Source organism: Rhizobium esperanzae, from assembly GCF_014197615.1.
Lineage (GTDB): Bacteria > Pseudomonadota > Alphaproteobacteria > Rhizobiales > Rhizobiaceae > Rhizobium > Rhizobium esperanzae_A.
In genome coordinates, this window is record NZ_JACIFY010000020.1 from 54,826 (window position 1) to 112,496 (window position 57,671).

Consider the following 57,671-nt stretch of genomic DNA (forward strand, 5'->3'; position numbering starts at 1 on the left):
TAGGCTCTCTGCGTTTGTCGAAAAGCGCAGACGTCGAGAGTGACGGCATCTGAGGAGATGCAGCCGGAGTTGGATCAACATGCTCGTCAAAGACGTAATGACGACGATGGTCGTCACACTATCGCCTGATAACAGCGTTCGGCATGCAGCCAGGCTCATGGCCGACCAGCAGGTAAGCGGCGTCCCGGTTGTCGACGATAACGGGCGCTTGCTGGGCGTCATCAGCGAGGGCGATCTGATCCGTCGAACGGAACTGTCGAGCGGCGCATTCGTTCTGAAGGCGGATATGGAGCTTGGACCGGACGAGAGAGCGAATGCTTTTGTAAAACGATGTGCGTGGAGAGTGGGCGACGTCATGACCCCCGATCCCCTGACGATCGACGAAGATGCTGCCCTTTCCCGCGTCGCCGAACTCATGCAGGAGCGTGGCATCAAGCGCATTCCTGTGCTGCGGGACGGCAAGCTCGTCGGCATCGTCAGCCGCGCCGACCTTCTGCAGGTAATTTACTCGGCCAAACCGGACGACACCGCAGCCGGTGACGAAGCCATTCGACGCAGTATTCTTGTTCGGCTCGGTGAAAATACCGGTCTTGAACGATTGGATGTGTCGGTCACGGTCACAGAAGGGATCGTGCATTTCTGGGGCAACGTCGAGACGGCCGCTTGCCGCAGGGCCGCGCGGATTTTAGCGGAAGGCGTCCACGGTGTCCGCGGCGTGGTGGAGCATTTCCCGGAATCCCCTCCTCCGTAGCGCCGACATGAGACTGCGCCGGCCTTCATGAATCGAGCCGGCAAGATTCGGCAATGTCATTTTGATTGGAGACTCCGATGGCTTCAGCAGAAACGGCAGTGATGAAGAAAACCGCCCCGGCGGTGTCGCGTGGAAAAGCTCCGCTCTCGGCCGAGGAACTCCGCCTGATGGATGCCTACTGGCGGGCGTCGAACTATCTGTCGGTCGGGCAGATCTATCTGCTCGACAATCCCTTGCTCAAGAAACCTTTGGCACGCGCGCATATCAAGCCGCGGCTGCTCGGCCATTGGGGCACTTCGCCCGGCCTGAACATGCTCTATGTGCACCTCAATCGGGTGATCAAGCGCGACGACCTCAACATGATCTATGTGATCGGCCCCGGCCACGGCGGGCCGTCGCTTGTTGCCCATGCCTATCTGGAGGGGACCTACAGCGAATTCTACCCGAATATCGGTCAGGACGAGGAGGGCATGAAGCGGCTGTTCAAGCAGTTCAGCTTTCCTGGCGGCATTCCGAGCCACGTCGCTCCCGAAACACCGGGGAGCATCCATGAAGGTGGCGAACTCGGTTATGCTCTCAGCCACGCCTATGGCGCCGCCTTCGACAATCCCGATCTGATCGTCGCCTGCGTCGTCGGCGACGGGGAAGCCGAAACCGGGCCTCTCGCCACGGGATGGCATGGAAACAAGTTTCTCAATCCTGCCCGTGACGGATGCGTTCTGCCGATCCTGCATCTCAATGGCTACAAGATCGCCAATCCCTGTTTCCTCGCCCGCATTCCCAAGGAAGAATTGGCGAAGTTCTTCGAGGGCATGGGATATGCGCCCCTCTTCGTCGAAGGCCATGAGCCCGATCAGGTGCAGCAGCAGCTTGCCGCAGCCATGGATACCGCCGTCGCAACGATCAAGACGATCTGGGCGGAAGCCCGGGGCAAGGGGAAGATCCGTCGTCCGGCCTGGCCGATGATTGTCTTCCGCACACCGAAAGGCTGGACCTGCCCCTCCGAAATCGACGGCAAGAAATGCGAAGACTATTGGCGCTCGCACCAGGTTCCGATGGGCGACATGGACAAGCCGGAACATATCAAGGTGCTTCAACACTGGATGAAGAGCTACAGGCCCGAAGAGCTTTTCGACGGCAATGGCAGGTTACGGGCCGAACTGGCCTCGCTGGCGCCGACCGGGCGTCGCCGGATGAGCGACAATCCGCACGCAAACGGCGGTCTGTTGCTGCGCGATCTGAAGATGCCGGATTTCCGCGATTATGCCGTCTCGGTGCCCAAGCCCGGATCGGCGACCGCCGAATCGGCTCGTCTCATGGGCAAGTTCCTGCGGGACGTGATGAAACTGAACCTTCAGAGCGAGAACTTTCGGCTGTTCAGCCCGGACGAAAACAATTCCAATCGCTGGCAGGACGTGCTGGAGGTGACGGATCGCTGCTATATGGCCGAGATCTATCCCGAGGACGATCACCTGTCGCCCGGTGGCCGCATCATGGAAGTGTTAAGCGAGCATCAATGCCAGGGCTGGCTGGAAGGCTATCTGCTGACCGGGCGTCACGGCTTCTTCTCCTGCTACGAAGCGTTCATCCACATCATCGACTCGATGTTCAATCAGCACGCCAAATGGCTGAAGGTGTGCAACCACATTCCCTGGCGGCGGCCGATCGCCTCGCTCAATTACTTCCTGAGTTCGCATGTCTGGAGACAGGATCACAATGGCTTTTCTCATCAGGATCCAGGCTTCATCGACCATGTGATCAACAAGAAGGCCGAGGTTATCCGGGTCTATCTTCCGCCGGATGCCAATACACTCCTGTCCGTTACCGACCATTGCCTGCGAAGCCGCAACTATGTGAACGTTGTGGTGGCGGGAAAGCAGCCGGCACCGCAATGGCTGACGATGGACGAGGCCATCAAGCACTGCACCGAAGGCCTCGGCATTTGGGAATGGGCCAGCAATGACCGGGGCTCGGAACCGGATGTGGTCATGGCCTGCTGCGGCGATGTGCCGACGCTCGAGACACTTGCTGCCGTCCAGATGATCCGCGAACACCTTCCCCAATTGAAGGTTCGGGTCATCAATGTCGTCAATCTCATGAAGCTGCAGCCATCGAGCGAACATCCCCATGGGCTTTCGGATGCCGATTTCGATGCGCTTTTCACGAAGGACAAGCCGATCATCTTCGCATTCCACGGATATCCCTGGCTGATCCACCGGCTGACCTATCGGCGAACCAACCATAAGAACCTGCATGTCCGGGGCTACAAGGAAGAGGGAACGACCACGACGCCGTTCGACATGGTCGTTCTGAACCAGCTCGATCGCTTCCATCTTGTTGAAGACGTCATCGATCGACTGCCGCAACTTGGCGCGCGCGCGGCCTACTTCAAGCAGGCAATCCGCGGGAGGCTGATTGAGCACCGGCAATATATCGAGGCGCACGGTGACGACATGCCTGAGATCAGCGGCTGGACATGGGGGGCCAGGGGCACGGCGAAAGCGAAGGCAGCGACATCCACGGAGGGGGACAATGCCTAGTCGACGGTCTTGCACCCATTTCGATAGAGGGATGCGTCCGATGGCCCGGCCGACCGGCAATATCGGGAACGTGCCTGTCCTCCTGCGTCCGGCGCTCCGGTAAAGAGTGCGCCGCGAGCAAACAATCATGCCGGCAGGCGTCCGGCCAAGGCCGCCTCCGGATGCTCGACGAAACCATGATCTCCTCGGTTAGCGCGTCATGTCGGAGTTACTGTCAACTGATCCCGAACTGAACCGGATGCCGACGGACGAGGATCTCGCTCGCCTTCAGTTCACGACATTGCTCTATTATCTGCAATGCACCAACCCGGACAACGGATTGGTCCGCGACAAGACGCAGGCTGGCGCACCGGCGAGCATTGCGGCCATCGGCATGGCGCTTGCCACCATTCCGGTCGTCGTCGAGCGCGGCATCGTCATTCGCGAGTTTGCCGCCAAGATCGCCCGGCGCCGCCTGGAATTCCTGATATCCTGCCATCAGGGACCCGAACCGGACGCTTCCGGATATAAGGGTTTCTTCTACCATTTCCTCGACATCGAGACGGGAAAACGGGTCTGGCAGTGCGAACTGTCAACGATCGACTCAGCCTTCCTCTTCGCCGGCGCTTTGACCGTTGCGGCCTATTTCGATGCAGACACCGAGGACGAGGCGAAGGTTCGTGCTCTTGCCAAATCGCTCTACGAGCGCGTGGACTGGAACTGGGCGCGTGACAACGGCGCGACGCTTACCCATGGCTGGCGACCGGAGAACGGCTTCATTCCCTATCGCTGGCGCGGTTATGACGAAGGCCTGCTTCTCTACATTCTCGGACTCGGTTCACCGAGCCACCCGCTGCCGCCGGAAAGCTTTGCGGCCTATACGGAAAGCTACGAATGGCGGAATATCTTCGGCCGCGAACTGCTCTATTCCGGCCCGCTCTTTACCCATCAGCTTTCGCATATGTGGATCGATTTTCGCGAAATTCGCGATGCCTTCATGCGCGAGCATGACAGCGATTATTTCAGGAACAGCCGACACGCGACTTTCGTCCAGCAGGAATATGCCATCCGCAATCCGTTGAACTTCAAAGGCTATGGCGAATATTGCTGGGGCTTCACGGCAAGTGATGGACCCGGTTGGACGAAGCGGAACATAGATGGCGCCGACAGGGAATTCTTCGATTATATCGCGCGTGGCGCACCCTATGGACCGGATGACGGAACCGTATCTCCCTGGGCAGTGGTCGCCTCGCTGCCGTTCGCTCCGGAAATCGTCATCCCGACCGTCAGAAACTTTGCCCGAATGCGGCTTGGCATGACGCGCCTCTACGGCTTCAGGCCATCGTTCAACCAGACATATACGATGGAAGACAGGGACGAGCGATGGTGGGTCAGCCCCTACCATTTCGGCATCGACCAGGGGCCGGTCGTCCTGATGATCGAAAACTACCGAACCGGCCTGCTGTGGAACATTATGCGTCGGTGCGAGCCGGTCGTGGTCGGGCTGAGACGAGCGGGGTTTTCAGGCGGCTGGTTATGATGGCGACGCCGGCTGGGCGGCCATCGCGACATGGTTTGGCTCCAGCCCACGTCACGTCAACGGGCCGGGGCTTCACCTTCATTCATCACGTTTCTGATCGATCCAACTCCAGGAACCGTCAGCACCATATTCGAGAACTGCATCATAGGCTGAGCGTGGTGCGCCCGGTTCGGCGAAATTGATGCAAGCGATCCTTCGTTCCGCGAGCAGGTTGAGGATTTCGGCAAGAAGCTCATGACCGAAGATGGCATCGGCTTTTTCCAGAACAATGTATGACGGAGCGGCTGCCAGCGCGCTCGCAAGCGCAAGGAGCTGTTGTTCGCGTGGCGACAGCAGGGACGACCAGTCCTGCTCGCTGTCCAGGTCGCTGGGCGTTAGATCGCGTGCGAGCCCAACGCTCTTCAGCAAAGCGAGGAGTTGGGCGTCCGTTGTCTCGGCCGATGATTTCGGTGGCGCCAGGATCTGGCGCAGGGATCCTGGACCCGAATACGTTCGCTGACCGAGAAAGCGCACCATTTGACGAGGCGGGGTGACGATGCGCCCACTCCCCGGCGTACCAAGTCCAACAGTCGCCCGGTACAACGCGATGCCGGCGGCATCATCCTTTCCAGTGACGATGACGCGTGTGCCTGGCGGGACACGCACCGACAGATCCTTCAGCAATATCTCGCCGGCCGGCGATGTCAGCGTCAAGCGTTCGTAGGCGAAAACTCCCTCGACCTCGCCGCGTTCAATGTGGGTGTCTGCCGCGCTGCGCGCTTCCTCGATCGCCTCCAGCAGAGAACTGATGCGCGCCACGACGGTCGCGAAGTTCGAGATCGAGTTGAACTGTGCGACAATGAAGGAAAACGCACCGACAAGCATCGCAAATGCTGCCGCAGACTGGGTGATGACTCCAAATTCCATGTCGCCGCGCATGAAGGCAGGGGCGATGAGGACGACCGGTATGATCTGGATCATCCAGTTGTAGCCGGTGGCAAAGAAGCCGACATTACGATTGACGGCAATGATCCGCCTGAAGTTGGCGGCGAGATCGTCGAACTGCTGCGACAACCGATTTGCATGGCGTTGCTCGGCGCCCTCGATCATGATCGATTCTGCGTTTTCCCGCACACGGATCAATCCGGAGCGGAAGGTCGCTTCGTTATCGAGTTGGTTGTAGTTCAATTTGATCAGAGGACGTCCCAACAGGATGGTCATGAACGATCCGAAGGCCGCATAGATGACGGCCGCAAAGAAAAGAAGCGGACTGATCAGCCACAAGACGCTCGAAAAGGTAAAGATCGTCAACATGCTGCTGAGCAGCATGAGCAGGAAGGACAGTGTTGTCGTCGTGAACGCTTTGACGTCCTCGGCGATCCGCTGGTCCGGGTGAGACAGTGTGCCCCGAACGACCATGCGGTAAAACGTGCCGTCGGTCATGTAGACACCGATGGCGCGACGGGTCAGGTATTCTCGCCACAGCAAGGCCAGACGTTCCTCTGCGAATCGGGCCGTCACCGACACGATGGTCGACGCCCCGAAAGCGCCGGCGTAAAGCATCGCCTGGCGGACGAATTCGCCGGTCTGCCGTTCGGCGATCGCAGTCATGAAGTGCCGGCCGACGAAGCTGTTGACGACATTCAGAGCACTGATGCCGCCGAAAAGCGCGATCAGGGAAACGAGAAGGAATCCGGCTCGTCCGCCGACATCGGATGTCAGAAACAGCCTGACCGTGCGGACGAATCGCGTCGCCGTCAGCTTGAGCGGAATTTGCTGCTTGCTCATCTTCGCCCCCTCATGTCTTTGCGATGAACTATAGCGTGAAAACTCTACGAGGGAGAGCGACGCACGGAGGATGCGTGGGCTTTTCAGAGGCGCGAGAACGGCCGGCAGATAGAACCCGACGCGGGCAACCGATACCGGCCGCCTCGAGGTGCTGACGTTGGCGATGAAGATGCGCATGCGCCGCTTGCAGCCGGCGCGCGCTTGGTGTCAGATGACCATCGAAACTTCTGCCGACGGCTTACGCTCGGAAAGGCAGAACCGCCAGCACCACCCCGAACATCCTGATTGCTTCCATCAACCGAGGTTTCCCAATGCGCATCGCCGTCGGTGGCATTCATATCGAATGCAGCACATACAATCCCGTTCTGAACGAGGAGAAGGATTTTCGCGTGTTGCGCGGGCAGGCGCTGCTGGAAGCTCCCTACTTCGCCTTCCTCAAGGATTACGATGCCGAGTTTCTGCCGACGATCCATGCCCGGGCCATTGCCGGAGGGCCGGTTTCGCGCGCCACTTACGAGGCGTTCAAGGCAGAGTTCCTGGAGCGGCTGAAGCCGCTGCTGCCGCTCGACGGTCTCTATCTCGCCATGCACGGCGCCATGTATGTCGAGGGCATGGAAGATGCCGAAGGCGACTGGATCGGTGCGGCCCGGGCGCTGGTCGGCGAGGAGTGCACGGTTTCGGCGAGCTATGACCTGCATGGCAACGTCACCCAGCGCATCATCGATGCGCTCGATATCTACTCCACCTATCGCACCGCGCCGCATATCGATGTCGAAGAGACGATGCGCCGCTCGGTCTTCATGCTGGTGGAAAGCCTGAAGACCGGCGTGAGGCCGGTCGTTCTCTGGGCGCCGATCCCGGTCGTCCTGCCCGGCGAGCGCACCAGCACCGTCGATGAGCCGGCTAAGAGCCTCTATGCCATGCTGCCCGGGATCGATGCGATCGACGGCGTCTGGGATGCCTCGCTGATGGTCGGCTACGTCTGGGCCGACGAACCGCGCGCCACCGCCGCCGCCATCATGACCGGCACCGACCGGGCCGTGCTGGAGCGTGAGGCCAAACGCCTCGCGAGTGCCTATTGGGATGCGCGCGAAGATTTCGTCTTCGGCTGCGAGACCGGCTCGCTCGAAGAATGCGTCGCCAGGGCGGTTGCAAGCCCGACCGCCCCTGTGGTGCTTGCCGAATCCGGCGACAACCCCACGGGCGGCGGCGTCGGCGACCGGGCCGAGGTGCTGGCCGAGCTGATCGCCAGGGATGCTGCCGGCGTCGTCTTCGCCGGCATCACCGATAAGGCGGCGACCGAGACCTGTTATGCCGCCGGTATCGGCGCAGAGCTGGAACTCAGCGTCGGCGCTTCGCTCGACACCAAAGGCAGCAACCCGGTCAAGGCCCGTTTCATCGTCAAATTCCTGCACGAAACCGCAGATCCGACCGATCGGCAGGCGGTGGTTTCCATCGGCGGCATCGATCTCGTACTCTCCGCCAAACGCCGGCCCTATCACAATATCGTCGATTTCGCTCGGCTCGGGCTCAATCCGCACGGGGCTGCGATCATCGTCGTCAAATCGGGCTACCTCTCGCCGGAGCTGGCGCCGATCGCCAATCCGAACCTGATGGCGCTGTCGACGGGTGTCGTCGACCAGTTCGTCGAGCGCCTGCCGCGCTTACGCAAACAGTATCCGACCTATCCCTTCGACAAGGACTTTGCCTTCGAGCCGCAGGTTTTCCTCTCCGCCCGCTCGGCGCGGGTGTGAGCTTCTGCCGGTCTCTACGAGGCATGACTTCGCGAAAAGGACATTTGCAATGACCGCATTCACGACCCGCCCTGAGATTCTCGGCACGTTCGGTGTCGTCACTTCGACGCACTGGATCGCCTCGGCGGTCGGCATGAGCATTCTCGAAAAGGGCGGTAACGCCTTCGATGCCGCGGTGGCGACGGGCTTCGTACTGCAGATCGTCGAGCCGCATCTCTGCGGCCCGGGCGGCGACCTGCCGGCGGTGATCTATTCGAAGCAGAAGGACAAGGTCGAGGTTATCTGTGCACAAGGGCCGGCCCCCGCGGGGGCGACGATCGAGCACTACACTGGGGAAGGCCTGGCGCTGATCCCCGGCGACGGCTTGCTGGCGACGGTCATTCCCGGCGCCTTCGACGGTTGGATGCTGATGCTGCGCGATTACGGCACGATGAGCGTGCGCGAGGTGCTCGAGCCGGCGATCTATTACGCCGAGCACGGCCATCCCTTGCTGCCCGGCGTCTCCGCCACGATCAAGGGGCTCGCCGTCTTCTTCGAGAAGGAATGGCCGACATCCTACGAAACCTGGCTGCCTCATGGCAGCGTGCCCGAGGCGCAGGCGAATTTCCGCAACCCCGTGCTGGCCGAAACCTGGAGGCGCGTCATTGCCGAAGCCGAGGCAAAAAGCGGCCGCGAAGCGCAGGTGGAGGCGGCACGCAACGCCTTCTATCGCGGCTTCATCGCCGAAAGGATCGACGCCTATCTGCAATCCGCCGAAGTGATGGATGCGAGCGGCAGCCGCCACAAGGGCGTGCTGACCGCAAACGACATGGCGAACTGGTCGGCGACGATCGAGGAACCGCTGACCTGTGACTATCACGGCTGGACGATCGCCAAGACAGGCCCCTGGGGCCAGGGTCCGGTCTTTCTGCAGACGCTTTCGATCCTCAAGGGTTTCAATCTCGCCGCGATGGACCCTGCCGGCGCAGACTTCGTCCATACCGTCGCCGAGGCAATGAAACTCGCCGTCGCCGACCGCGAGGTCTATTACGGCGATCCCGTCTTTTCCGAGATCCCACTCGCGCAGCTGCTGTCGGAGACCTATGCTGCCGAGCGCCGCAAGCTCATCGGCGCCGACGCCTCCTTCGAGCTTCGCCCCGGAATCGTTCCGGGCTTCGAGGCCCAGCACAATCTGACGATGAAGATGCTCGGCGCCGATTCCGGAACCGGCGCCGTCTACGAGCCGACCATGGCACATCTTTCCGAAAAACGCGGCGACACCGTGCATATCGACGTGATCGACCGCGACGGCAACATGGTTTCCGTCACGCCCTCCGGCGGCTGGCTGCAATCGTCGCCGACCGTGCCCGGCCTCGGCTTCTGCCTCAATTCCCGCGCCCAGATGTTCTGGCTGAAGCCGGGCCTGCCGACCTCGCTTGCACCGGGAAAGCGGCCGCGCACGACGCTGACGCCTTCGCTCGGCCTTTACGAGGGCCGCCCGACCCTTGCCTTCGGCACGCCGGGCGGCGATCAGCAGGAACAATGGCAGCTCTCCTTCTTCCTGCGGCATGCGCATCACAAGCTGAACCTGCAGGCGGCGATCGATGAGCCGCTATTCCACACCTCGCATTTCCCGAGCTCCTTCTATCCCCGCACCCGCGAACCCGGCAGCCTGATGGCGGAGGCAAATTTCGGCGCCGATGTGCTCGAAGCGCTCGCCCGCAGGGGTCACAAGCTGACGATCGCGGCCCCTTGGACGATCGGCCGGCTGACGGCGGCGCGACGCGATGCCGACGGCCTGATGCGCGCCGCCGCAACCCCACGCCTGATGCAGGCCTATGCGGTCGGGCGGTAAAACCCTGAGGCTTCGCCGCCGCTCTAAAATGAAATGAGAACGCAAGTATTGCGGGAAAACAACCCGCTGAGGTGGCGCGGAACCGCGGCTTTTTGCTGCACCGCTTATATGACTTCTGCTAGATATTATTTCACCAATAATTATTAACGACCAGTTCCGCCCATTTGTGTTCTCTTATCCCTACGAATCAAAAAGGTTTGATTTGCCCGGGGACGGCCACCATGTTGAAGCATGGGGCGATGCAACAGTTGGGTGGGTGCCTATGCTGCAACGGATTGAAGACATTGATGCAGCGCTCGTCGACAGGCTGCAGCATTCGGCATTCAAGTACTTCCTGAAATATTCCAACCCCGAAAATGGCCTGGTGGCCGATACTTCGATCGGCGGCGTGCCGGCGAGCATCGCAGCCGTCGGCTTTGGCCTTTCCTCCTATCCCGTCGGTGTCGAGCGTTGCTGGATCAGCCGCGAGGAAGCAGCCGAACGCACGGTCAACACGCTGCGTTTCTTCGCTGAGGCGCGCCAGGGCGAGGAACGCCACGCGACCGGCCATCGCGGCTTCTTCTATCATTTCCTGCATATGGATACCGGCCATCGCGCCTGGAACAGCGAGCTTTCGACCATCGACACGGCGCTGCTGGTCGCCGGCATCCTGACGGCGGCGCAGTATTTCAACAGGGAAGACGACGAGACGGAAACGGAAATCCGTGAACTCGCGACCTTCATCTACGAGCGCGTCGACTGGCGCTGGGCGCTGAACAAGGGCGACACTATTGCTATGGGCTGGAAGCCCTCGTCCGGCTTCCTGCGCTGGCGCTATCACGGCTTCGACGAGGCGATCATCCTCTATGCGCTGGCGCTCGGCTCGCCGACGCACCCCATCCCGCAGTCATGTTACGACGCCTTTACGTCGAGCTATTCCTGGATGCTGCACGGCGAGCAGTCCTATCTCTATGCCGGGCCGCTGTTCATCCATCTCTTCTCGCATGCCTGGATCGATTTCCGCGGCATTCGCGACAAGCCGATGGCGGAGCGCAATTGGGATTATTTCCGCAACACGCAGGTGATGATCAACGTCCAGCGGGATTATGCCGAGCGCAATCCCGGCCAGTTCGTCGGCTATAACAGGAATATCTGGGGCTTCTCCGCCTGCGACGGCCCGCCGCCGACACGGCGCATGCGCGGCGGCCGCCAGCCGAAGGTTCTGGGTTATGCCGCCCGCGGCGCCCCGCTTGGGCCCGATGACGGCACCATCGCCCCCTGGGCGGCCCTTGCCTGCCTGCCCTATGACCGGCAGGCGGCTCTCGACGGCACCAAGGCGTTGCTGACCACCTATCCGAACCTGCTGCTGGAAGGCGGCTTCCCCGGTGGCTTTAACCCGACGGTCAAGACCAAACGGCCGGAAGGCTGGGTCGACGACCGCACCGTCGGCATCGACCAGGGTCTTGTCGTCATGACGATCGAGAACGAGCGCTCCGATTTCATCTGGAGGCTGATGCGGCAATCGCCGGTCATCCGCCTCGGGCTCGAGCGCGCCGGCTTTACCGGCGGCTGGCTCGAAGGCATCGAGCCGGAAGACCTGGTGCGCAAGTTCGGGTAGGTGTCCACTCCCGAGTTCGGCAAGCTCAATTCAGCGGCTTAGGCCGCCAGTCAGTTTCATCAACCGTAGTAGGTAGTCGTTGAAAGGTTCAGTTCTTCGAGTTCGCTCTCTATCGTTTGCCAATTCATTCTCGGCTCGAAGCCTGCTCGCCTTCTGGCGGTAATCAATAGTCTGATCTTAACACGTCCGCACCACTCTGCCGCGCCTCTGCGGCTAATGTGATTGCCGCGGCTCGGAGCTACCGCTTCAACGAAGCTCTCTGTCTTCGGGCACAAAGTGAGCGGTACGGTGGGAAAGAGATCATATGCAATCAACTCACCCGCTTTCATGGTGATGCTGGGAGGCACGCATTTTTCCGCTCACAGCGCGATGTTTCAAAAGGTGTGAATCACACCTCAAAGATGACGACCGCTACGCCAGATTAAGTTGTTAATTACCTACGAAATTCTATCGTATGCGTTGCACAAGATTCGTCTCAGCTCAGCGCCGACAGGAACTGCAATGAAGATCACCCCTACCGCATTGACACTTAACCAACTCCTGGGATCTGCAAACGAGCGCTTCGTTATCCCGTCTTACCAACGGCGCTACTCTTGGAAGAGCCAGCAACTCTACGACCTAATTGATGATATCAATTTGCTCGAAGGCACTGATACGCATCTCCTTGGAAGCATCGTATGCCTGACAGGAGCGCACACTGCGGGTCTTAACATGCTGGAGTTAGTGGACGGCCAACAGCGCCTTACCACGATCAGTATTCTGCTCGAATGCCTGAAAGAAGCGTTTGTGAAATCTGGCAAGGAAGAGCGCGTAAAGGAACTGGAGCGCCTCCTTGCCGCGACGCCGTACAATGGCCCGTCCGTCCCCAAGATCGCCTTGGACACCATGGATAGCGACGAATTTGGGCTGCACGTGAAGACTCCCGACCCGGCTGAAGACGCAAAGTTTATGAATGAGCGGCTTCATGACGTCTTTTGGTATGCTCGGGACTGGATTGCCCAGCAAAAACCCGAAAATCTCCTGGCATTCGTATACAAGCTGCTCAATCAGGCGCTGGTCGTTCGACTAGATGTCAGCAACGCCAAAGATGCTTTCAAACTATTCGAGACCATCAACAATCGCGGTCTCCGGCTTAGTCCGACAGATATCATCAAGAACTTTGTGCTAGGCAATGCGGCGCGCTTCGGAGAGAACCAGCTAAAAGATGCGAAAGGTAGCTGGTCCAAACTCATGAAATTTTTGGACGGCACCGACTCTGACGCATTCTTCCGTTACTTTCTGATCTCTAAACTCGCCACCCGCCTGACGAAGGGCGATGTCGTACACGAGTTTCAGTCCTATTTCATGAATGAGGTGTCTGAGGCAGAAAAGCTGCCGGATAGACATTGGTACGCATATGAAGAAGATAGCGAGGACGAGGATAGCGCTGAGGTAGAAGTTGCTGATGAAGCGGCGACTAAGAAGCCCAAAGGCATGCCCAAAATCACATTCGATAAGTTCCTTGAGGGCCTAGTCAACAGCGCCAAAGTCTACGGAGAGCTGATCAATCAGCGCACTGGCAACGCGAAGATTGATCGACGATTGCGGAATCTTCGTATGATCAAAGCTACGCAAGCCTATGGTTTTCTAATGTATCTCCGGGCGAACGGGACTGGCAACAACGCTTTCATCGAAATTCTCCGGCTGACCGAGAACTTCATCCTCCGTCGCCATGTCTGCCGAGAAAGAGCAAACGACACTGAACGCCTCTTCGCAAGACTTTGTGAGGCAGATGTCGAAAACCCAATACCTGAAGTCCTTGCAGCTTATCGGGAGGAGTGCCCATCTGATGAAAAATTCCGACATGAATTCGCGTCAGCGGAATTTACGTCGAACATCATCGATCGTGCTCGTTACTGCTTGGAGCAACTCGAACTAGCCAAGCACGGAGACCATGCCGAACTAGGCGTTCTTGGTTCAGATTCCGTTCATGTCGAACATATTATCCCGAAGAGGATCAACACCAAGAAAAGCAAGGACGAGTTCGGAAACTGGCCTGAATATCTCGGCGAACGAGTCAGCAGGCTCCATCCAAAACTCGTCCACCGCATCGGCAATCTGACTCTTTTCGCGGGAACTCTGAACATTGTCGCATCCAACAACCCATTTTCATCGAAGAAAGATGGCTACAAGGCTTCATCCATATTGATAACGAAGGAGCTGGGTCAGATGCCTAACTTCAAGTTCAATCACCTTGAAGCGCGGTCGAAAACCCTGGCAGATTTAGCTATCGAACGTTGGCCATCCCCTTAAAGGGTGAGCAGTTTTCGGAGAGGATCAGGCGCGAGTTGAAGATAATAGAGCGTCCTAACGGACACGCAGGGCCTTAACTCAACTCTCGAAGACATGCGCCTTGCCGGCAATATCCAGGCGAACGAGATCGCCGCGTGCCGGCAGCGCGACGCTCGAAGTCTTGATCAGGATCGGCGGCAGGGCGACGCCGTCGAGCGAAACGGCAACGGTGCAGACCGCGCCGCCGAATTCCACCTCGACGACCCGTCCGCCATAGCTGCGGTCGCTATCATCGGCAACGACCCGAATCTGCTCGGGCCGCAGCATGATCTCCGCCTTGCCCTGACGACTGCCCTCGACCGCGACATGGCCGAGCGCGCAGTCTGCCAGACCATTGCGGATGATGGCGGGAAGCAGCACGGCATCGCCGAGAAACAGCGCCGTCTCACGATCCCTGGGATGCAGATACAGGGATTGCGGCGAGCCGGCCTGGATCAGCCGCCCTTCCCGGAGCACCGCGACCTGATCGGCAAAGGTCAGCGCCTCTTCCTGATCATGGGTGACGAGGATGGTGGTGATACCGGCCGCCTGCAACACGCGCGCAACCGCCTTGCGCATATTTTCGCGCAGACCGGTATCGAGGGCCGAAAAAGGTTCGTCGAGCAGCATCAGCCGCGGCTTGCGACCGAGCGCGCGCGCCAGCGCCACGCGCTGCTGCTGCCCGCCCGAAAGCTGGTGCGGGCGCCGCACCAGCATGCCACGATCGAGTTCGACCATATCGAGAAGATCGAGGATGCGCTTGTCGCGATCGGCAGCCCCTTTCTCGAAACCGAAGCCGATATTCTCGGCAACGCTCAAGTGCGGAAACAGCGCACCGTCCTGCGAGACGATGCCGATGCCGCGTTTATACGCTGGCACGGTCGCCGGGCCGTCGGCAAGCACCTCGCCATCCAGCGTCACCCGGCCGATATCGGGTTGCTCGAAGCCGGCAATGATGCGCAGCAGCGTCGTCTTGCCCGAACCGGAAGGGCCGACGACAGCGGTGCGGCTGCCCGCCTGGACATCGAGCGAAATATCCTTCAGCGCCTGCACCGGGCCATAGCGCTTGCTGATGTTTTCGATCGTAAGCAGCGTCATTGGCCGACGGTCCGTTTCGATTGCGTATAGAGTGTCAGGGTGAGCGGCAGCGACAGAACGACCATCATCAAGGCATAGGGTGCGGCCGAGACGTAATCGATCTCGCTGGTCAGCGACCAGAATTTCGTCGCCAGCGTATCGACGCCGTTGGGCGACAGCATCAGCGTCGCCGTCAGTTCATTGGTGATGCCAAGCGCGACCAGCGCGACGCTGGCGGCCGCCCCTGGGGCTGCGAGCCGCATGGTGATCTGGCGGACCGCCTGGCCCGGGGTGCGGCCCAGCCCCATCGCGGCGCGCTCCAGTTCCACCGGGGCCTGGGCGATGCTGGCGCGCAGCCCGACCATGGCGCGCGGCAGAAAAAGCATCACATAGGCGACGATGAGCGTTGCGAAGGTCTGATAGAGCGGCAGCACGAGACGCACGGTGATCGTCACCAGCGCCAGCGCCACGACGACGCCCGGCAGCGAGCCGACATAATAATGGCAGGCTTCGAGCACGCGCTGGACGCGGCCGGGCGCCCGCACGGAAAGCCAGGCCATCGGCGCTGCGGCAATGGTTGCCAGCACGCCGCCGGCGATGGCAAGCACGATCGTCTGCAGGAAGGCGCTGCCGACCTCGATGCGCCAGATGCCGCTGCCGCCGAGATAGAGCCAGCGGCCAAGCGTCACCAGCGGCACGCCGAGCGTCAAAACCGCCAGCGCCACGGGCAACAGGACGGCCGGCACCACGAACCAGCCGAGCCGCCGGCGGTCCGCCGGACGCGGCGAGCCGGAGCCGACCCGGGCATAACGTTCGTTGCCGCGCACCAGCACCTCGAAGCCGAGCAGAAAAAGACAGCAGGCGACGAGCACCCCGCCGAGCATGTTGGAGGCCGGGCTGTTGTAGGAGGACTGGAACTGGTCGACGATCGCGGTCGCGAAAGTATCGAACCGGATCATCACGAACAGGCCATATTCCGAAAGCAGATGCAGCGCGATCAGCAGCGAGCCGCCGCAGATGGCCAGTCTGAGCTGCGGCAGCACGGCGCGGAAAAACACCCGCCAGGGATTGAGGCCGAGCGAGGCCGCCGCATCCTCGATTGCCGGATCGAGCCGGCGCAGTGCGGCGGCGACCGGCAGGTAGAGGAAGGGATAATAGGCGATCACCGAAACGAAGACGCCGCTCTCTAGACCGCGCATCCCGGGAACGAGGCTGACCCAGGCATAGCTGTGCACGAAGGCGGGCACGGCGAGCGGGGCGATCGCAAGCCAGGCCCAGAGCCGCGCACAGGGAATATCGGTCCGTTCGGTCAGCCAGGCGAGCGTCACGGCAAGCGCGATCGACAGCGGAATGGTGATCGTCTCAAGCAGAACCGTATTGACGAGGAGTTCGCCGACCCGTGGCCGGAAGACCAAAACCTTCACCGTTTCCCAGCCGACATCGTAGGTGACCCAGCCGATGAAGCCGAGCGGCACGAGGCTGAAGATCGCAACGATGGTTGCAAGCAGGATCACGGAAGCGTGCGGCATGCGTCCGCGCGGCAAAATCATTCGCACGGTCCTCGGCGCCACCGGCGCTTCATGACCGGATGCGAGCAATCTGTTGTCCTGCAGCAAGGCCGATGCCTTCACACGCTGAAAAAGGAAGGCAACCGCCTTTGAAAGACGGTTGCCGGATATCGTCATGCCCTAAGGTTTTCTTGAGCCAAAAGCAACAGTTTTGGCCGAAGCAGGCCTGCGGCAGAAAAGTTAGATCAGGCCGGCCGCCGTCATCAGTTCCACGACCTTCTTGCTATCGAGCGTCGAAGCTTCGACCTTCGGCGCGTTGAGATCGGCAAGCGGCGTCAGCTTGTCATTGGAAGGCGCATCCTTGCCGACGGCATATTCGTAGGACGTGCCGTCCTTGAGAACCTTCTGGCCAGCCTTGCTGGTCAGGAACTTCAGGAAAGCCTGGGCGTCCTTCATGTGCTGCGTCGACTTCAGGATGCCGCCGCCCGAAACGCTGACGAAAGCGCCCGGATCCTGGTTCTTGAAGTAATGCAGGCCGACATTCTTGCTGTTTTCGCCGGTTTTGGCCTGATCGCCGAACCAGTAATAGTGATAGATCACAGCGCCTTCGACTTCGCCCGCATTGACGGCCTTCATGGCGACGCTGTTGCCCTTATAGGGCGTGGCATTGTCCTTGAGGCCCTTCAGCCACGCCTTGGTGGCGTCCTCGCCCTTCAGCTGCAACAGCGCCGCGACGATTGCCTGGAAGTCGGCGCCGGCAGGAGAAGCACCCCAGCGGCCCTTCCAGGCCGGGTCTGCGAGGTCGAGCAGCGACTTCGGCAGTTTGTCCTCGGTGAGCTTGGTCTTGTCATAGGCAAAAACCGTGGTGCGCGCGGCGATGCCGGTCCACATGCCGTCCGCCGGACGATACTGCTCGGGAACCTGGTCCAGCGTGTCCTTTTCCACCGGGGCGAAAAGACCGGCGCCATCGACCAGCGTCATAGCAGGCGAATTCTCGGTCAGGAATACGTCAGCCGGTGAGGCGTCGCCTTCCTGGATGATCTGGTTGGCGAACTGCATGTCGCCGCCCTGACGCATGGTGACCTTGATGCCGGTCTCCTTGGTGAAGGCATCGATCCATTCGCGGCCCAGGCTTTCGTGCTGGGCATTGTAAACGACGAGACCTTCATCCTGCGCATGGGCGCTGCCTGCAAGCGCAGTGGCGGAAAGAAGCGAAGCGGCAAGCGCCAGGGAAAAGCGGTTAAAAGCAGTTTTCATGATGGCCTCCGTAACGATGTCGCCCGAGTTCTCCACGGGCGATCAGAGGCGTATATTTTTCCTGACTGGAAATTTCAAGTTTGGCTTGACCGAAAAAGCCATCACAATATCTTGACTGAATATTTCATGTTAGAAGGGAATAGATCCCGTTTCAGTTAAAAAGGCGGCACTCCTCAGGGAGCACCGCCTTCCATTCGGCAAGCTTGCAGACCAGATTATTCGACGTCGAACTTGACGCCCTGGGCAAGCGGCAGCGTCCTGCCGTAATTGATCGTGTTGGTGGAGCGGCGCATATAGGCCTTCCAGGCATCCGAGCCGGATTCGCGCCCGCCCCCGGTTTCCTTCTCGCCGCCAAAGGCGCCGCCGATTTCGGCACCCGACGGCCCGAGGTTGACGTTGGCGATACCGCAATCCGATCCGCGCGCCGAGACGAAGGTTTCGGCCTCGCGCATGTCGTTGGTGAAGATCGATGACGACAGCCCCTGCGGCACGGCATTGTGCAGAGCGAGCACCTCATCGAAATCACTGTATTTCATCACATAGAGGATCGGCGCGAAGGTCTCGTGCTCGACCGGACCGGTCTGATCAGGCATTTCGACGAGCGCCGGGCGAACATAGAAGGCGTCGGTCAAACCATTGCCGACACGCTCGCCGCCGGTCACCTTGCCGCCGGCCGATTTCGCCTCGCCGAGCGCGGCCTGCATCTTCTCGAAGGCCTGGCCGTCGATCAGCGGTCCCACCAACGTGCCTGTTTCGAGCGGATTGCCGATGGTGACGGAGCCGTAGGCCTTCTGCAGGCGCGGCACCAGCTGGTCGTAGACGCTCTCATGCACGAAGAGACGGCGCAGCGTCGTGCAGCGCTGGCCGGCCGTGCCCATCGCCGAGAAGGCGACGCCGCGCAGCGTCAGATCGAGATCGGCGCTCGGGCAGACGATCGCCGCATTGTTGCCGCCGAGTTCGAGAATGCCGCGGGCAAAACGCTGCGACAGGCGCGGACCGACGGCGCGGCCCATGGCCGTCGAACCGGTGGCGGAAACGAGCGGGATCTTCGGATGATCGACCAGCACCTCGCCGACCTCACGGCCGCCGATGATCAGCGTCGACAGATCGGCCGGCGCCGTGCCGCCCTCGGCGACGAAGCGCTTCAGCGCTTTCTCGAACAGCGCCTGCACGGCCAGCGCCGTCAGCGGCGTCTTCTCAGAGGGCTTCCAGACGGTGGAATTGCCGCAGACCATCGCAAGGGCCGCATTCCACGACCAGACGGCGACCGGGAAATTGAAAGCGGAGATGATGCCGACCACGCCGAGCGGATGCCAGCTTTCCATCATCCGGTGCTCGGAGCGCTCGGTGGCGATCGTCAGGCCGTAGAGCTGGCGGGAAAGACCGACGGCGAAATCGCAGATATCGATCATCTCCTGTACTTCGCCGAGCCCTTCCGAGGTGATCTTGCCGACCTCGATCGAGACGAGACGGCCGAGTGCCGTCTTCGCGGCGCGCAGCTCTTCGCCGAGCAGGCGGACCAGCTCACCGCGCTTCGGCGCCGGAACGGCCCGCCATTCGAGGAAGGCCTTGTGCGCCGCTTCGATCGCGGCTTTCGTCTCGGCAACGCTGTGTTCCCGGAGTTTGCCGATTTCCTTGCCCGTCACCGGCGAGGTGACGGAAAGCGTGCCGCCGTGATAGCGGCCGGCATCGACGCCGAGGTCGGCAAGCAGCTTGGCGGTTTCGGTGGCGAGATCGAGGACGGCGATGGTCATTGTCGTGGTTCCAATCTTATTATTCTCAGAAGCGAGTATCGCTTCTCGGAAACGTCTATCGCTTCTCAGAAGCGGGCATCGGCGAAATGGGCGACCTGAGCGCCGGCTTCGTACCATATTTCTTTCAGCGCACGGAAGCTCGGCTCGGTCGGCGAAGTCAGCGGCAGCGGCAGATCGGCTTCGGTGAGCCGGCCGAGGATATGCTCCGCCAGCGTCCGGCCGAAGACCGTGCCTGGCGCAATGCCGCGGCCATTGTAACCCGAAAAGCCGATGACGCCGGGGGCGAATTTGTGAAAGCGCGGCAGCGCATTGTCGGTCATGCCGATCTGGCCATACCATTCACACTCGAATTCGACATCGCCGATAACAGGGAAGAGCCGCTTCAAGGCGCGTTTGGCCCAGCTCTTATGCACCGCAAGCCCGGTATTGCGCAGCGCCCCGACACTGCCGAAAACGAGACGGCCGGCCTGGTCCATGCGGAAGGAGGAGAGGATGTCCTTGGTATCCCACGCGCCTTCCCGCCCCGGCAGGATCGACTGACGCAGATTGTGGCCGAGCGGCACGGTGGCGAAATTGAAATAGGGCAGATAGACCTGTTCGTTGCGCACCTGCTCGAAGGGGCCGGTGCTATAGGCATCGGTCGCGACGATGATCCAGTCCGCGCTGACCTCGCCCTTTGCCGTCTTCACGGTCCAGCGGCTGCCGTTGCGCTCCGTCGCGACCACGGGGCTCGACGTATGAATGGCGACCCCCGCCTTGACGGCGGCATGGGCAAGGCCGCGCGCATAGGCCAGCGGCTGCAGCGTCCCGGCGCGCATATCGAGCAGCGAACCGGTATAGGCATCGCTGCCGATGCGCTTGGCCGTCTCCGCCGCATCGAGCAGCTTGACGGGGGCGCCGCGTGCAGACCATTGCGCCGCGCGGTCCTCGATCTCCTTCAGCCCATCGGCGCCGACGGCGCAATGCAGCGTGCCGTTGCGTTCGAGTTCGCAGGCGATGCCATGCTTGTCGATCAGTTCCATGACCAGCTTCGGCGCATTGCCGAGCAGTTCGAGCAGACGTTCGCCATGCACCGGGCCGAGCACGCCGGGCAGATCGTCGGGCATCACCCACATGCCGGCATTGATCAGACCAACATTACGTCCCGCGCCGCCGAAGCCGATCTCCTTCGCCTCCAGCAGCACCACCTTCGATCCAGCTTCGGCAAGATGCAGGGCGGAGGAGAGACCGGTATAGCCACCGCCGACGATGACGACATCGGCCGACACCGCGCCCTTGAGCGGCGAGGTGGCCGGCGGTTCGCCGGCAGTCTTTTCCCATAGGCCGTGGGAGCGCGGATCATTCAGCATGGTTTGGTCCGATCGGATCGAAATTGCGCTACTTTAACCCATAAAACCAAGTGTTGAAGCCAGCTTTTCACGCAACAGTCTTCAGCTGCAGCTCCGCGAGACCGAGCGCTTCCATTGCTGCAGCGAGCGAGGCGGCCTGACGTTCGGCATAAAGCGCCAGCTCGTCCTGAACGGTGGCGCCGAGCGCCGCCTCGAAGGCGTCGCGATTCGAGCGCGTCGCATAATTCTGCTGCTGGTCGGTGCCGAGGTTCGACTGGAAGATGCCGGCCGCGCTGACGGGCAGGAAGTCTTCATAGACGATCGGTGCGAAGGTAAGGTAACCCTTGGCAATCAGCGCCTCCGGATCGCCAGCCGGCGCGCCGCCGACGGCTGCGGCAATGCCGGCAGGCGTCGCTGAGTAGCGGAAGAAGGCCAGGTCTTGCCCGCGCAGCTCGTCCCAGCTATCCGGCAGCGCCTTGAAGCGCTCGGCGAGTTCCTGGTCGTAGGCGCCGGCCTTGGCGCCGCCGGCGCCGACCTGCACTTCGCCGCGAACCGAGGCGAGCAGCCGGTCGTAGAGCGCCCGGCCCTTGGCCGTCAGCGCCACGCCGCGCTGTTCGATCTCGCCGAAGCGGGCAGTATGCGTCCCTTGAACCGCATCCTCGTCACCGGAAAAGATGATCGTTTCCTCCAGCGCCTTGAAGCTCGTCTGCCGCAGCAGGATATCGCAATGACGGCGCGGCGGCCCCTCGATGACGGCTTTCGGCGTGATGCCACGCTCCGGCATACGGGCCTGGACCGCGTCGATATCGAGCGTGCGCGGCGTCAGATGGTTGATATGCGGCCCCTTGAAGCTGACGACGTCGGCGATCAGCCGGTGCGCGTCGTGCAGGCGTTTGTAGGTTTCGGCGCTGACCGTCGCCTCGCTGTGCCAGCGGAAGGTTTCAAGTGCCTCGGCGACGAATTCCGTTGCCTCCGCCTCCGTCAGGCCGCCGTTCTGTTCGTGGCGCTCGATCAGCGCAATGGCGCGCGGCGTATAGATGCGCCGCTTTGCCAGAATGGTTTCGGCTTCAGCGCGCAGCCCCTCGTCCTCGATCAGCTCCAATCGCAGCAGCGAGGTGAAGACGCGGAACGGGTTGATGTTGAGCGCGGCCTCGTCGATCGGCCGGAAGCTGGTGGAATGAACCGGCACGCCGGCGACCGAGAGATCGTAATAGCCGACCGCCTGCATGCCCATGACCGCAAACAGGCGGCGGATGGTGAAAAGCTCGTCTGCCGTGCCGAGCCGGATGGCGCCGTGGCGCTCGACATCGATACGATCAAGCTCGCCGGCGCCGGCGAGCCGCTCGCGCAGATCGGGATTGTTTTCGAGGCAGCCGGCATTCACATCCGCCACCAGTTCGATCAGCGTGCCGTATTGCGGCACCTCCGCCCGGTACATCTGCGACATCGCCTCGGTGAACAGCGAGCGGATACGGTCTGGGGAAACGAAGGATTGCGGCATCTGAGAAACTCCGGCTCATTCCGTTTTTGCAGGATGAGCCTCTTTACTTCAGCCACAAAGGCGGAAATATCGACATTTCGGAAATAGCTCATTCTGAAATGGAATGACCATGTTCGCTTCAAGACGTTTTCTGCCGTCGATTTCGCATCTCGCCGCCTTCGAAGCGGTTGCCCGCACCGGCAGCGTGACGGCGGCCGCGCGCGAACTCGATCTGACCCAGAGCGCCGTCAGCCGGCAGGTGAGCGCGCTGGAGGAGCAGCTCGGCGTCGAACTCTTCCTGCGCGAACGCCAGACCATGCGGCTGACGCTCGCCGGCGACAGTTATGCCCGCGAAATCCGCGAGGCGCTGCGACGCATATCGAGCGCTTCCTTGAACCTGCGCGCCAATCCGCATGGCGGAACGCTCAATCTTGCCATCCTGCCGACTTTCGGCACGCGCTGGCTGGCGCCGCGCCTCGGGCGCTTCCTTGCCGTCAATCCCGGTGTGACGATCAATCTGGTGACCCGGCTTTCGCCGTTCGATTTCCGCCTCGATTCGATCGACGCCGCCATCCATTTCGGCCATCCGCACTGGCCGGGCGCCGAACTTACCTTTCTGATGTCGGAGCGCACGGTGCCGGCCTGCAGCCCGGATTTTCTGAAGCGGTACACGATCTCCGGGCCTCAGGATCTGCTTGCCGTTCCGCTGCTGCACCTGACGACGCGTCCGGATGCCTGGGAGCAATGGTTTGCCGGCAACGGTGTTTCCTTCGAAAACGTGCACGGCATGCTGTTCGACCAGTTCGCAACCGCCGCACAGGCGGCGATCGCCGGCCTCGGCATCGCCCTGTTGCCGACATTCCTGATGCACGAGGAGCTGCGCCGCGGCGACCTCGTCGCCGCCGTCGACCGTGAAATGGAAAGCCGCGAGCGCTACTATCTCGCCTTTCCGCCCGAACGCGCCGATTATGCGCCGCTTGCCGCCTTCCGCGACTGGATCGTCGCCGAAGCGGCCGCCGACCCGGCCGCGTGACGAACGGCTTGCATCGGCATGGCGCTTTCGACCATTATATCAGCCAAACAACATCTGCAGGAAATCCCCATGAAGCCGATCTTCGTCCAGCTCCAATGCGCCCCCGGCAAGACCTATGAGGTCGCCGACGCCATCTACCAGACCGAACTGGTCTCGGAGCTCTATTCCACCAGCGGCGACTATGACCTGCTGCTCAAGGTCTATATCGAGGAAGGCCAGGATATCGGCAAATTCATCAACGACAACATCGCCAATATTCCCGGCATCGTCCGTTCGCTGACGACGCTGACCTTCAAGGCCTTCTGAATTCCTCTCAGATACGGTTAACCCTCTTCGCGAAGAATTGCCTGGCATGACGTCGCTGAAACCACGGCTTAACGCCCGGGATATCTGGTCGTTGCTATAAGAGTTCCGCGTCGGCTCGAAGCGACGTGCAGCGATAGGTGGAACATGGCGATCGTCGAGGCAGACAGGGTGCGCGAGAAGCCGCAGCCGGAAACGGCGCCGCTGATCGTTCATGTCGTGCGCCAGTTCCTGCCCAACCGCGGCGGCCTGGAAGACGTCGTCGCCAATCTCGGCCGCCAGACGGTGCGTCGCGGCTATCGCGTTCGCGTCGTCACGCTCGATTCGCTGTTCACCGCGCCTGACAATAAATTGCCGCCGCGCGAGGATATCGACGGGATCGAGGTGGTGCGCATTCCCTGGTCCGGCAGCAGCCGTTATCCGCTGGCGCCCGAGGTTTTTCGCCATCTCGGCGATGCCGATCTCGTGCATGTCCATGCCATCGACTTCTTTTTCGACGCGCTCGCCTGGGGCCGGTTGCTGCATCGCAAGCCGATGATCGTCACCACCCATGGCGGCTTCTTCCACACCAGGAAATACGCCGCGATCAAGAAGATCTGGTTCCGCACTCTGACCCGCGCCTCGGCGCTGGCCTATCGGCGCGTCGTCTGCTGCAGCGCCTCCGACCTCAAGCAGTTTTCCGAGATCGTCCCCGACAGCCTGCTGATCGAAAACGGCGCCGATGTCGGCAAGTTCGCCGATACCGCTTCGCGCCGGGCAAGGCGCCGCATCGTCACCATCGGCCGGTTCTCGGTGAACAAGCGGCTGGATCATCTGCTCGATGCGATGGCCAGGCTGGCGGCCCGAGATGCGGAATGGCATCTCGACATCGTCGGGGCCGAATCCGATCTGAACCGGGCCGATGTCGAAGCCGCAATCGAAGGCCGCAACCTTTCCGGCCGCGTCACCCTGCACGTCTCACCCGACAACGGCGCCATCCGGCGCGTCATCGCCGAGGCCTCGCTGTTTGCTTCCGCCTCGGAATATGAAGGTTTCGGCCTGGTGGCGCTGGAGGCGATGAGCGCCGGCCTGTTGCCGGTGCTGAACGCCAACGACGCCTTTACAACGCTTGCCGGCCGGCATCCGGTCATCGCGCTGGCCGATTTTACCAATCCCGAGACCGCGGCGACAGTGATCGAAGAGGCCTATGAGGCTCTCGCGCGTCAACCGGACGCCGTTCGCGCCGGCCTTCTCGACGCTGCGCTCGGTTATTCCTGGGACATCGTCGCCGGGCGTTACATCGATCTCTATCGGTCGCTGAACGTCGTCACCGGCGACCGCACCTGATCCTGCCCGCCTGAAATCCCTCAGGCTCTCGCCAGGCGGATAATCTCGTCGAGCACGAATTTGCGCGATTGCGGCGGCGTCAGATTGTGGTCGGCATCCGGCAGCATCAGCAGCCGCACGTTCGGATAACGGGAAAGCTTGGCGCCGCGCGGCCCGAAATGAAAATAGACGTGGTCGAGCCCGACGTCGCCCTCGCTGTAGATCAGCGTCAGCGGCACCTTGCGCTTGCCGAACGACGCGAAGGAATGCCGGACTTCGCGGGCGATATGGCGTCGGTCGGGAAGCAGCTCGAGCAGCGGCGCGATCCATGGCGACAGACGCCGGCCGCCGGCGATGACGATATTCTGCAGCGCCGACACCACATCCACCTGACCACTGATGAGGCGTTTGAGCGTATCCATCCGCGCCAGCCGCTGACCGTAATCGTCGAGGCTTCGGGGAACCGAGACGACATGCTCCTTGCGCACCGGTATCTCCGGGTCCCAGTAATAGACGAAGGGATTGATCGAGACGACGGCCTTCAACCGGTCGTCGGCGACGCCGGCGCGGAAAGCGACATAGCCGCCGCTGCATCGGCCGGCCACCATGATCGGACCCGCCACGATGCTTTCGAGCAGATCGAGCGAGGCAACCGCATCGACGGTCTGCGTGCTGGAATAAAGCACCTGCTCCGGCGCATCCGGCCGCGGCGGGCTGTCTCCGACATTGGCCGAATCGAAGCGCAGTGAAACGACGCCCTGGCGGGCGAGCTCGCGCGCCATATCGACCGTTGTGCGTCCCCAGCCGGCATGCCGGTCATAGGCCGTCGACAGGAAGAGCACCGCGTTGCCCTTGATCTCGCCGAGCGGCCGGCTGACGACGCCGACCAGATGGTCGTGGCTGCCGAAACGCACCGGCGTTTCCGCAAAACCCTCGCCGGCAAGCGGCGGGTTGTCGACCACATCAAGCGAGTGGGCGGCGGATGTTTCCGTCGTCACCGCCTGCAGCCAGGCCTTCAATCGCTCGACGACAGCGGTCGGCGTCTTGGCAAACAGCGGATTGGTGGCAAGCTCGTCATACCCTTCGAAAACCGTCTGTTCGACATCGGCGCCGAGCGCCTTCAGCGCATCGGCAAAGCCGGTATCGTCGGCCCTGGCCGGACGTTCGAGGATCCGATAACGCGATGCGGCCAGCCCCTGCGGCGCGGCGATATTGAGCTTGCCGAGCTCGGCGGCGATCTCTTCAGGCATGACGAGCCCGGCGATCTGCACCTTCGCGGTCTGGACATGCTCCTTGCCGAGGCCGAGATCGGCATCGATGATCTTGGACCACATGTTGAGTTCGCGCAGATAGGCCCGGCCGCTCAGCACCGGCGCCAGCATCACGAGGCTGTCGACGCCTTCGATCGAGGCGCCGATGCGGTGGGCAAGCGTTGCGCCGAGGCCCTGCCCGATGAGGATGATCCGGTCGCAGCCGGAGAGCGACTTCAGCTTGGCGGCGGCGGCGCGGATCGAGTTTTCCCAGGTTTCCAGCCGGGCCGGCAGCGCGCCGAAATCGAGCGCATCGCCGGTGCCGCGATAGTCGAAGCGCAGGCTCGCCACGCCGATATCCGAGAAATGCTCGGCGGCGACGCGGAAGAATTTGCGGCTGCACATTTCCTCGAAACCCCAGGGGCTGACGAAGAGCACGGCGGCCGAACGCTTCTTGACCTCGGGATTTTCAGGCATGAACAGCCCGATCGTGCCGTCGAAGACGACGGGCAGGGCAGCACTGCGTCCGGCGCCTTCGGCCGGTTCGAGCGAAAATTCGCCGGGCGCCACCTTGGCGCGGTCGGGGTCGCCCGGAAGCCGCGGCGCGATGAAATTGATCGCCTGTCCCACCGGCCGCCGCAGCGCGGGCGGCATCTTGGCGAGTATGGAGCGCATGACCTCGACATCCTCGGCCGGCACGGCGCGCAATACGCGCAGGGCCGCAAAATAGCAGAATGTGCCGGCAAGGATCGCAGCGACCAGACCGATCGGACCCCGGACGAATTCCAGCACGGAGATTGCGCCACAAGCACAGAGCACGGAGGCGAGCGTCACCTTCGTCAGGCTTGTGTAGAGACTGGAGAGCTGGGATCCGAATCCTGTCTGTCTGATCATCATTACCGACATCGCAACGAAGACGAGGATGCGCACGAGTGCGGCACCCTCGGCGGCAAGCCTAGGTACGATCAGTAAACAACCGACTACCATCAGCAGGCCACCTATCACACTGATCTTGAGGCGGGAGCCGGCCCTGTCCATCGACAAGAGATAGAGGCTGAGGATCTGCATGAAGGTATAGGCGGGTGCAACCAGCGCAAGCAGCGCCACCACCGTGCCGCTGCGGCGGAACGCCTCGCCGAACACCACAAGCACCAACTCGCTGGAGATCGCGGCAAGCCCGAGGCTCATCGGCAGGACGATATAGGCCATGCTGCGGGTGACGGCGGCAAAGACTTCGACCGGCAAGGTCGAATCGTCGCTGCTGTGGCGCCGCTCGGAATAATAGGGCAGCAGGCTGCCGGTCATCTGGATCGGCAGCTGCAGCGCGATATTGGCGATCGACAGGCCGACGGCATAATAGCCGACCATCTCCACCGACCAGAACTGCTGCAGGAAGAGCAGTTCGAGCCGGTTGAGGAAGATCGAATCGATGATGAACTGGATCGACAGGATGATGGAGGAGGAGGCGAGATATTTCAGCGACACCCCGCACCAGTCGCGCCGCGCAAGCAGGATCGGCAACGTGGCGAAAAACAGCACGAGCTGGCCGAACGCATAACCGACGAGAACGCCCTCGACGCCATAGAAAACGGCGCCGGCGGCAACGCCGGCAAGCTGCACGATCGAGACGGCGACCGTCAGCTTGAAGAAGGCGCCGAGCTTCTTTTCGCCGATCAGGTAGAATTTGACGAAGGAGCCGATCGCCTGGATGAAGAACAGCACGCCGGTGACGAGGGCGACGGATGGCGCGGTGTCCGCCCAGTGCATCTCCTCGGAGGTCAGGAAGAACAGCGCATAGAGCGCCAGCAGCACGACGGTCGAAAACATCATGAAGCTGACGAGGATGGCGGCAAAACCCCGCCGGCGACGCGCGTCGTAACCTTCCGCCGAAAGCTGCGGCAGGGTCTTCAGAAGCGTGATGCTGGAGCCGAGTTCTGCAATCGAGGCGCCGGTCACCACCAGCCAGAGCGAGAAGGCGACGATGCCGTTGGCCTCAGGCCCGAGCAGCCGCGCGGTTATGATCGACGAGACGAAGCCCGTCAGCAGCAGCAGCATGCCCGCTGCCGCATTCATCACCGAATTTGCAATAATACCCTTCGACATCGGTCCATCCGCCAGCATCGGCCTAAAGCACGTCGCCGTCATCTCTAATGCGAAAATATTAAAATAAAGCGGAGTGACGACCTCATCTTAGCTTGATTGCATCGCCGCCAGCGTCTGAAGCGCCTTCTCATAGCTGTGTTCCGCGAGGTAGCGCAGCAGGAACGCCCGCGCCTTCTCGGCCTTCTCGCGCGCAAGCTCGGGCGCGCGAAAAATGTCGCTGAGATGCGCGGCTGCCGCTTCAGGAGAGGGATCCGCCCAGACCGCACCCTCGAGCCCGGCAAATTCCGGATGGGTATCGACGACGGGAATAAGGGGAGAGGCGACCAGCCATGAATTGTCGGGGTCGCAGAAATCCACGGTGCCCGACCAGGCGGTGGAAATGACCGGCGTGCGCTGCATGATCGACTCGGCAACCGTCAGTCCGAAACCCTCGGAACGATGCAGCGAAAGATAGGCTTGGGAAGAGCGGATGAGGCCGTTGATATCGGCGTTCGACAGCCTGTCGGTGACGATCCTGATCCGGCTGTCGCCGGCGACCGAAGCAACCAGTTCACGCAGGCCTTCATCCTTGCTCACATCGCCGCTGGCCTTCATCAACAGGAAGGCGTTTGGCGCTTCGGCAGCAAATATCCTGAAGGCCTCGATGACGGCCCGCGGATTTTTGCGGTTGATCGAGGAGCCGGCGCTGAAGATGAAGCTGACAAGAAAAGCGTCCTTCTCGATACCGAACCTCTCCCGCATGCCTTCCGTCGCCGGTGCCTCGGTCACCGGATGCGGGACGACGATGACGGGCGCCCTGGTGAGCGGCGCAATCGCCCGCCGGGTGAATTCCGACGGCACGAAGACGGCATTCATGTAGTGCATCGCATTGCGCCACTCGGCCGGTACGACTTCGAGCTCCCAGGCGAAATAGCCGATATTGAAAGAGCGGGTGAAATTGGCGACCCTCTTCTTCAGGATGGCGCGCGGCAGCATCGGCGGATTGAGGTGCCAGATCCGGCTTCCCGGCGGCTTGCTGGATGCGCGCGGCGGCGTCCATCCGGGAAAGGAATTCGCGTCGGGATGGGTGCTGACATCGGAGAGCGAAATCGCCCGTCCCGCCTCGGAAAGCGCTCCCGCGCAGAGACGCGCCGATTCGCCGACACCGACCGCCATCGAGAGATAGCCGACGATTTCCACCGGCTTGCGCGGATTGAAAGCGACACGCGAGCGCGGGATCAGCCGCTGCAGGACGTGGGCGCGTAGAAAGCGGTATGTCTTTCTCAAGTCACGATCTTTCCGGTGGATTTGCATCATTCCCAGCGAGCCTCAGCCCGCGAGCCCGACGCGATGTGAACTGCCGAGACTTCTGATTTCGCCCGCAGGCGGGATATCGGCCTCCGCGCCGGGGAGCGCGTGAAGCTTCACCCGCCGCAATGCGCCGGGAGCGAGATGGAACCAGTCGTCGTCGGCCCGATAGCCTTCGATGTCGAGATGCACCGATTGCGCCAGCCGGTCGGTCCTCAGATCGACGAACCAGTCGTCGCCGTCTCTGACGAGCGATGCTTCGATGCCCGCATCATGCAGTGCCTTTGACCGTCCGCAGGGAAAGTGAAAGCTTTCCGCGAGAACCGCACCATCCGCCAGCGAGCGCAGGCGCGCGACACTGGCATCATGCGACGGCGGCCCGAAACGGAAGGCATAGGTGGTATCGAAGAAGGCGCCGAACAGGGAGGTAGCGGCAAGGCGTTCCGTGTCCCTTGCCGCCAGCTTGAAGGCCCTGCTGCCGCTGACGACCTGCTGTCTTCCGTCGCGCAGGCAGATGACTTCGAGTTCCACGTCGAGTGCGGCATCCGTTTCGTTGATGACGTGCACATCGAGACCGTTGGTTCCCTCGTCGGTGAAAACCATCTGCACCGGCCGGAATGCGCGGCGCATCGCGTACCAGACCGGCTTCGGCTCTCCGGTGGAATCGATCACACCCCAGCCGGGGCCGGGCAGCAGATCCTGCAGCGTCCAGACGAGCGCGCCGTTGCAGGTGGCGCTCTTGCGTCGCCATTCGGCAAAGGTTTCCTCGATCACCTCGCAGGTAACGGCGCGGGAGAAATCGAGATAGCGTTCCGGATCCTCGCGGCGCAGCTGGGCTGGATCGAGACCATAGAGAAGCTGCAGATAGAAGTCGCGAACGTCCTCGAAATCCCACGATGCACTGCGGTCGCGCGGCACGCGGGCCTTCCAGAGCGGACTATGAACGGCGGGCACGTCGAGATGGCGCTGCAGCGTCCGTTGCTGCGGCACATGCGCAAAAGCGAGGCTTTCGGAGGCAAACCGCACATCGGCGCGGCGCGCATCGGCAATCGGCCGCATATAGGCGCCGACGCCGTAATAATGGGCGATACCGGCATTCGGCGAAAACGGCATCGCCCCGCCATGAGGCGAGTTCGGGACATAGGGCACGTCGGGACGCATGCGCGCGGCAATGGCCGGGATGACCTCATCGGTGACCGGGCCGCTCCAGAATTCCATCGGCAGGCCGAGCATCGCCGCCTGCTGATGGATTTCGCTGCCGCCGCAGAGCACTGCAAGCGACGGCGACGCCTGGACGCCGTGCAGGAATTCCTCGACCTCGGCATGCACGTGGCCGAGAAACGCCTTGTCGTTGCGGGGATAATCAAAATTGGCGAACATGAAATCCTGCCAGACCAGCAGGCCGAGTTCGTCGCAGAGCGCGAAGAAATCGGGCGTCTCATAGGCCATGGTGCCGCCGATGCGGATCATGTTCATGCCGGCTTGCGCCGCAAGCCGCAGGAACGGTTCATAATCGCCCCGCGCGCCCGGCAGCCGCGCAATATCGGCCGTCGTCCACACCGCGCCGCGGCAGAAGATGCGTTCACCGTTGACGGTGAGTGAGAAGTCATCGCCATCGGCGCCACGCTCGACGTCAATTCGCCGGAAGCCGGTGCTGTCCAGCGGATAGTCCACGCCATCGGCAACCAGCGTCAGCTCGTAGAGCCGCGGAACGCCGTGCGTGTGCGGCCACCAGGGCTCGATGTCGGAAAGCTTGAGGATAGAAGAGTAATGGTTGTCGGCGACCTTTTCGAAGGGCTGCTCCATGCCGCCGCAGCGCAGCAGCATTGTCGGGTCTTCGGCATTGCTGTGCAGCGAAACGCTGAGACGGCCGACGCCATTCTCATCCAGCACGGCGCGAATGCAGACATTGTCGATCGAGACGGGATTGCGCCGCACCAGCGAAATCGGCCGCCACGGCCCGACGGCATGGATATCGGGGCACCAGCCCGGCATATGGCCGAGCAGGGTCGTGCGGAAATTCTTCAGCCCCGCCGGCGTGATCATCTGCGGCCGCCAGCGCGCACGCGGGCCTGGCTCCGACAGACGCGGGCCGAGCGCCCGGAAACACAGCGCCAGCTCATCGCCGCCCGAAAGCGTCACCGGGATTTCATGCGCCGTGAACATGCTTTCGGAAAACAGGATTTCCTGGCCGTTGAGGAAGACATGGCAAAGCGTCGCAAGCCCTGCAAAACGCAGGATCGCCTCGCCAGGTTCGGCATCGAAGAGCCGGCAGAGATACCAGGCATCCCTGGTGTTCAGCGGCTCGGGATTTTCCCGGTCGAAGAGCCCGGCTTTTTCGAGGGCTGATGCGACGGTGCCGGGAACGGGCGCTGGAATGAACTGCGCGGAGAGATGAATATCGTGCGGCACGGCGCAGGCGCCCGGCTCCGTCAGGATCAGGTTCCAGCCTTCGCAAAGCTGGCTTTCCTCCGCTCCGATGCTTGCCAAACGCCCCCGCATGGTCAGATCTCCGGCCTCAGATTCGCCCCGCAAGCGACGCCATCATGGCATCCCATGCATCGGCGGCCGGATCAAGAGCTGCCTGCAGAGGCTCGAATTTTCTGCGGGCGACAGCGCGGGCAAGCTGGAACTGCACCGATTTTGCCGCATCCGAGATGCGCCGGGCATGCTCGGCGGCAACCGCGAATTCATCGGGGGAAAGCCACACCAGATGATCGGCCGCCAGCTCGAAATTGGCGCCGACCTGGCGAAGCGTATTGAAGGCATATTTGTGGAAGAAGCCGAACGGCCGATCCGCCACGGCTTCGACCTGTTGCGGGAAGACCGCCGCGAAGGCGCGGATCGGATTTTCGCCGGGACGCCTGTTGAAATGGACCCCGGCAAGCCGCCGCGCCGTCGCCCGCAGATGCGTTTCGTCAGCCGGCTTTTCGGGGAACCGCGCAAATTCCGCGTAGGGCAGGAATGGCGGATCGTTCTCCGTCAGATTCAGCTGGAACAGCCCGTCGAAATCCTCGCCGTCGAGACGGAAATAGCCGGCATTGTGAAAATATTCGACGCGCTTGGCCGCAACATCGAGCCGGTTGATCGCAACCGTCGTCTTGCCGTGCTCCTGCCGGTAGGCGGTGCCGCGCGTATCGGGCATATAAAAGGAATCCATCTCGATCAGGCAGAGACGCCCCCGCGCGATCTGCACTTCGACATGCCGTTCGACACGGTCATAGATCGCAAGCTCGGTGGCGCGAATGCCGTAGAGCGCTTCGAGATCTTCGAGCGGCACCTTGAAGAAGGTGAACTGATCGCCTTCGAAATCCTGCGCCAGGGTGAAACCCAGCATCGCCTCAGGCGCAACGCCCGAGGTCGCCAGCACCTCGATCCAGAGATCGACGTAGCAATTGGTTTCCGGCCAGGCGCGCTCGCCGGAATGCAGCGCGTGCTGGCGATAGGTTTCCGGGTCGATTCCCGAAAAGACCGACGTCATCGACCGGCTCAGCCCCACAGCGTTTTCCGTACGCTGGTCGGCCACTGCTTCACGTCGAGGCCGTGATGATGGAAGAGGGCAAGCGCGATGCGCTCCAGGCCGAAGCCGACGCAGGCGGTGTGCGCCACGCTGCCGTCTTCGAGGTTCAGACCCCACTTCAGGCCGAACGAATCCTGATGGTAGTTGAAGCTCATGCAGGCGGTCGGATTGGCAGTCGAGGTGATCGGGATGAGCAGCTCGAACTTCAGGTTCTGGTCGCGCTGATTGTTGACCATCATCTTGCCGGCACGGCCGAAGAACGGGTCGTTGGCAACGTCGATGGTCACATCGAGGCCGAGCCGCTTCATCATTTCGACACCGCGATCCATCCATGTCTGACGGAAATCGGTGACGTGCTGCTCCGTGCCCATGCAGACATATTCACGCATGCGGAACAGTTGCTGGCGGGCGGGATCCTTCGAAGGCTCGTGGCGGAAGCAATAAGACTGCAGATCGAAGAGGCCGCCCGTCTTCGGCAGGTTGCCGCGCTTGGCGACCGTCGGATAGAGCGGGTAGCAGGCGGCCGGCGTCAGCACGATATCGGTCGCCTTCTGATCCTTGGTCCAGTCGTCGCCGACTTCCATGCACTGCAGCAGGCTCATATGGTCGAGCTCGCCGCCGCAGAAACTATGCACCGTGCCGGCGAGCTGCGGGAAGCTCTTCATGTAACCGCTCTTTTCGAAGAGCGCGACGTTCATGCCGGGCGGGAAACGCATCGCCTCGGCGCCGTCGGCGCCGCCGAACGTATCGATCAGCCGTTCGAAAGCGGTGATGACATCTTCGAACTGGCCGCTGCGGCCATAGAGGCCATCAACGCCGGTATCGATCAGCAGGCCGGACTCGAAGAGCCGGTCGAGAAACGAGGTCTGCATATCCATGGCTTTACCCCAGAAGGCTAGTGTCCTGCTTGTGGACGAGAAGCATGCTCGACGTATTGCCGAGGATACGGTCGTTCGAAATCATGAGCTGTGCTGAATGCGCGTCGCGCAGGTGGCGGCCGAGGCTGAAGGGCGTGCCGTTCTTGTAGCCCATGATGCCGCAGATCAGCATGGCATGGTTGACGATCTCCAGGATCGTCTCGGAAGAGGCGATCTTGACGTTGTTCATCGCCACCGCAAAGCCCATCGAGGACAGCCTGTCATGATCTGATTTGGCATCCTCATAGGCCTTGAGGCCGGCAACCACGTTGGATTTCACCATCTGCAGCAGGTTCGAAACCTCGGCAAGGCGCAGCGCACCCGGCGGCTGGGTATCGGGTGCCTTGCGGGCGGCGGCGCGCACGAAAGCCTGGGCACGCGCGACGGCGTCGACCGCGATGCCGTACCAGACGCCGCTCCAGAGCAGGTGCGAAGAGGCGAGCATCGATTGCGCCGCAATCTCCGCGAAAGGCTTCGGCAGGATCTGGCGCGCCGGCGCTTCACCTTTGAATAGGAAGCCGTCGGAGCAGGTGCCGCGCATGCCGAGCGTGTTCCACGCATGCGTCTTCTCGAGCGTGTACTGATCCTTGAGGAAAGCCGTCAGCACCTGATCGGAGGAGGCGGCCTGCGGATGGCTGCGCGAGGTGATGAGAATGGCGTCGGCATGCGAACCGTAGGAAATGACGGTCGCATCCTTTTCGAGGCGGCAGATATCGCCTTCGACCTCAACCGCGCAAATGCTGTTGCGCAGGTTTCCGCCGATGCCACCCTCGGTGGTGGCCGAAGCGATCAACAGCTGGTCGGCGGCGACGGCATGCATGAAGCTACGGTGCCACTCGCTGTCGGCGCCGTGTTCGACGAGGCTCGACAGCTTGATATGGTGCATGGCGAAGACCATGGCGCTGGCCGCGCAGGCCTGGCCGAGCATCGAGCACAATTCGGCGATCTCGGTGGTCGAGGCCGATTCACCGCCGAGCTGGCGCGGCACCTGGATGCCGAGCAGCCTTTCGGCCTTCATCGCATCCACGGCTTCGCGGGGAAAGCGGCCCTCGGCATCGACGATATCGGCGTGTTTGGCAGCCACTTCAGCGACGCGGGCGACCCTTGCGACAAGACCGTCCTGCATGATCTTGACGGGGAAGTTCATCAGGCGACCTTCCGGCTGTCCTGGATGATATCGACCGTCCTGGCAATGGCCGAGATGCTCGCGAAGGATTTGCGGTTCAGGAGATTGTCCGGGAATTCGATGTCGAACGCCTCTTCAATGCCGAGCATCAGCTGCACCGAGGCAAAGGAGGTCAGCCCCGCCGCATAAAGATCGGCGTCGTCGGCGACCTGGTCGATTGCGACAGGAAGCTTGCCGAATTTGGCTACGAGGTCGCGGATTGTCTTATTCATCCCATCACTCCAAGATTCTCATGATCCCGAACCGGCGTTCATCGCCTTGTCATGAGCGTTCTTTTAGTGCGGAAAACAGAACATTCCGCTAATTTGTTGGGTTAAAGATGATTGTTCCTCATAGTTAGGATTTTAGCGATCCTTCTGCCCAGAATGGAAATCCACATTATAAATCAATTCTTTAATGCGGATTTGCCGTCGACGCTCGCCACGACTTCCAACGTCACGAGTACAGAAATGACACGGGATAAGGCGCTTTGCCTCAATTGGCGGGCGGATAGCAGTGCTCGTCGCCACGATAGTCCGAGACGGAATAACACCCGTCTCCCCTCGCCCGAACGGCGCCGGCGCTGACGACGGCCTTACCGTAACCGCCGGGAATATCGAGAATATAAGTGGGCTGGCAGAGCCCGGAGATCCGCCCGCGCAGCGCGGCGACGATCCTCTGTCCTTCTTCGAGCGTCAATCTGAAATGCCCGGTGCCGGGCGCCAAATCGGGATGATGCAGGTAATAGGGTTTGACGCGGATCTCGACGAAGGCCCTCATCAGTTCAGCAAGCACATCGGGATCGTCGTTGATGCCCTTCAACAGCACCGACTGGCTGACCATGGCGATGCCGGCATCGACGAGACGGGCGCAGGCGGCGCGCGCTTCCGCCGTCAATTCCCTGGCATGGTTGGCGTGCAGCGCCACGTAGACCGTCTTGCCGCTCGCCTTCAGCGCCGCGATCAATGCGTCGTCGATCTTGCCGGGATCGACGACGGGAACACGCGTGTGGAACCGCACGATCTTCACATGCGCGATTTCCGCAAGCGCCTCCATGATCTCGCGAAGCCGGCGCGGGGAAAGCACCAGCGGATCGCCGCCGGTGAGGATGACCTCCCAGATTTCCGGATGGCCTCCGATATAATCGAAGGCTGCCTGCATCGCCGCCGCATCGAGCGTGCCGAGACCCTGCGGCCCGACCATTTCGCGCCGGAAGCAGAAGCGGCAATAGACCGGGCAGACATGCACGGCCTTCAGCAGCACCCGATCGGGATAGCGGTGCACGATGCCTTCGACCGGGCTGTGGGCATGGTCGCCGATCGGATCGGCGCGTTCTTCGAGCGCAACCGTCAGTTCGGCGGCATCGGGCACGAATTGCCGGGCGATCGGATCGTCTGGATCGGCCCGATCGATCAGCCTGGCGACGGCAGGCGTGAGGGCAATGGCGTAACGCGCGGCGACCTCTTCGAGCGCCGCGCGGTCGGCCGGCGTGGCAAGCCCTGCCGTCACCAGATCGTCGACGCTCTTGATCGGCTTGACGGCATTCATCTTCCGTACTCCGCAACCGGCGCCCAGAGCACCTGGTCGATGCGCGACGCCCCCGTCGCCAGCATCACCAGACGGTCGAAGCCGAGCGCGATGCCGCTGGCCTCCGGCATCAGCGACAGTGCAGCGAGGAAATCCTCATCGAGCGGATAGGTCTCGCCGTAGACACGCGCCTTCTCGGCCATCTCGATCTCGAAGCGCCGCCGCTGTTCGCCGGCGTTGGTGAGTTCGCCGAAGCCGTTGGCAAGCTCGACGCCGCAGGCATAGAGTTCGAAACGCTCGGCAACCCGGGGGTCGCGGGCCGAAGGACGCGCAAGCGCTGCCTCCGAAACCGGATATTCGTCGAGGATGGTGATGCGGCCGAAGCCGAGATGCGGCTCGATCTTTTCGACCAGCACCCGGCTGAAGAGATCGGCCCAGCCATCATCCGCAGCAACACGCATGCCGACGCGCCTGAGTTCGGCCGCCAGATGATCGCGGTCGGTCGAACCATCGGCGGCGACGGAGGCGAGAAGGTCGATGCCGGCATGCCGCTCGAAGGCTTCGGCGACACCGATCCGCTCCGGCCCGGCGAAAGGATCGCTCTCGGCCCCGCGATAGGCGAGCCTCGGCGTCTTCACGGTTTCGGCCGCCAGCGCCAGGATCCGCACGCAATCCATCATCAGGCTCTCATAGCTTTCACCGGCGCGATACCATTCGAGCATGGTGAATTCGGGATGATGCAGCGGCCCGCGCTCGCGGTTGCGATAGACATGGGCAAAACACGAGATGCGTTCCTCGCCGGCGGCAAGCAGCTTCTTGCAGGCAAATTCCGGCGAGGTATGCAGGTAGAACGGCGCCTTTTGCCCATCCGTCGTCAGCGCTTCCGTGGCGAAGGCATGCAGATGCGCCTCGTTGCCGGGTGAGATCTGCAGCGCCGCCGTATCGACCTCGATGAAATCCTCGCGCGCGAAAAACCCGCGCAGCGCCGCCTGGATCGCGTTGCGCCCGACCAGGAACGGACGGCGATCGGCATGCACGGACGGGGTCCACCAGGGGGACGCTTTGGCCGAAGAGTTCATTCCAAGCTTTCTTCGCCGGAGAAGCCGGTATGGGGGTGGCTATTTCCCGGATTTTAGGTTAGTTGCGCCCCAAAGAAAAACATTTGCGTCTTCGGGGCGTCTCGACAGTCATCTACGACGCCGAAAGCCGAGTTACAAGGAAGTCTTATGGTCAAGGTCATCGCCTCTTCGGTCCGCAAGGGCAACGTTCTCGATGTCGACGGCAAGCTCTACGTCGTTCTCACCGCCCAGAACTTTCATCCGGGCAAGGGCACGCCGGTCACCCAGGTCGACATGCGCCGCATCGTCGACGGCGTGAAGGTCTCCGAGCGCTGGCGCACCACCGAACAGGTCGAGCGCGCCTTCGTCGAAGACGTCAACTTCCAGTATCTCTATGAAGACGGCGAAGGCTTCCACTTCATGAACCCTGCCAACTACGACCAGGTGGTCGTCAGCCAGGAAACCATGGGCGACCAGAAGGCCTACCTCCAGGAAGGCATGACCTGCATCCTGTCGATCCATGAAGGCATTCCGCTGGCGCTCGAACTGCCGCGCCACGTCACGCTCGAGATCGTCGAGACCGAACCGGTCGTCAAGGGCCAGACGGCATCCTCGTCCTACAAGCCGGCCATGCTCTCCAACGGCATCCGCACCTCGGTCCCGCCGCATATCGACGCCGGCACCCGCGTCGTCATCGCGACCGAAGACAATTCCTACGTCGAACGCGCTAAGGACTGATCCTGGTTTTCATCGATTCAGGAGGCCGGCTCAGGCCGGCCTCTCACTGAAATGTAAAATGCAGGCAAGTATCCATGCCGCGTCCACGCGCAACGCGCAATTGTTCAGCGAAAGCTGCGCCTAATTCCAAGAGCCGAATTCAGATAACCTTTCGAACCTCGCTCTCGAAGCTCATGACGTGAGCCATCGCGATCTTTTCGGCCTCATCGGCATCCCCTCTGCATACCGCCTCGAGCATGAGAACCTGATCATGCAGGACGTCCTCAAGACGCGGCACCAGCGTCGGAAACCGTTTCATCGCGACATATAGAATTCTGAGCGACAGATTGTGGTAGTGATCCAGCGTATCGAACAGGAAAGAGTTCTTCGCCACTTTGTAGATGAAGCGGTGAACCCGGCGATCCAGGGCAAGGATGTCTTCCAGCGCCATCGGACCGGTCGTTTGCTTGAGCTCGTCGATCAGCTGCCGTGCCTCCTGCCGCTCGAACTCGCGAAGCCTTTCGGCCGCTAACCTGGTTGCCCAGGATTCGATCCGCGCCCGCGCCTCGTAAACGGCAGTAAGATCATTGATATCGATCTTGCTGACGAATGTGCCGCGCCGCGCGCTGACGACAACGAAACCATCATATTGCAGACGCTGAAGCGCCTCCCGAACCGGGGTGCGCCCGACTTCCAGACGTTTCATTAGCTCGGCCTCCCGCAGAAGCGTGCCCGGAGGAAGCAATGTCGTGATGATGTCGTCGCGCAGCCGAATATATGTCCGCTCCGCCAGCGTTGATTCAGCCGCTTCGTAGTCCACTTCGAATGCCGACATATTCAGCGCGTTCCTCTCTCGATCCATTTTCGCATAGCTAAACGCTGTCCTGCCTAGAAAAAAGGCGGTCAACGAATCTGCTTGACTTCATATAATGTCTGCATATTCTCAATATATCAGCAATATATAACCACAAAGAGGGGTTTCAAATGAAACATGCTGAATTGAAGAAAAAATCGAAGGCGAATGGGCTCATTGCCTTGGCAATCTTGAGTTTGGGGCTGTTTGCGACAGCCGTGCCGTCTGCGGCGGACGCCGACGATCTGGAGCTGATGAAGCCAGGCACGCTCGTCGTTACGGTGCAGCCTTACATGCCCTATACGGCGGTCAAGGATGGAAAGCTCGTCGGGCTCGACAGCGACATCCTGGCAGCCGTCGCCGATAAGCTCGGCCTCAAGATGGAAATCAACGTCACCGACTTTCCGGGCATGCTGGCTTCCGTCCAGACGCAGCGGGCCGATATAACCATTGGCGGAATTGCATGGTCCGACACTCGCCAGAAAGTCGGCCTGTTCACCGACCCTCCATATTATTCGCCGCCGGCCATGGCCGTAAGCGGCACGGCGAGCTTTCCCGATGTTGCGAGCCTGGAAGGCAAAAGTCTCGGCACCGTCACCGGCTATGTCTGGGCCAAATCCATCGCGCAGGTGCCTAACGCATCACCCCATACCTTCCCGAGCGCCGACAGTGTGTTCCAGGATATTTCCGCCGGGCGCCTGGATGTTGGCTTTCTCGATCCGTTGCTGATCACCTATCAACAGCAGCAACGCCCCGACATGAAGGTCCGCATCGAATACCTGAAGCCGCCGACAGACGAACAGGTCGCCGCGCACCCCGATTACAAATATTTTCAAGCCTATATGACCGGATTCTACCTTCCCAAGCAGTCGCCGAAGCTGGCCAAGGCCGTTTCCGATCAAATCGACGGCATGTACAAGGATGGATCCCTTGCGGCTTTGATCACGAAATGGGGCGGCGATCCCCAGCAGTTCCTGGTTCCTTCGCCCGAGATGGCGGCACAGCGGCGCGGCGTCGACAGGCCCGCCGACTGGAACCCGCCTTCCATCGCGAAGTGAGATCGAAGCATGACCGCGTTGTCATCCTTCACCGATATCTTCCAGGTTCCCTGGAACGACTACGTCGGAAACATTGCCGGGGGTCTGCTCAAGACCCTCGGCTACACCGTAGCCAGCTTCATCGGCGCAACGATCCTTGGCCTTGTCCTTGCGTTGATGAGGCTCAACCGGCTGCGACTGGTCCGCATTCCTGCGGCCTTCTACACCGAGCTTTTTAAAAACGTACCGCTTCTGGCGATCATCTTCCTCACCTATTTCGGCCTGCCTTCCGTGGGCGTCAGGCTGGAGGTTTTCGAAGCGGGAGTCTTGAGCCTGGTGCTCTTCTACGCCGCTTACCTGTCCGAGATCTTTCGGGCCGCTATCGCCGGCGTACACCGAGGACAGCAGGAGGCGTCTCAGGCTCTCGGGCTGGGACGCGGCAAAACGTTCAGCCATGTCGTCCTGCCGCAGGCGGTGCGGCTGGCGCTTCCCGGTACGAACACGATGTTCGTCGACCTGATCAAGTCGACCTCGCTGCTTGTGACGATTTCCGCTGCCGAGCTGATGACGCAGGCACAGTTGATCGCCTCGGAAACATTCCGGGCGCTTGAAGTGTATCTCGTGATCTCGGCTCTTTATTTCCTTATCTGCTACCCGGTTTCCCAATGTCTGCTTCTGCTGGAGCGCAAGATCCATGCCGGTGTGCCATTGTCGTTGGCCAGACGTCGTCGGCTCAAATTGGCCAGGACCTATCTTGCCGGAGGGAAAGCCTGACCCATGACCACCACTCCTGCTCAAACTGCCTTCGTGTCAAAGCAGCCGGTCGGTCGCCCCGCCGTCAAAATCAGCGGATTGCGCAAGTCTTTCGACGGACGCCTGGTGCTCGACCACGTCGATCTCGAGGTTCCCACCGGCAAAATCGTCAGCATTATTGGCCAGAGCGGTGGAGGAAAGACCACCCTCATGCGCTGCGTCAATTTGCTGGAGCGTCCCGATCAGGGAACGATCACCGTCGGCGATGAGACGATCTTCGCCGACGGCAAGATCACCTGCCGCAACCTTGCAAAGCTTCGGCAGCGTGTCGGCATGGTGTTTCAGCGCTTCAACCTGTTCCCGCATCTGACGGCCGTGGAGAACGTCGTTCTCGCTCAGATGCACGCAGCCGGGATCGGCGAAAGAGAGGCTGTGGAGCGGGCCGTCAAACTTCTGACGAGAGTGGGTCTTGCCAAACGGGCGATGGCCTATCCGGAACAGATGTCGGGCGGCGAGCAGCAGCGTGTAGCGATTGCCCGCGCCCTGGCGCTGGAACCGACGGTGTTGCTGTTCGACGAGCCGACATCGGCGCTCGATCCTGAATCGACCGGCGAAGTTCTCCGCGTCATGCGCGAACTGGCCGCCGACGGCATGACGATGATCCTGGTCACCCACGAACTGCCCTTTGCCAAGGAAGTGTCCGACTGGGTCGTGTTCATCGATGGCGGTCTTATCATCGAGCAGGGAACCGCCGGAGATGTGCTCGACCATCCCAGAGAAGCACGCACGGCTGCCTATGTCGCGCGCTACGCTTCCCCAGGTTAGCCCATCCAAGCCTCGTTTCTCTAAAGATAAATCCATCTCCGATGAACAAGCTAACAACAGATATCGCCGTCATCGGCGGCGGCGTGATCGGCGTGGCAACCGCTCTGCGGTTGCGTGCCGACGGCCGCGATGTCGTCGTGATCGAACCGAACAAACCCGGTTCAGGCGCATCTTACGGCAATGCCGGGACGATCGCCGACTATGCAATCATTCCCGTCGGCACGCCCGCTGTCCTTAAAAACCTGGCCTCCCTGCTTCTCAATTCAGACAGCCCGTTATCCATCCGCAAGGCGGCATTGCCGACGTTGTTTCCATGGCTGATGCGTTTTGCCTACGAATCCCTCCCTCACAGATATAGAGACAATACCGGCCGCATCGCCGGCCTTCTGTCCGACGCTTCATCGGAATGGCTCGAACTCGCGGCAGAGATCGGCGCATCCGATCTTTTGAGCGCGAAGGGATGCCTCTACCTCTACCAGACGCCCGAAGCCTTCAGGGCGGCCACTTCGGATGTCGAGCTTCGCCGAAACTACGGGATAGCGCAGCAGCTCCTCACCGCCGACGAGGTGCAAAGCCTGGAACCCCGGCTGCCGCAGGTCCATGGCGGGGGGCTTTTCTTTCCGAAAGCGATAAACTTCACCGATCCCGGCGAGGTCATGAGCGTGATGGAAGCCGCCGCCAGACAAGCGGGCGTCGAGTTCGTCCGAGACGCCGTGACGACTATTTCCCGCGAGCGGAATGGGGTGAGGATGCTGGCTTCAACGCACAACATTCATGCCCGGGCAGCCGTCATCGCTGCCGGCGCACACTCCCGCGGACTGGCTCTGCAGCTCGGAGAGCGGGTCCTGCTGGATACCGAACGGGGTTATCATCTCGAATTCGATATGGAAACGCTGCCGGTGGAGCGACCGGTATGCCCCACACATCATGGATTTTACTTTTGCCCTATGCGTGGCCGCTTGCGCGTGGCCGGCACCGTGGAACTCGGAGGCATCACGGCACCTTCGAACCCAAGGCGCCTCGAAGTGTTGTTGGCAAACGCCCGCAGGATTTTCCCGACGCTTGGTGAACCAAGCCGGAGCTGGATGGGCTTTCGCCCTTCCATGCCCGATTCCGTTCCCGTCATCCGGCCTTCAAGAGGAGGGAGGGACGTCGTGTTTGCTTTTGGACATGGCCATATAGGCTTGACGCTGGCGCCGCGGACGGCCCGCATGGTCAGCTCCATTCTCGCCTCTTGATCGCGTCCCGAACCGTTCTTGCGACAGCAACGGGCCTTTTAGGCGCTATCTCAGAGATGCGGATTGCGCGGCCGGTATTTCTTGACGAGCTTCTGGTTGATCTCGGCCGCCCCCGGCATGTTGGCGCTGAGGTAAACCGGCGCATCGCCGGATTTGGAAAGCTCCGAGGCAACTTCGGCGAAGATCGCATTGATGACCGTGACCCCGACCGCCGTCGAGACCGGCCCGACCCGAAGCCCGGTGCCCTCGAGATCGATAACGGCGTCACCCGGCGGCAATCCGTTGTCGAGCACGATATCGGCCACTTCGGCAAGCCGCCTGCGGCCATTGGCAATCGCAGAGGAATAGGCGATCGAGGTGATGGCGATCACCTTTGCGCCGATTTCATGCGCATAGTCGGCCGCCTCGATCGGCGCGGCGTTCACGCCCGAATTGGAGGCGATGATGATGACGTCGCCCGGCTGCATGCCGTAACGCTCCAGCATCGGCCGCACCAGGCCCTGGGTGCGCTCATAGACCGAGCTGATCACCGCCCCCTCGTGCAGCATCGCCGATCCGACGAGCACCGGCACAGTGAAGGCGAGCCCGCCGGCGCGGTAATGCACCTCTTCCGCCAGCATGTGCGAATGGCCGGTGCCGAAGACATAGACGCGCTTGTCGCCGCGGGCAGCATCGAGGATGACATCGGCTGCCTGCGCCATCGGCTCGGCAAGCGCCTGCTTCAGCGTCTCCAGCCGGCCGATCAGATTGGCAAAGTAGGCATCCGTGATAGCAGTCATCCCACGTCTCCTTGATGTCAGGCCGCTTCGCCGCCGAGCCATGTGGCGGTGACGGCAAGGGTATCGGTCAGATGCACGAGATCGGCACGCGCCCCCGGCGAGAGATGGCCGCGGTCGGCAAGCCTGAGGAAGCGGGCGGGATAAAGCGTCGCCATGCGCAAGGCCTCGGCGAGCGTCAGGTCGAGATAGGTGACGCCATAGCGGATCGTCGAGATCATGTCGACATCGGAACCTGCCAGCGTCCCATCGGACAGCACCAGCTTCGAGCAGAAACCGCCCCGCTCGCGCCGGACGGTGCGCCCGTTCAGCGTGAACGAATCCTTCTCAGATCCGACGAGCGACATGGCATCGGTGACGAAGAACAGCTTGCCCTCGCCGCGCTTGGCCCGCAACGCCGTGCGCAAGACTTTCGGATCGACGTGATGGCCGTCGGCGATGATGCCGCACCAGACCGAGGGATGATCGATCGCTGCACCAACGAGGCCCGGCGCGCGGTGCCCCATTTGGCTCATGGCGTTGAAGAGATGCGTGACCCCACGCGCCCCGGCATCGAAACGTTCCTCCGCCGCCTCGCTCGAACAATCGGAATGGCCGATGCTGACCGTGACGCCGCCTTCCGCAAGTTCGCGCACCTGGGCAACCGTCACCTGCTCGGCGGCAATGGTGACGAGCAGCGTGCCGATCGCCTCGCGCGCCCGGATGAAGGCCTTGACGTCGCGATCCTCGACCGGCCGCATCAGTTCGGCCAGATGCGCGCCCTTGCGCGCAGGCGCCAGATGCGGGCCTTCGAGATGCAGGCCGGCGACGCCGCAGTTCATTTTCACCGCCTCCTTGGCCGCTTCGATGGCGGCGGCGGAGGCTTCCGATGTATCGGTAATCAGCGTCGGCAGCAGCGATGTCGTGCCATAGGGCCGATGCCCGCCGGCGATGATCTCCATCGAGGCGGCTGATGGTTCGTCGTTCAGCATCCGGCCGGCACCGCCATTGACCTGCGCATCGATGAAGCCGGCCGACAGCACGCCGCCTTCAAGCGTCACGATCTCGCCGTCGGGCAGATCGTTTTTCGTGGCGATCGCTTCGACCCGGCCGTGGGCAACGATGAGCGCCTTGTCGTCATGGAAGCGCTCGCCGTCGAAGATGCGGGCGCCGACGAAGATCTTGCGCCCCATCAGACCGTCTCCGTCACCTTGAGCAGGTTCGCCGGCCGGTCGGGATCGAAGCCCTTGCGGCGCGTCACCGACTCGATCAGCCGGTAATAGACGAGCAGCGACACCAGCGGATCGACGAGGCCGTTGCCCGTCGTCGGCACGCGCAGATTGATACCGGAGAGCAGCTGCGTGGAGAAGCCGACAGTGGTGGCGCCGAGCTTCTGCAGGCGTTCCAGCGCCTGGCGGTTGTTGGCGAAGGCCGCATCGTCGGGCGCGAAGGCGACGATCGGAAAACCCGGCTGCACCAGGCGCATCGGACCATGCATCAATTCCGCCAGCGAAAAGGCCTCGGCATGCAGGCCGGAAGTTTCCTTGGCCTTCAGCGCCGCTTCGAGCGCGATCGCAAAGGCCGGGCCGCGGCCGCCGGTATAGAGCGAGGTCGCATGGAACAGCACCTCTTCGGCCGCAGCCGTATCGATCCCGGCGGTTGCCGAAAGCGCCTCCGGCAGTTTTTCCAGCGCTGCCTGCAGGCTGGAGGCGCCGCCGATCGCGGCCGTCACCCCGGAAAGGGCTGCGACGGAAGCGATGAAGGATTTTGTCGCCGCCACGCTCTTTTCCGCGCCGGCATTGAGACCGAGAACGATATCGGCCTGTTTCGCCAGCGGACTGTCGGTGACGTTGACGACGGCGATCGTCGTCGCTCCGCCCTTCTTCGCCGCTTCCTGCAGCGCCACGATATCGGGGCTCGCGCCCGACTGCGAAACGGTGAAATGCACGCCGCCCTTCAAATGGAGGGCGGCGCCATAAACGGAAGCGATCGACGGGCCGACCGAAGCGACCGGAACGCCGCAGGTGATCTCGAAGAGATATTTGAAGAAGGTGGCGGCGTGGTCCGAAGAGCCGCGCGCCGCCGTCGTCACCACGCTCGGGCGAGCGGACGAAAACAGCCGGGCGATCTCGGCAAAGACCGGCTTTTCCTTTTCGAGAAGCGTGGCCACCACCTCCGGTGACTGGCCGGCTTCCTGCAGCATCAGCGACTGGTTCTCACTCATAGGTCATCTCCAATTCTCAATTCGGCAACGAAATCATAGGCATCGCCGCGATAATGCGAGCGGGTGTATTCGACAACGCGCTGGTCTTCCAGGCGTGAGACGCGTTCGATCAACAGTGCCGGCGCGCCCGAATTGACGTTCAGGATCGCCGCCGAAGACGGATCGAGCGTGACCGCGGTCAGCCGCTGCAGCGCGCGCACCGGCCTGTGGCCGCTGGCCGTCAGCGCATCATAGAGAGATCCTTCGCCGCCGACGCCATCGCCCAGGAATTTGATCGGCACCACGGCACGTTCGATTGCCAGCGGCAGGCCGTCCGCAAGGCGCAGACGATCGAGCCGCAGCACCGGCTCGTCGCCGCCGAGACCGAGCAGGAAGGATTCCTCCGGTGACGGCCTATTGACCGCCCGCGACAGAATCCGTGCAGCCGGCTGGCGCCCGCGCGAGCGCATGTCGGCGGAGAAGGAGGAAAGCCGCCAGAGCGACTGCTCCATGCGCTCCACCCTGCTCGATACGAAAGTACCGCTTCCGTGACGCGATTCCAGTGCGCCGGAGGCCATCAGATCGCGATAGGCGGTGCGCACGGTGACGCGGCCGAGCTTCAGGGCCTCGGCAAGGTCGCGTTCTCCCGGCAGCGCCGTGCCGGGCTTCAGCAGGCCTTCCTGAATGAGGCCGGTCAGCGCCTGCGCCAGCCGCTTGTACAGCGGGCCGGTCAACGCCTCGTCACGCAGGCCGCGGCTGTTCAGCTCCGCTATCAGACTGGTTCTATCCATCGGCACACAATAGAACCTATCTAGAACCAATCAGCAAGGCAGAATCGCACACCGGCAAGAAAAAACCTCCCCGGAGACCGGAGAGGTTCATAGCGATCCAATTTAACAGGCGTACGTCTGAAAAGACGTCAGCTCTTGGTGAAGATGTAATCCGTCTCCTGGCGCAGCACTTCGCCGGGACGCAGCACCGCATTCGGGAAACCTTCGTGATTGATGGCATCCGGCCAGACCTGCGTCTCCAGGCAGAAGCCAGCGAAGGGGCCGTACTTGCGCCCGCCGAGACCGGGTGCCCCGGTATTGAGCTTGAAGCCGGCATAGAACTGCACGCCAGGCTCGGTGCTGCGCACCTCCAGCGACACACCGGAATACAGGCTGCGGGCGAGCGCGACGCTGCGCTTGGCGGTGCGCTCGGGCGACAGGCAGAAATTATGGTCGTACAGAACCTGTTCGCTGCCGACGAAACGCTTCATCGGCGCCATCTCGCGGAAATCGAATTCCGTGCCGGCGACGGAACGGATCTCGCCGGTCGGCACCTGCCTCTCGTCGGTCGGCAGATAGTGGTCGGCAGCGATCATGATATCGTGGCCGAGCGCATCCTCGCGGCCGTCGAGATTGAAATAGGCATGCTGGCAGACATTGGCGAGCGTCGGCTGATCGCTGGTCGATTCGTAGGTGATCGACAGTTCGCCATTGCCATGCACCCGGAACGTCGCCTGGATGGTGCAATTGCCGGGATAACCGGCGCGGCCGTCGGGATCGACGATCTTCATCACCAGACGGTCGACGTCATGCTCGACGATCGTCCAGTTGCGTTTGGCGATATTGTCGCTGCCGCCGTGCAGATGCGTGACGCCGTTTTCGTTCGGTTCGAGCTGATAATCCTTGCCGTCGAGCGTAAATTTGCCGCCGCCGACACGGTTGGCGCAGCGGCCGGGCGTCGCGCCGAAATAGGCCGAATAGACGGGATAGCTGTCGAAATCCTCGAAGCCGAGCTGCAGCGGCGCCTCATGTCCCTCAAGGCGCAGATCCTGGATGACGGCACCCCAGGTGATGATCTTGGCCGTCAGCCCGCCGCCCTTGATGACGACGCGATAGACGGTTTCGCCTTCCTTCGTCTGCCCGAAAACTTCCCGCTCCAACTTATCCGACATGATCGACCGTCCATTCTTTGCGCATCCGATTGGAGACGCGCGACGCTATAGGGTTCCGGACCGGAACCTGCCCGCATTTGCTCCAAACCGCAACCGGTCGGAGCAGAAAGAACACGGGGGCTCAGAGATTCGTGCCGATCTCCTCCACGTCAAAGGGCGTCGTCTGGTAGATTTCGTTGATCCAGTTGCCGAACAAGAGATGCGCATGGCTGCGCCAGCGGTTCTGCGGCGCAAGCGCCGGATCGTTATGCGGGAAGTAGTTGTGCGGCATCTTGATCGGCACGCCGGCATTGACGTCACGAAAATATTCATCGGACAGCGAGGTGGAATCATATTCGACATGGTTGAACATGTAGAGCCGCCGGCCCCGCTTCTCATGCACCAGGCAGACACCCATTTCGCTGGATTCCATCAGGATCTCCAGGCTGTCGGATTTCTCGATGTCGGCGCGGCGCACCTCGGTCCAGCGTGACACCGGCACTTCGAAGTTGTCGGAAAAACCATTGAGATAAATCGACGACGGCTTCAGGTTCCGGTGGCGGTAGATACCGAAGGCCTTCTCTTTCAGCTCGTATTTCGGAACGCCGTGGAAATGATAGATCGCCGCCATCGCGCCCCAGCAGACGTTCATGGTCGAATGGACATTGGTTTCCGTCCAATCGAGAATCTGCTGCATCTCGGCCCAATAGGTGACGTCCTCATAGGGAAGGAGTTCGATTGGCGCCCCGGTGATGATGAAGCCGTCGAACTTGCGGTGCTGCACCTCCTCCCAGGTCTGGTAGAAGGAGAGCAGGTGATCCTCGGAGGTGTTCTTCGCCTTGTGGCCGCCGATGCGGATCAGCGACAGCTCGACCTGCAGCGGCGAGGCGCCGACGAGACGGGCCATCTGCAATTCGGTCTTGATCTTGTTCGGCATGAGATTGAGCAGCCCGATCTGCAGCGGTCTGATATCCTGCCGGATCGCCAACGTCTCGGTCATCACCCGCACGCCCTCTTGAACGAGGGTCTCGAAGGCGGGCAGCGTATCGGGGATCTTGATGGGCATTGCGGTCACTCGATCAAAAACAAAAAAACCGGCGGCGACAAAAATCGCTACCGGTCCGCACGCGGCCCTTTAGCAACTTTTTTAACGTGGCTGCAAGCCGGCCGGCCAAATCACCACGGAGCCCTTTAATTAGCCCCAGTCAGACCGCGAATCAATGGGGAATGCATGCACGCGCGATCCAGGCAAGCATCATCACAGTTTAATGACTGATAGAATCTGTTGATAGACCGGTAACGCCACCATGTTAATAATAGGGTATGGGCGATTTGGAAAAGCGTAATGGCAGATAAGATCGAGGGGAGGCCAGGAATCCGGAGGCCGGATAGGGTAGGGTATGATCTCAGCCTGACATATCGCCTCGGGGTGATGTTCTCGGCGTTCTGGAATTCGCAAGTGCGCGGCAAGGTGCTGTTTCTGGCGACCGTGCTGATCCTTGTTATCCTGGCGACGTCCTACGGCCAGGTCATCCTCAATGAGTGGAACGCGCCCTTCTACGATTCGCTGGAGCGCCGCGACCTCGGCGAATTCTTCCACCAGCTCGAAATCTTTGCGATGATCGCCGGCTCGCTGCTGCTGCTCAATGTGCTGCAGGCCTGGCTGAACCAGATGACCGCGCTCCATATGCGCGAGGGCCTGTCGCGTGATCTCGTCGACCAGTGGCTGAAGCGCAAGCGGGCGCTGCGGCTCGCCTCCAGCGGCCTGATCGGCGTCAACCCGGACCAGCGCCTGCACGAGGATTCCCGCAATCTCGCCGAAAGCACGACAGGCCTCGTTCTCGGCCTGCTGCAATCGACCATTCTTCTGGTAAGCTTCATCGGCGTGCTCTGGGAGCTTTCCAGCGGCTTCATCTTCCACATCAGCGGCCACAGCTTCTCCATTCCCGGCTATATGGTCTGGGCGGCGATTTTCTATGCTGCTTCCGCCTCGGTGCTGAGCCAGGTCGTCGGCCGCAAGCTGGTCAAGCTCAATGCCGACCGCTTCTCGAAAGAGGCCGAACTTCGCTTCACGCTGATGCATGCCAATGAAAACATGCCGGCCATCACCGTTGCCCGCGGCGAGGAGAACGAGCGCCGCCGCATCAACACCGACATCAGTTCGGTGCTGCGGGTCGTCAAGCGGCTCGCCATGGCCAATACCAACCTCACCTGGGTTTCGGCCGGCTATGGCTGGCTGGTGATCGTCATCCCGATCATCGTCGCCGCGCCCGCCTATTTCTCCGGCGGCCTCACCCTCGGCCAGCTGATGATGTCGGTCGGCGCCTTCAACCAGGTCAATACGGCGCTGCGCTGGTACGTTGCCAATTTCGGCCCGATCGCCGAATGGCGCGCCACGCTGATGCGCGTCACCGATTTCCGCCAGGCGCTGCTCGACATGGACGAGGACTACGACCTGAAGGGCAGTATCGCCTATGAAAACACCGCGCCCGACACGCTGACGCTGAAGGATGTCGTGATCAATGCCAAGATCGGCGAAGAGATCGACGAATGCGGCGGCTTCCGCCTGCGCGAAACCGATGTGGTGATCAAGGCCGGCGAAAAGATCATGATCAACGGCGATCACAGCGTCAACCGCAAGCTGCTGTTCCAGGCGATGGCCGGGCTCTGGCCGTGCGGCAGCGGCACGATGGGCCTGCCGCCGATCGACGACATGCTGTTCGTCCCGCAGATCGCCTATGTTCCCGGCGGCACCCTGCGCGAGGCGCTGGCCTTCCCGGAAAGCCCTGATATCTACGAAAAAGCCGCCATCGAGACAGCCCTCGACAAGGCCGGTCTGCATTCACTGATCGCACGCCTCGATACCCGCGCCCGCTGGGACAAGCTGCTCGACAGCGACGAACAGAAGGCAATCGGCTTCGCCCGCCTGCTTCTGGTGCGCCCGCGCTGGATCGTCTTCGACGAAGTGCTGGAAGGCATGGAGCCGGAATGGCAGGAAACGATGGCCAAGCTGCTGACCACCATGCCCGGAACCGGCATGATCTATATCGGCCGCTCCGAGGCCTACCTCGAGGCGCTGCAGCCGCGTGTCCTGCACCTGCAGGCACTGCCGTCAAAATCCGAGGAACCGCCTGTCGCCCAGACCGGCGCCAGTGCCAGTGTCGGCGCCGCCGCCGTCCCCGCGCCGGCGCTTTGACCCCATGTCACATCGGCGGCGTGAGGCCGTTGAGGCCGACGGCGATCTGGCTGGCCGAAATGCTGCCGTCTGCCGCCTTCTCGCCCGTGACGATAACGCCGGCGCCGGCCTTCAGATCGTCCTTGGTCGCGGGCGCCAAAGTCACGATCGGTGTGCCGTCGGCGATCGTGATGGTCTTTTCCTTGCCCTGATAGGTCAGCGTGATCGTGTGGCCGTCGACGGATTTGACGGCATTGCTGACGGTCGCATTGGTCATCTGGCTATTCGGCTGCGCATCCCAGGGACGGTTGCCCTCGCCGGTCCCCTTCATCGACGCCGGGAAGATCAGCACCTCGATCGCGCCATCTGGACCGGTGCCTTTCGGGAGCGAGGCGACACCGACGAAATCGCCGGGCTTGATATCTTCGACCGAGGCTTTTTTGATGCCGCCGACCTTCCAGCCGGCTTTCAGCGTGATCGTCGCATCGCTGCCTTCGCGCGTTTTGACGACAAGCTGATCGCCGCTGAGGCTTTCGATGGCGCCGCGAACCCGAACGCGGTTGCCGTCCTGCGCCTGCGCGGTCTGCGATAAGGCAACCGCAAAAAGGCTGGCGGCGGCAAGTGCCGTGAGAATTCTGGAATGGGCCTTGCGAGACATAGACTTCTCCTTGTCGCCATTGCGATCGGCAATATCCCTACAGCGCCGCGCGTCTTTCCAGACGCGCAAATGACGCTGTAACACGTGGATTTGCTGCCGGACGACACCCTATGCCGCGCAGCGATACACTGGCCAATCAAGGAAAGGTGAGCCAAGAAGTTTGAGAGGTCTCAGCCTTCCAGCTCTTCCCGCAGCATTTCGAGCTCCAACCACTCCTCTTCCATCTTCGTGAGGCTGGCGCGCAGCTTCTCCATCTCGCTCGCTAGCCGATTGAAGGCAGCGGCATCGCGCGTGAAAAGATTGGGATCGGCCATCACCTGTTCGCGCTTGGCGATCTCGGCTTCGGCTTTCGCCATCTCCTTCGGCAAATTGTCCAACGCGAATTTCTGCTTGAACGACAGTTTGCTCTTCGAGCTTCCTGCGGTAGGCGCGGCGTCCTGAGCCTTCGGTTTCTCAGCCGCTTTCTCGGCCCGCTTGCGCTCTTCGAGCGCGCCCTTGCGCTGCGCCAGCATATCGGAGTAGCCGCCGGCATATTCGATCCAGCGTCCGTCCGGTGCATCAGGCACGGCGGGCGCGATCGTCGAGGTGACGGTGCGATCGAGGAAATCGCGGTCGTGGCTGACGAGAATAACGGTGCCGGGAAAACCGGCGACGATTTCCTGCAGGAGGTCGAGCGTCTCGATATCGAGATCGTTTGTGGGTTCGTCGAGGATCAGCAGGTTCGCCGGGCGCGACAGGATGCGCGCCAGCATCAGCCGGGCGCGCTCGCCGCCGGAGAGGCTTTTGATCGGGGTTCGCGCCTGTTCCGGCTGGAACAGGAACTCCTTCATATAGCCGGTGACATGGCGCTGCTCGCCGTTGACGAGCAGGTTTTCGCCGCGCCCGTCGGTCAGATAGTTGGCGAGCGTATCCTCGGGATCGAGATCCTCGCGCTTCTGGTCGAGGGTGGCGATCTCCAGATTGGTGCCGAGCTTTATCGTGCCGCTATCGGGGGAAAGCTGCCCGGTCAACATCTTCAGGAGCGTGGTCTTGCCGGCGCCGTTCGGCCCGACCAGACCGATGCAATCGCCGCGATGCACGCGGATGGAAAACGGCGTGACGATGGCTCTCTCGCCGAAGCTCTTGGTGATCTTGTCGGCTTCGATCACCAGCTTGCCGGATTCCTGCGCGTCCGAAGCCGTCGCCTGCACCGTGCCCTGCGGCCCCTTGTGACCGCGATATTGCGAGCGCATCGTCTGCAGCTCGCCGAGGCGGCGCATGTTGCGCTTGCGCCGCGCCGTGACGCCGTAGCGCAGCCAGTGCTCCTCGCGCTCGATCGCCTTGCCGAGCTTATGCTGCTCCAGCTCTTCGGCCTCCAGCACCTGATCGCGCCAGGCCTCGAAATGCGAAAATCCCCTGTCGAGCCGGCGCGACGTGCCGCGATCGAGCCAGACGGTCGCCGTCGAGACCTTTTCGAGGAAGCGTCGGTCGTGCGAGATCAGCACCAGGGCGCCGCGTGTCTTTTGCAACTCGCCTTCCAGCCATTCGATTGTGGGAAGGTCGAGGTGGTTGGTCGGCTCGTCGAGCAGCAGAATGTCGGGCTCCGGCGCCAGCACGCGGGCAAGGGCGGCCCGGCGCGATTCGCCGCCGGAAAGATTTCTCGGATCTTCCTCGCCGGTCAGCCCGAGATGAGAGAGGAGATAGCTGACGCGATAGGGATCGTCGCCCGGTCCAAGCCCCGCCTCGGCATAGGCCTGGACGGTGTTGAAGCCGGCAAAATCCGGCGCCTGTTCGAGATAACGCACCGTCGACGACGGATGGCGGAAGACCTCGCCGGACTGCGCCTCGACCAGGCCGGCGGCGATCTTCAAGAGCGTCGATTTTCCCGAACCGTTGCGTCCGACGAGACAGATTTTGTCACCGGGCTCGATCTGCAGGCTGGCGCCCGCCAAAAGCGGTGCACCGCCGAAGCTCAGGAAGATATCGTCGAGTTTCAGAATGGGAGGGGCCAAAAATCAGACTCCGGAAAGATCATAGGGCCTGGCGAGCACGATTGCCCGGCCGCTTTTGAGCGAAAAGCGAACCTTGCCTTCCGCGACATTGGAAATGGTGCGCGACGAACCGAAGGGCAGATGAAAATCGGCCAGCGGATAACGCGCATCCTCGATGGAAAGCCCGGTCAGCTCGCTGAACCCGAGCACCGAAAACAGGCTGTCCTTGGGAAGATCCAGTTCGATCGTCCCGGCAAGCAGCGGCACGGCCTCTTCCTTGCCCGAGCTCAGCCGTACGTCGAACCCCTCTTCCGCCAGGCTGACGGCCGACAGCAGATGCTGAAGCGCGTGATCGGAGCGTTCGCCGCCGAGCGCGCCGGCCAGGATCAGCCGCCGCCCACCCCGCGCAATCGCTTCCGACACGGCGATTTCGCCGTCCGTCGCAGCCTTTGCCGCCGGATAGGGCTGTTTCGGCACGTGGGGAAATGCGCCCTCTAAATCGGCTGGCGTCGAATCGAAATCGCCGACCCAGAGTTCCGGCACGACACCGAGTGCTGCCGCATGCCGCATGCCGCCATCGGCCGCGATGAAACGGCTGCCGCCGATGGCATGGCGCAGGCGCTCCGTCAGGCTGAGTTCGCCGCCGAGCAGAATGGTGAAGGTGGATTGGCTCATGGGCATTGCCCTTAGCGCAAACGGGGGGTCGAGGGGAAGGGCCGGCGAACGATGACCTCAGCCCGGCGTATCCTTATCACGCGACAGGAAGACCGCCTCATAACCGCCGATGAAGCGCTCGAACAGCAAAGCGAAGCGGTCGACATCGTCCTCCGGCCAGTCGGAGACGATCTCGGAGATGATCGCGAGTTTCTGCGCGACGAGCTCGGCAAGCAGACCCTGGCCGACCTCGGTCATGACGACGACAATCCGCCGCGCATCGGCCTGCGAAGCCTCGCGGCGCAGCACGTTGCGCCCGACCATGTCGGCCACCACCCGGCTTGCCCGTGACGGATCGATGCGCAGCATCTCGGCGATCATGCCGACCGTGACCTCGCCGGCCGGCTGCGCCCTGCGGACGGCATCGAGCACATCGAGATGCGAAAGTTCGAGACCCGGTGCAGCGCTCTGGATCGCCAGCCGGCCGATCAGCCGTCGCCCGGTCATCAACCGCATGCGACCCATGCTCCGGCCGATGCGCGGTATGTTTTCCTCATCCGGCTCTGGCGGTTCTGCGGGAATTGTCTTGGTCAGCACTTCGCTCATCACGGAACCATAACAGAGCCGTTTCGAAATTTGAATATGCCAATGTCATTAATGTGCCATTGACAGATATATGCTATCAGCACATAAAAGAGCAGCAAACCCGGAATATGCTCCCATGGACATGCAACTCGCGCCTGCGCCGCTCGTGACGGATCCTCGTCGCCGGCTTATCCTCTTCTTCTTCCTGATGACTGCCATGTTCATGGCGACGCTGGACAATCAGATCGTTTCCACGGCGCTGCCGACGATCGTCGGCGAATTCGGCCATCTCGAGCGCTTCGGCTGGATCGGTTCAGCCTATCTCCTGTCGCTGAGCGCCGTCATGCCGCTCTATGGCAAGCTCGGCGATCTATTCGGCCGCAAATACGTGATGATGACGGCGATCATGATCTTCACCGTCGGCTCGGCGGTCTGCGGCCTCGCGGTGTCGATGAACACGCTGATCGCCGCCCGTGTGCTGCAGGGTCTTGGCGGCGGCGGCATCATGGTGTCGATCTTCGCCGTCAACGCCGATCTGTTCGAGCCGCGCGAGCGGGCGCGCTACCAGAGCTATTCCAGCCTGGTATTGATGGCATCAGGTGCCATCGGCCCGGTGCTCGGCGGCACGATGAGCGATCTTTTCGGCTGGCGCTCGATCTTCCTCGTCAACGTGCCGATCGGCTTCATCGTGCTCACCGGTCTCGCCTTCATGCTGCCCTATCGCAAGCCGCATCGCCGCCCCAGGATCGATTATGCCGGTGCGCTCCTGCTCGCGCTGACGACGACCACTATCGTGCTTGCCACCGACAGCAGCGAATTGTTCGGCGCGCTGATTTCGCCGCAGAGTATCGGCATCGTCGCTTTCGGCGTCGTCTGCGCCGTCGCCTGGGTATTCGTCGAGCGCCGCGCGCCGGAGCCGATCGTTCCTCTGGAGCTCTTTCGCAATTCCACCTTCAGCCTGCTGCTGGTGATGTCGGTCATGGGCGGCGCCATCGCCATCGGCATGGTCAACTATCTCGCTCTCTTCCTGCAGACCACTACCGGCCTTTCGCCCTCCGCCGCCGGCCTTCTCTTCATCCTTCTCACGGGCGGCCTCGTCTGCGGGTCGCTTTCCGCCGGCCGCATCATCTCGAAGACGGGCCGTTACAAGCCCTTCGCCATCGCGAGCCTGACATGCAGCGCCATCGCCTTCGCACTGATGTCGCAGATCCATGCGGGAACGCCGATCGCTTTCATCGGGGCGATCATGATGCTGCATGGCATCGGCATCGGTCTTGCCCAGCAGGTTCCCGTCATCGGCGTCCAGAATGCAGCGCCCGCCCGCGACGTCGGCGCCGCCACCGGCTCGGTGACGCTGTCGCGCATGGGAGGCGCATCGATCGCCATATCGATCTACGGCGCCATCATCGCTTCTGAGCTCGGCAAGGTCGGCGTCTCCATTCCCGGTGTCGCCGATATCAAGCAGTTGACGCCGAAGATGATGGCTTCGCTTCCCGAAGCAAGCCGCCAGGCCGTCGCCGATATCTACGCCGCCGCCTTTTCGCCGCTGTTCATGACCGCCTGCGCCATCGCACTGATCGGCCTTGCGGCCGCCATCATGCTGAAGCCGGTGCAACTGCCCCGCGCCGGCGATGCGAAGCAGCCGCAGGCGGCGACGGCGAAAGCAGCGGAATAGTCGGATCGTACACGCGAAACACTCATCATAAGGCGTTCTGTCCGCGTTACGCTTATCAATGATTGCAATTTTCTCGCATGGCTGTCGCTGTCCTGCCGGTTCGTTCAATCGATCCGTTCTTTTTCTGCGCCGCCGACGAATCTCCGTGTTGTGACGGAACTTTCGCCATAATTTCGTCCGAGCGAAGGGAGGTCTCGCTGCCCGAGGCTTGCCAAAATGCAACGGCGCCACATTTAAACAGAGTTTCGCTATGCAACCGATGCGGAAATCAGCTACAGCAAGGACTTGTATCGGCCGATTGTGCAGTGCGAGATCAGGGGTGCGCACCTGTTGAATCCCCCTTGCCACGGCCGGTCCGAACCTGCGGTAAACCGGCAAAATAGCGACATGATGCGGAGAAACAGACTGGATAGCTTGACGACGTGGAAATCGCCCGCGCTTTCCAGTGATGCCATCTCTGCGCCGCGGCGCTTCGTGCGCCGGCTGATGCTGCTGTCGGCCGTCGCAATGGCGCTGAATGGCTGCCAGACGCTGATCGAACAATCCTACCAGCCGAGTGTGTCGCCGTCTTCCAATCCGCAGATCGTCGACGAGGTGCAGAAAAACGACCCGCGCGCAGCAATGGGTGCCCGTGAGCATCCGCGCATCGTGGCAAGCTACGGCGGCGAATACAAGGACGCCAAGACCGAGCGCCTCGTCGCCCGCATC

The 57,671-nt window shown here is 61.8% G+C and carries 45 protein-coding genes and 1 riboswitch (1 of these 46 running past the window's edge); of the genes, 18 read left to right on the forward strand and 27 right to left on the reverse strand.

Annotated features, from left to right (window positions below; all coding sequences use genetic code 11):
* Positions 1 to 79: 79 nt before the first annotated feature.
* The 3 genes from GGD57_RS23750 (at position 80) to GGD57_RS23760 (ending at position 4,810) form a co-directional block, all read left to right on the forward strand.
* The gene (locus GGD57_RS23750) at positions 80 to 751 is read left to right on the forward strand and encodes a CBS domain-containing protein (RefSeq protein ID WP_184472689.1); all 672 of its coding nucleotides are present in this window, start codon (positions 80 to 82) and stop codon (positions 749 to 751) included.
* A gap of 77 nt (positions 752 to 828) precedes the next feature.
* On the forward strand, positions 829 to 3,291 hold the full coding sequence (locus GGD57_RS23755; RefSeq protein ID WP_184472690.1) for a phosphoketolase family protein: 2,463 nt from the start codon (positions 829 to 831) through the stop codon (positions 3,289 to 3,291).
* A gap of 199 nt (positions 3,292 to 3,490) precedes the next feature.
* Entirely contained in the window at positions 3,491 to 4,810 is a 1,320-nt protein-coding gene (locus GGD57_RS23760) for a glucoamylase family protein (RefSeq protein WP_184472691.1), read from the forward strand.
* Positions 4,811 to 4,888: 78 nt separating this feature from the next.
* Here the strand turns inward: GGD57_RS23760 and GGD57_RS23765 are convergent, their stop codons facing one another.
* Complete coding sequence (locus GGD57_RS23765; RefSeq protein WP_184472734.1) at positions 4,889 to 6,577, reverse strand: ABC transporter ATP-binding protein/permease; 1,689 nt, start codon at positions 6,575 to 6,577, stop codon at positions 4,889 to 4,891.
* A gap of 311 nt (positions 6,578 to 6,888) precedes the next feature.
* Here GGD57_RS23765 and GGD57_RS23770 point away from each other — a divergent pair, with 311 nt between their 5' ends.
* The 4 genes from GGD57_RS23770 (at position 6,889) to GGD57_RS23785 (ending at position 14,054) form a co-directional block, all read left to right on the forward strand.
* Positions 6,889 to 8,331, forward strand: a complete 1,443-nt coding sequence (locus GGD57_RS23770) for a M81 family metallopeptidase (RefSeq protein WP_184472692.1) — start codon at positions 6,889 to 6,891, stop codon at positions 8,329 to 8,331.
* Between the two features lie 49 nt (positions 8,332 to 8,380).
* Positions 8,381 to 10,165: a gamma-glutamyltransferase family protein gene (locus GGD57_RS23775; RefSeq protein WP_184472693.1), complete on the forward strand. Its 1,785-nt coding sequence runs from the start codon at positions 8,381 to 8,383 to the stop codon at positions 10,163 to 10,165.
* Positions 10,166 to 10,427: 262 nt separating this feature from the next.
* Positions 10,428 to 11,762 carry a glucoamylase family protein gene (locus GGD57_RS23780; RefSeq protein ID WP_184472694.1) on the forward strand — a complete coding sequence of 445 codons (1,335 nt, stop codon included), beginning with the start codon at positions 10,428 to 10,430 and terminating at the stop codon, positions 11,760 to 11,762.
* Positions 11,763 to 12,263: 501 nt separating this feature from the next.
* Positions 12,264 to 14,054, forward strand: a complete 1,791-nt coding sequence (locus GGD57_RS23785; RefSeq protein WP_184472695.1) for a DUF262 domain-containing protein — start codon at positions 12,264 to 12,266, stop codon at positions 14,052 to 14,054.
* A gap of 78 nt (positions 14,055 to 14,132) precedes the next feature.
* On the opposite strand, the gene GGD57_RS23790 is transcribed toward GGD57_RS23785, so the two are convergent.
* From GGD57_RS23790 to hglS, 6 genes are all read right to left on the reverse strand, one after another.
* A complete protein-coding gene (locus GGD57_RS23790) occupies positions 14,133 to 15,170 on the reverse strand; it encodes an ABC transporter ATP-binding protein (protein ID WP_184472696.1) in 1,038 nt (345 codons plus the stop codon).
* The gene (locus GGD57_RS23795; protein WP_184472697.1) at positions 15,167 to 16,834 is read right to left on the reverse strand and encodes an ABC transporter permease; all 1,668 of its coding nucleotides are present in this window, start codon (positions 16,832 to 16,834) and stop codon (positions 15,167 to 15,169) included. Before GGD57_RS23795 ends, GGD57_RS23790 begins: the two co-directional genes overlap by 4 nt.
* Before the next feature lie 63 nt (positions 16,835 to 16,897).
* A complete protein-coding gene (locus GGD57_RS23800) occupies positions 16,898 to 17,914 on the reverse strand; it encodes an iron ABC transporter substrate-binding protein (protein WP_184472698.1) in 1,017 nt (338 codons plus the stop codon).
* A 215-nt stretch (positions 17,915 to 18,129) separates the two neighbouring features.
* On the reverse strand, positions 18,130 to 19,668 hold the full coding sequence (amaB, locus tag GGD57_RS23805) for an L-piperidine-6-carboxylate dehydrogenase (RefSeq protein ID WP_184472699.1): 1,539 nt from the start codon (positions 19,666 to 19,668) through the stop codon (positions 18,130 to 18,132).
* A 65-nt stretch (positions 19,669 to 19,733) separates the two neighbouring features.
* Positions 19,734 to 21,017 (reverse strand): NAD(P)/FAD-dependent oxidoreductase, encoded by a 1,284-nt coding sequence (locus GGD57_RS23810; protein WP_184472700.1) that lies wholly within the window; start codon positions 21,015 to 21,017, stop codon positions 19,734 to 19,736.
* A gap of 67 nt (positions 21,018 to 21,084) precedes the next feature.
* Positions 21,085 to 22,497 (reverse strand): 2-oxoadipate dioxygenase/decarboxylase HglS, encoded by a 1,413-nt coding sequence (hglS, locus tag GGD57_RS23815; protein ID WP_184472701.1) that lies wholly within the window; start codon positions 22,495 to 22,497, stop codon positions 21,085 to 21,087.
* 103 nt (positions 22,498 to 22,600) lie between these two features.
* Here hglS and GGD57_RS23820 point away from each other — a divergent pair, with 103 nt between their 5' ends.
* From GGD57_RS23820 to GGD57_RS23830, 3 genes are all read left to right on the forward strand, one after another.
* Positions 22,601 to 23,509 carry a LysR family transcriptional regulator gene (locus tag GGD57_RS23820; protein ID WP_184472702.1) on the forward strand — a complete coding sequence of 303 codons (909 nt, stop codon included), beginning with the start codon at positions 22,601 to 22,603 and terminating at the stop codon, positions 23,507 to 23,509.
* Between the two features lie 69 nt (positions 23,510 to 23,578).
* A complete protein-coding gene (locus tag GGD57_RS23825) occupies positions 23,579 to 23,815 on the forward strand; it encodes an Lrp/AsnC ligand binding domain-containing protein (RefSeq protein ID WP_003567502.1) in 237 nt (78 codons plus the stop codon).
* A gap of 144 nt (positions 23,816 to 23,959) precedes the next feature.
* Positions 23,960 to 25,138 carry a glycosyltransferase family 4 protein gene (locus GGD57_RS23830; RefSeq protein WP_184472703.1) on the forward strand — a complete coding sequence of 393 codons (1,179 nt, stop codon included), beginning with the start codon at positions 23,960 to 23,962 and terminating at the stop codon, positions 25,136 to 25,138.
* Positions 25,139 to 25,158: 20 nt separating this feature from the next.
* Here the strand turns inward: GGD57_RS23830 and GGD57_RS23835 are convergent, their stop codons facing one another.
* The 9 genes from GGD57_RS23835 to epmA form a co-directional block, all read right to left on the reverse strand.
* A complete protein-coding gene (locus GGD57_RS23835; protein WP_184472704.1) occupies positions 25,159 to 28,470 on the reverse strand; it encodes an oligosaccharide flippase family protein in 3,312 nt (1,103 codons plus the stop codon).
* Positions 28,471 to 28,557: 87 nt separating this feature from the next.
* On the reverse strand, positions 28,558 to 29,736 hold the full coding sequence (locus GGD57_RS23840; protein ID WP_184472705.1) for a glycosyltransferase family 4 protein: 1,179 nt from the start codon (positions 29,734 to 29,736) through the stop codon (positions 28,558 to 28,560).
* A gap of 42 nt (positions 29,737 to 29,778) precedes the next feature.
* Positions 29,779 to 32,259: a glycoside hydrolase family 2 protein gene (locus GGD57_RS23845; RefSeq protein ID WP_184472706.1), complete on the reverse strand. Its 2,481-nt coding sequence runs from the start codon at positions 32,257 to 32,259 to the stop codon at positions 29,779 to 29,781.
* 16 nt (positions 32,260 to 32,275) lie between these two features.
* Positions 32,276 to 33,256 (reverse strand): DUF1839 family protein, encoded by a 981-nt coding sequence (locus tag GGD57_RS23850; RefSeq protein WP_184472735.1) that lies wholly within the window; start codon positions 33,254 to 33,256, stop codon positions 32,276 to 32,278.
* A complete protein-coding gene (locus tag GGD57_RS23855) occupies positions 33,247 to 34,155 on the reverse strand; it encodes an amino acid--[acyl-carrier-protein] ligase (RefSeq protein WP_184472707.1) in 909 nt (302 codons plus the stop codon). The genes GGD57_RS23850 and GGD57_RS23855 overlap by 10 nt, the downstream gene beginning before the upstream one ends.
* A gap of 4 nt (positions 34,156 to 34,159) precedes the next feature.
* Entirely contained in the window at positions 34,160 to 35,341 is a 1,182-nt protein-coding gene (locus tag GGD57_RS23860; RefSeq protein WP_184472708.1) for an acyl-CoA dehydrogenase family protein, read from the reverse strand.
* Entirely contained in the window at positions 35,341 to 35,592 is a 252-nt protein-coding gene (locus tag GGD57_RS23865) for an acyl carrier protein (RefSeq protein ID WP_184472709.1), read from the reverse strand. The genes GGD57_RS23860 and GGD57_RS23865 overlap by 1 nt, the downstream gene beginning before the upstream one ends.
* Before the next feature lie 262 nt (positions 35,593 to 35,854).
* Positions 35,855 to 36,907: a lysine-2,3-aminomutase-like protein gene (locus GGD57_RS23870; protein WP_184472710.1), complete on the reverse strand. Its 1,053-nt coding sequence runs from the start codon at positions 36,905 to 36,907 to the stop codon at positions 35,855 to 35,857.
* Entirely contained in the window at positions 36,904 to 37,965 is a 1,062-nt protein-coding gene (gene epmA, locus GGD57_RS23875) for an EF-P lysine aminoacylase EpmA (protein WP_184472711.1), read from the reverse strand. The genes GGD57_RS23870 and epmA overlap by 4 nt, the downstream gene beginning before the upstream one ends.
* Before the next feature lie 147 nt (positions 37,966 to 38,112).
* On the opposite strand from epmA, the gene efp reads away from it, so the two are divergent.
* A complete protein-coding gene (gene efp, locus GGD57_RS23880) occupies positions 38,113 to 38,682 on the forward strand; it encodes an elongation factor P (protein WP_008528334.1) in 570 nt (189 codons plus the stop codon).
* 139 nt (positions 38,683 to 38,821) lie between these two features.
* Here the strand turns inward: efp and GGD57_RS23885 are convergent, their stop codons facing one another.
* Positions 38,822 to 39,496, reverse strand: a complete 675-nt coding sequence (locus tag GGD57_RS23885) for an FCD domain-containing protein (protein ID WP_184472736.1) — start codon at positions 39,494 to 39,496, stop codon at positions 38,822 to 38,824.
* A gap of 149 nt (positions 39,497 to 39,645) precedes the next feature.
* Here GGD57_RS23885 and GGD57_RS23890 point away from each other — a divergent pair, with 149 nt between their 5' ends.
* From GGD57_RS23890 to GGD57_RS23905, 4 genes are read left to right on the forward strand one after another with little or no spacing between them, the layout of a single operon-like run.
* The gene (locus tag GGD57_RS23890; protein WP_184472712.1) at positions 39,646 to 40,572 is read left to right on the forward strand and encodes a substrate-binding periplasmic protein; all 927 of its coding nucleotides are present in this window, start codon (positions 39,646 to 39,648) and stop codon (positions 40,570 to 40,572) included.
* A gap of 9 nt (positions 40,573 to 40,581) precedes the next feature.
* Positions 40,582 to 41,325, forward strand: coding sequence for an amino acid ABC transporter permease (locus GGD57_RS23895; protein WP_184472713.1), 744 nt, complete (start codon positions 40,582 to 40,584; stop codon positions 41,323 to 41,325).
* Positions 41,326 to 41,328: 3 nt separating this feature from the next.
* Positions 41,329 to 42,129 (forward strand): amino acid ABC transporter ATP-binding protein, encoded by an 801-nt coding sequence (locus GGD57_RS23900; protein ID WP_184472714.1) that lies wholly within the window; start codon positions 41,329 to 41,331, stop codon positions 42,127 to 42,129.
* Between the two features lie 41 nt (positions 42,130 to 42,170).
* Entirely contained in the window at positions 42,171 to 43,367 is a 1,197-nt protein-coding gene (locus GGD57_RS23905; RefSeq protein ID WP_184472715.1) for an NAD(P)/FAD-dependent oxidoreductase, read from the forward strand.
* A gap of 50 nt (positions 43,368 to 43,417) precedes the next feature.
* Here the strand turns inward: GGD57_RS23905 and GGD57_RS23910 are convergent, their stop codons facing one another.
* The 6 genes from GGD57_RS23910 to metA form a co-directional block, all read right to left on the reverse strand.
* Entirely contained in the window at positions 43,418 to 44,146 is a 729-nt protein-coding gene (locus GGD57_RS23910) for an SIS domain-containing protein (protein ID WP_184472716.1), read from the reverse strand.
* Positions 44,147 to 44,163: 17 nt separating this feature from the next.
* Positions 44,164 to 45,315 (reverse strand): N-acetylglucosamine-6-phosphate deacetylase, encoded by a 1,152-nt coding sequence (gene nagA / locus GGD57_RS23915; protein WP_184472717.1) that lies wholly within the window; start codon positions 45,313 to 45,315, stop codon positions 44,164 to 44,166.
* Positions 45,315 to 46,346 (reverse strand): SIS domain-containing protein, encoded by a 1,032-nt coding sequence (locus GGD57_RS23920; protein WP_184472718.1) that lies wholly within the window; start codon positions 46,344 to 46,346, stop codon positions 45,315 to 45,317. Before GGD57_RS23920 ends, nagA begins: the two co-directional genes overlap by 1 nt.
* Positions 46,343 to 47,116 carry a GntR family transcriptional regulator gene (locus GGD57_RS23925; RefSeq protein WP_184472719.1) on the reverse strand — a complete coding sequence of 258 codons (774 nt, stop codon included), beginning with the start codon at positions 47,114 to 47,116 and terminating at the stop codon, positions 46,343 to 46,345. The genes GGD57_RS23920 and GGD57_RS23925 overlap by 4 nt, the downstream gene beginning before the upstream one ends.
* Positions 47,117 to 47,244: 128 nt before the next feature.
* On the reverse strand, positions 47,245 to 48,267 hold the full coding sequence (locus tag GGD57_RS23930) for an aldose epimerase family protein (protein ID WP_184472720.1): 1,023 nt from the start codon (positions 48,265 to 48,267) through the stop codon (positions 47,245 to 47,247).
* 121 nt (positions 48,268 to 48,388) lie between these two features.
* Complete coding sequence (gene metA, locus GGD57_RS23935; RefSeq protein WP_184472721.1) at positions 48,389 to 49,312, reverse strand: homoserine O-acetyltransferase MetA; 924 nt, start codon at positions 49,310 to 49,312, stop codon at positions 48,389 to 48,391.
* Positions 49,313 to 49,361: 49 nt separating this feature from the next.
* Positions 49,362 to 49,439, reverse strand: a riboswitch (SAM riboswitch).
* 152 nt (positions 49,440 to 49,591) lie between these two features.
* Here metA and GGD57_RS23940 point away from each other — a divergent pair.
* A complete protein-coding gene (locus tag GGD57_RS23940; RefSeq protein ID WP_184472722.1) occupies positions 49,592 to 51,442 on the forward strand; it encodes an ABC transporter ATP-binding protein/permease in 1,851 nt (616 codons plus the stop codon).
* A gap of 7 nt (positions 51,443 to 51,449) precedes the next feature.
* Here the strand turns inward: GGD57_RS23940 and GGD57_RS23945 are convergent, their stop codons facing one another.
* The 4 genes from GGD57_RS23945 to GGD57_RS23960 all read right to left on the reverse strand — a co-directional run bounded on the left by GGD57_RS23945 (position 51,450) and on the right by GGD57_RS23960 (position 55,309).
* Positions 51,450 to 52,079, reverse strand: coding sequence for a DUF5666 domain-containing protein (locus GGD57_RS23945; protein WP_184472723.1), 630 nt, complete (start codon positions 52,077 to 52,079; stop codon positions 51,450 to 51,452).
* Between the two features lie 170 nt (positions 52,080 to 52,249).
* Positions 52,250 to 54,055 carry an ABC-F family ATP-binding cassette domain-containing protein gene (locus GGD57_RS23950; protein WP_432443399.1) on the reverse strand — a complete coding sequence of 602 codons (1,806 nt, stop codon included), beginning with the start codon at positions 54,053 to 54,055 and terminating at the stop codon, positions 52,250 to 52,252.
* Positions 54,056 to 54,073: 18 nt separating this feature from the next.
* The gene (locus GGD57_RS23955; RefSeq protein ID WP_184472725.1) at positions 54,074 to 54,730 is read right to left on the reverse strand and encodes a thiamine diphosphokinase; all 657 of its coding nucleotides are present in this window, start codon (positions 54,728 to 54,730) and stop codon (positions 54,074 to 54,076) included.
* Positions 54,731 to 54,781: 51 nt separating this feature from the next.
* Positions 54,782 to 55,309: a MarR family winged helix-turn-helix transcriptional regulator gene (locus GGD57_RS23960; RefSeq protein ID WP_184472726.1), complete on the reverse strand. Its 528-nt coding sequence runs from the start codon at positions 55,307 to 55,309 to the stop codon at positions 54,782 to 54,784.
* Between the two features lie 115 nt (positions 55,310 to 55,424).
* Here GGD57_RS23960 and GGD57_RS23965 point away from each other — a divergent pair, with 115 nt between their 5' ends.
* Positions 55,425 to 56,963, forward strand: a complete 1,539-nt coding sequence (locus tag GGD57_RS23965) for an MDR family MFS transporter (protein WP_184472727.1) — start codon at positions 55,425 to 55,427, stop codon at positions 56,961 to 56,963.
* 387 nt (positions 56,964 to 57,350) lie between these two features.
* Positions 57,351 to 57,671: the beginning of a M48 family metalloprotease gene (locus tag GGD57_RS23970; RefSeq protein ID WP_184472728.1), read on the forward strand. 1,224 nt of this gene lie beyond the right edge of the window; only the first 321 of its 1,545 coding nucleotides appear in the window; its start codon is at positions 57,351 to 57,353; the stop codon falls past the right edge of the window.

Excerpts from the sequence above, each read along its gene's own strand:
- GGD57_RS23750 (WP_184472689.1), top strand. The coding sequence starts at position 80 with ATGCTCGTCAAAGACGTAATGACGACGATGGTCGTCACACTATCGCCT.
- GGD57_RS23755 (WP_184472690.1), top strand. The coding sequence starts at position 829 with ATGGCTTCAGCAGAAACGGCAGTGATGAAGAAAACCGCCCCGGCGGTG.
- GGD57_RS23760 (WP_184472691.1), top strand. The coding sequence starts at position 3,491 with ATGTCGGAGTTACTGTCAACTGATCCCGAACTGAACCGGATGCCGACG.
- GGD57_RS23765 (WP_184472734.1), bottom strand. The coding sequence starts at position 6,577 with ATGAGCAAGCAGCAAATTCCGCTCAAGCTGACGGCGACGCGATTCGTC.
- GGD57_RS23770 (WP_184472692.1), top strand. The coding sequence starts at position 6,889 with ATGCGCATCGCCGTCGGTGGCATTCATATCGAATGCAGCACATACAAT.
- GGD57_RS23775 (WP_184472693.1), top strand. The coding sequence starts at position 8,381 with ATGACCGCATTCACGACCCGCCCTGAGATTCTCGGCACGTTCGGTGTC.
- GGD57_RS23780 (WP_184472694.1), top strand. The coding sequence starts at position 10,428 with ATGCTGCAACGGATTGAAGACATTGATGCAGCGCTCGTCGACAGGCTG.
- GGD57_RS23785 (WP_184472695.1), top strand. The coding sequence starts at position 12,264 with ATGAAGATCACCCCTACCGCATTGACACTTAACCAACTCCTGGGATCT.
- GGD57_RS23790 (WP_184472696.1), bottom strand. The coding sequence starts at position 15,170 with ATGACGCTGCTTACGATCGAAAACATCAGCAAGCGCTATGGCCCGGTG.
- GGD57_RS23795 (WP_184472697.1), bottom strand. The coding sequence starts at position 16,834 with ATGACGATATCCGGCAACCGTCTTTCAAAGGCGGTTGCCTTCCTTTTT.
- GGD57_RS23800 (WP_184472698.1), bottom strand. The coding sequence starts at position 17,914 with ATGAAAACTGCTTTTAACCGCTTTTCCCTGGCGCTTGCCGCTTCGCTT.
- amaB (WP_184472699.1), bottom strand. The coding sequence starts at position 19,668 with ATGACCATCGCCGTCCTCGATCTCGCCACCGAAACCGCCAAGCTGCTT.
- GGD57_RS23810 (WP_184472700.1), bottom strand. The coding sequence starts at position 21,017 with ATGCTGAATGATCCGCGCTCCCACGGCCTATGGGAAAAGACTGCCGGC.
- hglS (WP_184472701.1), bottom strand. The coding sequence starts at position 22,497 with ATGCCGCAATCCTTCGTTTCCCCAGACCGTATCCGCTCGCTGTTCACC.
- GGD57_RS23820 (WP_184472702.1), top strand. The coding sequence starts at position 22,601 with ATGACCATGTTCGCTTCAAGACGTTTTCTGCCGTCGATTTCGCATCTC.
- GGD57_RS23825 (WP_003567502.1), top strand. The coding sequence starts at position 23,579 with ATGAAGCCGATCTTCGTCCAGCTCCAATGCGCCCCCGGCAAGACCTAT.
- GGD57_RS23830 (WP_184472703.1), top strand. The coding sequence starts at position 23,960 with ATGGCGATCGTCGAGGCAGACAGGGTGCGCGAGAAGCCGCAGCCGGAA.
- GGD57_RS23835 (WP_184472704.1), bottom strand. The coding sequence starts at position 28,470 with ATGTCGAAGGGTATTATTGCAAATTCGGTGATGAATGCGGCAGCGGGC.
- GGD57_RS23845 (WP_184472706.1), bottom strand. The coding sequence starts at position 32,259 with ATGCGGGGGCGTTTGGCAAGCATCGGAGCGGAGGAAAGCCAGCTTTGC.
- GGD57_RS23855 (WP_184472707.1), bottom strand. The coding sequence starts at position 34,155 with ATGGATATGCAGACCTCGTTTCTCGACCGGCTCTTCGAGTCCGGCCTG.
- GGD57_RS23860 (WP_184472708.1), bottom strand. The coding sequence starts at position 35,341 with ATGAACTTCCCCGTCAAGATCATGCAGGACGGTCTTGTCGCAAGGGTC.
- GGD57_RS23865 (WP_184472709.1), bottom strand. The coding sequence starts at position 35,592 with ATGAATAAGACAATCCGCGACCTCGTAGCCAAATTCGGCAAGCTTCCT.
- GGD57_RS23870 (WP_184472710.1), bottom strand. The coding sequence starts at position 36,907 with ATGAATGCCGTCAAGCCGATCAAGAGCGTCGACGATCTGGTGACGGCA.
- epmA (WP_184472711.1), bottom strand. The coding sequence starts at position 37,965 with ATGAACTCTTCGGCCAAAGCGTCCCCCTGGTGGACCCCGTCCGTGCAT.
- efp (WP_008528334.1), top strand. The coding sequence starts at position 38,113 with ATGGTCAAGGTCATCGCCTCTTCGGTCCGCAAGGGCAACGTTCTCGAT.
- GGD57_RS23885 (WP_184472736.1), bottom strand. The coding sequence starts at position 39,496 with ATGTCGGCATTCGAAGTGGACTACGAAGCGGCTGAATCAACGCTGGCG.
- GGD57_RS23890 (WP_184472712.1), top strand. The coding sequence starts at position 39,646 with ATGAAACATGCTGAATTGAAGAAAAAATCGAAGGCGAATGGGCTCATT.
- GGD57_RS23895 (WP_184472713.1), top strand. The coding sequence starts at position 40,582 with ATGACCGCGTTGTCATCCTTCACCGATATCTTCCAGGTTCCCTGGAAC.
- GGD57_RS23900 (WP_184472714.1), top strand. The coding sequence starts at position 41,329 with ATGACCACCACTCCTGCTCAAACTGCCTTCGTGTCAAAGCAGCCGGTC.
- GGD57_RS23905 (WP_184472715.1), top strand. The coding sequence starts at position 42,171 with ATGAACAAGCTAACAACAGATATCGCCGTCATCGGCGGCGGCGTGATC.
- GGD57_RS23910 (WP_184472716.1), bottom strand. The coding sequence starts at position 44,146 with ATGACTGCTATCACGGATGCCTACTTTGCCAATCTGATCGGCCGGCTG.
- nagA (WP_184472717.1), bottom strand. The coding sequence starts at position 45,315 with ATGGGGCGCAAGATCTTCGTCGGCGCCCGCATCTTCGACGGCGAGCGC.
- GGD57_RS23920 (WP_184472718.1), bottom strand. The coding sequence starts at position 46,346 with ATGAGTGAGAACCAGTCGCTGATGCTGCAGGAAGCCGGCCAGTCACCG.
- GGD57_RS23925 (WP_184472719.1), bottom strand. The coding sequence starts at position 47,116 with ATGGATAGAACCAGTCTGATAGCGGAGCTGAACAGCCGCGGCCTGCGT.
- GGD57_RS23930 (WP_184472720.1), bottom strand. The coding sequence starts at position 48,267 with ATGTCGGATAAGTTGGAGCGGGAAGTTTTCGGGCAGACGAAGGAAGGC.
- metA (WP_184472721.1), bottom strand. The coding sequence starts at position 49,312 with ATGCCCATCAAGATCCCCGATACGCTGCCCGCCTTCGAGACCCTCGTT.
- GGD57_RS23940 (WP_184472722.1), top strand. The coding sequence starts at position 49,592 with ATGGCAGATAAGATCGAGGGGAGGCCAGGAATCCGGAGGCCGGATAGG.
- GGD57_RS23945 (WP_184472723.1), bottom strand. The coding sequence starts at position 52,079 with ATGTCTCGCAAGGCCCATTCCAGAATTCTCACGGCACTTGCCGCCGCC.
- GGD57_RS23955 (WP_184472725.1), bottom strand. The coding sequence starts at position 54,730 with ATGCCCATGAGCCAATCCACCTTCACCATTCTGCTCGGCGGCGAACTC.
- GGD57_RS23960 (WP_184472726.1), bottom strand. The coding sequence starts at position 55,309 with ATGAGCGAAGTGCTGACCAAGACAATTCCCGCAGAACCGCCAGAGCCG.
- GGD57_RS23965 (WP_184472727.1), top strand. The coding sequence starts at position 55,425 with ATGGACATGCAACTCGCGCCTGCGCCGCTCGTGACGGATCCTCGTCGC.